Origin of the sequence: Streptomyces sp. NPDC058955, from assembly GCF_042741435.1 — a bacterium.
Classification (GTDB): domain Bacteria; phylum Actinomycetota; class Actinomycetes; order Streptomycetales; family Streptomycetaceae; genus Streptomyces.
The window spans coordinates 61,948-110,104 of sequence record NZ_JBHYKM010000009.1 but is presented as its reverse complement, the minus strand read 5'-3'; the positions used below and the strand labels follow the sequence as shown (position 1 = coordinate 110,104).

48 protein-coding genes, 1 tRNA gene and 1 riboswitch are annotated in these 48,157 nt (G+C 73.4%); of the genes, 24 read left to right on the top strand and 25 right to left on the bottom strand.

Annotated elements, in window-relative coordinates:
• Nucleotides 1-103 precede the first annotated feature (103 nt).
• The gene (locus ACFW1I_RS06745; protein ID WP_384666694.1) at nt 104-1,114 is read left to right on the top strand and encodes an LLM class F420-dependent oxidoreductase; all 1,011 of its coding nucleotides are present in this window, start codon (nt 104-106) and stop codon (nt 1,112-1,114) included.
• Here ACFW1I_RS06745 and ACFW1I_RS06740 read toward each other — a convergent pair.
• A complete protein-coding gene (locus ACFW1I_RS06740) occupies nt 1,111-1,476 on the bottom strand; it encodes a MerR family transcriptional regulator (RefSeq protein WP_384666692.1) in 366 nt (121 codons plus the stop codon). The two genes, ACFW1I_RS06745 and ACFW1I_RS06740, sit on opposite strands and share 4 nt — an antisense overlap.
• Before the next feature lie 66 nt (nt 1,477-1,542).
• Between ACFW1I_RS06740 and ACFW1I_RS06735 the strand changes: the two genes are divergently transcribed.
• Nucleotides 1,543-2,679, top strand: a complete 1,137-nt coding sequence (locus ACFW1I_RS06735; protein WP_384666690.1) for an alkene reductase — start codon at nt 1,543-1,545, stop codon at nt 2,677-2,679.
• Here the strand turns inward: ACFW1I_RS06735 and ACFW1I_RS06730 are convergent.
• The 4 genes from ACFW1I_RS06730 to ACFW1I_RS06715 all read right to left on the bottom strand — a co-directional run bounded on the left by ACFW1I_RS06730 (nt 2,666) and on the right by ACFW1I_RS06715 (nt 6,604).
• Nucleotides 2,666-3,220 (bottom strand): hypothetical protein, encoded by a 555-nt coding sequence (locus tag ACFW1I_RS06730; protein WP_384666688.1) that lies wholly within the window; start codon nt 3,218-3,220, stop codon nt 2,666-2,668. The two genes, ACFW1I_RS06735 and ACFW1I_RS06730, sit on opposite strands and share 14 nt — an antisense overlap.
• Before the next feature lie 108 nt (nt 3,221-3,328).
• Nucleotides 3,329-4,420 (bottom strand): prenyltransferase, encoded by a 1,092-nt coding sequence (locus ACFW1I_RS06725; RefSeq protein WP_384666687.1) that lies wholly within the window; start codon nt 4,418-4,420, stop codon nt 3,329-3,331.
• The gene (locus ACFW1I_RS06720) at nt 4,417-5,151 is read right to left on the bottom strand and encodes a class I SAM-dependent methyltransferase (RefSeq protein ID WP_384666685.1); all 735 of its coding nucleotides are present in this window, start codon (nt 5,149-5,151) and stop codon (nt 4,417-4,419) included. The genes ACFW1I_RS06725 and ACFW1I_RS06720 overlap by 4 nt, the downstream gene beginning before the upstream one ends.
• Before the next feature lie 133 nt (nt 5,152-5,284).
• Entirely contained in the window at nt 5,285-6,604 is a 1,320-nt protein-coding gene (locus ACFW1I_RS06715) for a glycosyltransferase family 4 protein (protein WP_384666683.1), read from the bottom strand.
• 239 nt (nt 6,605-6,843) lie between these two features.
• Here ACFW1I_RS06715 and ACFW1I_RS06710 point away from each other — a divergent pair, with 239 nt between their 5' ends.
• A complete protein-coding gene (locus ACFW1I_RS06710; RefSeq protein ID WP_384666681.1) occupies nt 6,844-7,482 on the top strand; it encodes a TetR family transcriptional regulator in 639 nt (212 codons plus the stop codon).
• 27 nt (nt 7,483-7,509) lie between these two features.
• Here ACFW1I_RS06710 and ACFW1I_RS06705 read toward each other — a convergent pair whose 3' ends face one another.
• Entirely contained in the window at nt 7,510-7,743 is a 234-nt protein-coding gene (locus tag ACFW1I_RS06705) for a ferredoxin (RefSeq protein WP_384666679.1), read from the bottom strand.
• Nucleotides 7,743-9,203 (bottom strand): aldehyde dehydrogenase, encoded by a 1,461-nt coding sequence (locus ACFW1I_RS06700; RefSeq protein WP_384666677.1) that lies wholly within the window; start codon nt 9,201-9,203, stop codon nt 7,743-7,745. The genes ACFW1I_RS06705 and ACFW1I_RS06700 overlap by 1 nt, the downstream gene beginning before the upstream one ends.
• 101 nt (nt 9,204-9,304) lie before the next feature.
• Here ACFW1I_RS06700 and ACFW1I_RS06695 point away from each other — a divergent pair, with 101 nt between their 5' ends.
• The 7 genes from ACFW1I_RS06695 (at nt 9,305) to ACFW1I_RS06665 (ending at nt 16,952) form a co-directional block, all read left to right on the top strand.
• A complete protein-coding gene (locus tag ACFW1I_RS06695; protein WP_384666675.1) occupies nt 9,305-10,342 on the top strand; it encodes an MBL fold metallo-hydrolase in 1,038 nt (345 codons plus the stop codon).
• A 71-nt stretch (nt 10,343-10,413) separates the two neighbouring features.
• A riboswitch (cobalamin riboswitch) is annotated at nt 10,414-10,488 on the top strand.
• Nucleotides 10,489-10,590: 102 nt separating this feature from the next.
• Nucleotides 10,591-11,847 carry a prenyltransferase/squalene oxidase repeat-containing protein gene (locus ACFW1I_RS06690; RefSeq protein ID WP_384666707.1) on the top strand — a complete coding sequence of 419 codons (1,257 nt, stop codon included), beginning with the start codon at nt 10,591-10,593 and terminating at the stop codon, nt 11,845-11,847.
• Nucleotides 11,844-12,509, top strand: a complete 666-nt coding sequence (locus ACFW1I_RS06685; RefSeq protein WP_384666673.1) for an SCO2322 family protein — start codon at nt 11,844-11,846, stop codon at nt 12,507-12,509. The genes ACFW1I_RS06690 and ACFW1I_RS06685 overlap by 4 nt, the downstream gene beginning before the upstream one ends.
• Complete coding sequence (locus tag ACFW1I_RS06680) at nt 12,506-13,648, top strand: energy-coupling factor transporter transmembrane component T (RefSeq protein WP_384666671.1); 1,143 nt, start codon at nt 12,506-12,508, stop codon at nt 13,646-13,648. Before ACFW1I_RS06685 ends, ACFW1I_RS06680 begins: the two co-directional genes overlap by 4 nt.
• Nucleotides 13,645-15,378: an ABC transporter ATP-binding protein gene (locus tag ACFW1I_RS06675; protein ID WP_384666669.1), complete on the top strand. Its 1,734-nt coding sequence runs from the start codon at nt 13,645-13,647 to the stop codon at nt 15,376-15,378. Before ACFW1I_RS06680 ends, ACFW1I_RS06675 begins: the two co-directional genes overlap by 4 nt.
• Nucleotides 15,375-16,235: an ECF transporter S component gene (locus ACFW1I_RS06670; protein WP_384666667.1), complete on the top strand. Its 861-nt coding sequence runs from the start codon at nt 15,375-15,377 to the stop codon at nt 16,233-16,235. Before ACFW1I_RS06675 ends, ACFW1I_RS06670 begins: the two co-directional genes overlap by 4 nt.
• Nucleotides 16,236-16,550: 315 nt before the next feature.
• Nucleotides 16,551-16,952 (top strand): transglycosylase SLT domain-containing protein, encoded by a 402-nt coding sequence (locus ACFW1I_RS06665; RefSeq protein WP_384666665.1) that lies wholly within the window; start codon nt 16,551-16,553, stop codon nt 16,950-16,952.
• Between the two features lie 108 nt (nt 16,953-17,060).
• On the opposite strand, the gene ACFW1I_RS06660 is transcribed toward ACFW1I_RS06665, so the two are convergent.
• Nucleotides 17,061-17,510, bottom strand: coding sequence for a hypothetical protein (locus tag ACFW1I_RS06660; protein ID WP_384666663.1), 450 nt, complete (start codon nt 17,508-17,510; stop codon nt 17,061-17,063).
• A gap of 141 nt (nt 17,511-17,651) precedes the next feature.
• The gene (locus tag ACFW1I_RS06655; RefSeq protein WP_384666661.1) at nt 17,652-18,830 is read right to left on the bottom strand and encodes a steroid 3-ketoacyl-CoA thiolase; all 1,179 of its coding nucleotides are present in this window, start codon (nt 18,828-18,830) and stop codon (nt 17,652-17,654) included.
• A gap of 301 nt (nt 18,831-19,131) precedes the next feature.
• Here ACFW1I_RS06655 and ACFW1I_RS06650 point away from each other — a divergent pair, with 301 nt between their 5' ends.
• The 3 genes from ACFW1I_RS06650 to ACFW1I_RS06640 are packed head-to-tail and all read left to right on the top strand — an operon-like array spanning nt 19,132 to nt 22,191.
• On the top strand, nt 19,132-20,385 hold the full coding sequence (locus ACFW1I_RS06650) for a cytochrome P450 (protein WP_384666659.1): 1,254 nt from the start codon (nt 19,132-19,134) through the stop codon (nt 20,383-20,385).
• A gap of 40 nt (nt 20,386-20,425) precedes the next feature.
• On the top strand, nt 20,426-21,514 hold the full coding sequence (locus ACFW1I_RS06645) for a DUF2330 domain-containing protein (RefSeq protein WP_384666657.1): 1,089 nt from the start codon (nt 20,426-20,428) through the stop codon (nt 21,512-21,514).
• Nucleotides 21,511-22,191: an O-methyltransferase gene (locus ACFW1I_RS06640; protein WP_384666656.1), complete on the top strand. Its 681-nt coding sequence runs from the start codon at nt 21,511-21,513 to the stop codon at nt 22,189-22,191. The genes ACFW1I_RS06645 and ACFW1I_RS06640 overlap by 4 nt, the downstream gene beginning before the upstream one ends.
• A 14-nt stretch (nt 22,192-22,205) precedes the next feature.
• Here the strand turns inward: ACFW1I_RS06640 and ACFW1I_RS06635 are convergent, their stop codons facing one another.
• The 3 genes from ACFW1I_RS06635 to ACFW1I_RS06625 form a co-directional block, all read right to left on the bottom strand.
• Nucleotides 22,206-22,610, bottom strand: a complete 405-nt coding sequence (locus tag ACFW1I_RS06635) for a hypothetical protein (protein WP_384666655.1) — start codon at nt 22,608-22,610, stop codon at nt 22,206-22,208.
• Nucleotides 22,611-22,667: 57 nt separating this feature from the next.
• Nucleotides 22,668-23,657: a serpin family protein gene (locus ACFW1I_RS06630; RefSeq protein WP_384666653.1), complete on the bottom strand. Its 990-nt coding sequence runs from the start codon at nt 23,655-23,657 to the stop codon at nt 22,668-22,670.
• Between the two features lie 688 nt (nt 23,658-24,345).
• Complete coding sequence (locus ACFW1I_RS06625; protein WP_384666651.1) at nt 24,346-26,094, bottom strand: recombinase family protein; 1,749 nt, start codon at nt 26,092-26,094, stop codon at nt 24,346-24,348.
• Between ACFW1I_RS06625 and ACFW1I_RS06620 the strand changes: the two genes are divergently transcribed.
• Together ACFW1I_RS06620 and ACFW1I_RS06615 are read left to right on the top strand one after the other, a co-directional pair.
• Entirely contained in the window at nt 26,095-26,424 is a 330-nt protein-coding gene (locus tag ACFW1I_RS06620) for an antibiotic biosynthesis monooxygenase family protein (protein WP_384666649.1), read from the top strand.
• Nucleotides 26,425-26,457: 33 nt separating this feature from the next.
• Complete coding sequence (locus ACFW1I_RS06615; RefSeq protein WP_384666647.1) at nt 26,458-26,943, top strand: GNAT family N-acetyltransferase; 486 nt, start codon at nt 26,458-26,460, stop codon at nt 26,941-26,943.
• Nucleotides 26,944-26,957: 14 nt separating this feature from the next.
• Here the strand turns inward: ACFW1I_RS06615 and ACFW1I_RS06610 are convergent, their stop codons facing one another.
• Nucleotides 26,958-27,722 (bottom strand): hypothetical protein, encoded by a 765-nt coding sequence (locus ACFW1I_RS06610; protein WP_384666646.1) that lies wholly within the window; start codon nt 27,720-27,722, stop codon nt 26,958-26,960.
• Between the two features lie 134 nt (nt 27,723-27,856).
• Complete coding sequence (locus ACFW1I_RS06605; protein WP_384666644.1) at nt 27,857-29,938, bottom strand: DHA2 family efflux MFS transporter permease subunit; 2,082 nt, start codon at nt 29,936-29,938, stop codon at nt 27,857-27,859.
• A gap of 214 nt (nt 29,939-30,152) precedes the next feature.
• Here ACFW1I_RS06605 and ACFW1I_RS06600 point away from each other — a divergent pair, with 214 nt between their 5' ends.
• From ACFW1I_RS06600 to ACFW1I_RS06580, 5 genes are all read left to right on the top strand, one after another.
• Nucleotides 30,153-31,247, top strand: coding sequence for a peptidoglycan-binding protein (locus ACFW1I_RS06600; protein WP_384666643.1), 1,095 nt, complete (start codon nt 30,153-30,155; stop codon nt 31,245-31,247).
• A gap of 149 nt (nt 31,248-31,396) precedes the next feature.
• Nucleotides 31,397-32,065, top strand: a complete 669-nt coding sequence (locus ACFW1I_RS06595) for an HAD-IA family hydrolase (protein ID WP_384666641.1) — start codon at nt 31,397-31,399, stop codon at nt 32,063-32,065.
• A 668-nt stretch (nt 32,066-32,733) separates the two neighbouring features.
• Nucleotides 32,734-33,384, top strand: coding sequence for an HNH endonuclease family protein (locus ACFW1I_RS06590; RefSeq protein ID WP_384666639.1), 651 nt, complete (start codon nt 32,734-32,736; stop codon nt 33,382-33,384).
• A gap of 266 nt (nt 33,385-33,650) precedes the next feature.
• Nucleotides 33,651-34,112 (top strand): DoxX family protein, encoded by a 462-nt coding sequence (locus ACFW1I_RS06585; protein ID WP_384666706.1) that lies wholly within the window; start codon nt 33,651-33,653, stop codon nt 34,110-34,112.
• A gap of 120 nt (nt 34,113-34,232) precedes the next feature.
• Nucleotides 34,233-34,862, top strand: coding sequence for a DedA family protein (locus tag ACFW1I_RS06580; protein WP_384666704.1), 630 nt, complete (start codon nt 34,233-34,235; stop codon nt 34,860-34,862).
• On the opposite strand, the gene ACFW1I_RS06575 is transcribed toward ACFW1I_RS06580, so the two are convergent.
• Together ACFW1I_RS06575 and ACFW1I_RS06570 are read right to left on the bottom strand one after the other, a co-directional pair.
• Entirely contained in the window at nt 34,859-35,080 is a 222-nt protein-coding gene (locus ACFW1I_RS06575) for a DUF2277 domain-containing protein (RefSeq protein ID WP_384666638.1), read from the bottom strand. The genes ACFW1I_RS06580 and ACFW1I_RS06575 overlap by 4 nt on opposite strands.
• Nucleotides 35,081-35,354: 274 nt before the next feature.
• Nucleotides 35,355-35,576 carry a hypothetical protein gene (locus tag ACFW1I_RS06570; protein ID WP_384666636.1) on the bottom strand — a complete coding sequence of 74 codons (222 nt, stop codon included), beginning with the start codon at nt 35,574-35,576 and terminating at the stop codon, nt 35,355-35,357.
• 190 nt (nt 35,577-35,766) lie between these two features.
• On the opposite strand from ACFW1I_RS06570, the gene ACFW1I_RS06565 reads away from it, so the two are divergent.
• The gene (locus ACFW1I_RS06565) at nt 35,767-36,525 is read left to right on the top strand and encodes a GntR family transcriptional regulator (RefSeq protein ID WP_384666634.1); all 759 of its coding nucleotides are present in this window, start codon (nt 35,767-35,769) and stop codon (nt 36,523-36,525) included.
• 1 nt (nt 36,526) lies between these two features.
• Here the strand turns inward: ACFW1I_RS06565 and ACFW1I_RS06560 are convergent, their stop codons facing one another.
• The 3 genes from ACFW1I_RS06560 to ACFW1I_RS06550 form a co-directional block, all read right to left on the bottom strand.
• Complete coding sequence (locus tag ACFW1I_RS06560) at nt 36,527-37,084, bottom strand: DUF4231 domain-containing protein (protein WP_384666632.1); 558 nt, start codon at nt 37,082-37,084, stop codon at nt 36,527-36,529.
• Nucleotides 37,085-37,179: 95 nt separating this feature from the next.
• A complete protein-coding gene (locus ACFW1I_RS06555) occupies nt 37,180-37,773 on the bottom strand; it encodes a hypothetical protein (protein WP_384666630.1) in 594 nt (197 codons plus the stop codon).
• Between the two features lie 72 nt (nt 37,774-37,845).
• Nucleotides 37,846-37,920, bottom strand: a tRNA-Val gene (locus tag ACFW1I_RS06550).
• 207 nt (nt 37,921-38,127) lie between these two features.
• On the opposite strand from ACFW1I_RS06550, the gene ACFW1I_RS06545 reads away from it, so the two are divergent.
• Both ACFW1I_RS06545 and ACFW1I_RS06540 read left to right on the top strand, forming a co-directional pair.
• The gene (locus ACFW1I_RS06545; protein ID WP_384666628.1) at nt 38,128-39,441 is read left to right on the top strand and encodes a hypothetical protein; all 1,314 of its coding nucleotides are present in this window, start codon (nt 38,128-38,130) and stop codon (nt 39,439-39,441) included.
• Nucleotides 39,442-39,537: 96 nt separating this feature from the next.
• On the top strand, nt 39,538-39,750 hold the full coding sequence (locus ACFW1I_RS06540) for a zinc ribbon domain-containing protein (RefSeq protein WP_384666626.1): 213 nt from the start codon (nt 39,538-39,540) through the stop codon (nt 39,748-39,750).
• A 3-nt stretch (nt 39,751-39,753) separates the two neighbouring features.
• On the opposite strand, the gene ACFW1I_RS06535 is transcribed toward ACFW1I_RS06540, so the two are convergent.
• From ACFW1I_RS06535 to ACFW1I_RS06525, 3 genes are read right to left on the bottom strand one after another with little or no spacing between them, the layout of a single operon-like run.
• Nucleotides 39,754-40,575: an HAD family hydrolase gene (locus ACFW1I_RS06535; RefSeq protein ID WP_384666624.1), complete on the bottom strand. Its 822-nt coding sequence runs from the start codon at nt 40,573-40,575 to the stop codon at nt 39,754-39,756.
• Nucleotides 40,572-43,085 carry a phosphoribosyltransferase gene (locus ACFW1I_RS06530; protein ID WP_384666622.1) on the bottom strand — a complete coding sequence of 838 codons (2,514 nt, stop codon included), beginning with the start codon at nt 43,083-43,085 and terminating at the stop codon, nt 40,572-40,574. Before ACFW1I_RS06530 ends, ACFW1I_RS06535 begins: the two co-directional genes overlap by 4 nt.
• A gap of 18 nt (nt 43,086-43,103) precedes the next feature.
• Complete coding sequence (locus ACFW1I_RS06525) at nt 43,104-44,276, bottom strand: HpcH/HpaI aldolase/citrate lyase family protein (RefSeq protein WP_384666619.1); 1,173 nt, start codon at nt 44,274-44,276, stop codon at nt 43,104-43,106.
• Nucleotides 44,277-44,507: 231 nt separating this feature from the next.
• On the opposite strand from ACFW1I_RS06525, the gene ACFW1I_RS06520 reads away from it, so the two are divergent.
• Nucleotides 44,508-45,383, top strand: a complete 876-nt coding sequence (locus tag ACFW1I_RS06520; protein ID WP_384666702.1) for a TerD family protein — start codon at nt 44,508-44,510, stop codon at nt 45,381-45,383.
• 47 nt (nt 45,384-45,430) lie between these two features.
• On the opposite strand, the gene ACFW1I_RS06515 is transcribed toward ACFW1I_RS06520, so the two are convergent.
• The 3 genes from ACFW1I_RS06515 to ACFW1I_RS06505 all read right to left on the bottom strand — a co-directional run bounded on the left by ACFW1I_RS06515 (nt 45,431) and on the right by ACFW1I_RS06505 (nt 48,069).
• Complete coding sequence (locus tag ACFW1I_RS06515) at nt 45,431-46,168, bottom strand: Tellurium resistance (RefSeq protein ID WP_384666618.1); 738 nt, start codon at nt 46,166-46,168, stop codon at nt 45,431-45,433.
• A 147-nt stretch (nt 46,169-46,315) separates the two neighbouring features.
• A complete protein-coding gene (locus ACFW1I_RS06510) occupies nt 46,316-47,464 on the bottom strand; it encodes a DUF475 domain-containing protein (protein ID WP_346169889.1) in 1,149 nt (382 codons plus the stop codon).
• A gap of 29 nt (nt 47,465-47,493) precedes the next feature.
• Nucleotides 47,494-48,069 carry a TerD family protein gene (locus tag ACFW1I_RS06505; RefSeq protein ID WP_030495316.1) on the bottom strand — a complete coding sequence of 192 codons (576 nt, stop codon included), beginning with the start codon at nt 48,067-48,069 and terminating at the stop codon, nt 47,494-47,496.
• Nucleotides 48,070-48,157 lie beyond the last annotated feature (88 nt).

Here is a 48,157-nt window from a genome sequence, read left to right as displayed (position 1 = left end):
CGCGCCCCCGCGCGCTCGAGCGCGCGCGGGCGGGCGGGGCCGCTGTCGTACAGTCCCCGGAACCGGATCTGACGCCTAGTCAGAAACAGAAGGGAGTCCGGTCATGCGCCTGGGACTCGCGCTCGGCTACTGGGGCCGCGGCCCCTCCCCCGCCCATCTGGAGCTCGCGCGCGAGGCGGAGCGGCTCGGCTACGACTCGGTGTGGACGGCGGAGGCGTGGGGCTCGGACGCCTTCACCGCCCTCACCTGGATCGCCGCCCACACCAGCCGCATCGGCCTCGGCACGGCGGTGGCGCAGATGGCGGCCCGCACCCCGACCGCGACGGCGATGCACGCGCTCACCCTGGACCACCTGTCGGGCGGCCGGATGCGGCTCGGCCTGGGCCTGTCCGGCCCGCAGGTGGTGGAGGGCTGGTACGGGCGCCCCTTCCCCCGCTCCCCGCTGACCGCCACCCGCGAGTACGTGGACGTGATCCGGCAGGTGCTCCGCCGCGAGGCGCCGGTGCGGCTCGCCGGACGGCACCACTCCTTCCCGTACGCCGGCGAGGACGGCACCGGCCTCGGCAAGCCCCTCAAGCCGATCACCCACCCGCTCCGCGCGGACCTCCCGGTCCTGCTGGGCGCCGAGGGCCCCCGGAACATCGCGCAGACGCTGGAGATCGCCGACGGCTGGCTGCCGCTCTACTGGTCGCCCGCCCGCTTCCGCGAGGCGTACGCCCTCCCGGACCGGCTCCCCGACGGCTTCCGGGTCGCGCCGATGGTCCGCGCCCAGGTCTGCGACGACGTGTCGAAGGGCCTGCTGCCGGTCAAGGCGATGCTGGGCTTCTACATCGGCGGCATGGGGCACGCGACCCGCAACTTCCACGCCGACCTGATGGCCCGCATGGGATACGAGGCGGAGGCCCGGCACATCCAGGGCCTCTTCGCCGAGGGCCGCCGCGAGGAGGCGGTCCTCGCCGTCCCGGACGCCTTCGCCGACGAGATCTCCCTGGTCGGCCCGCGCGAGCGGATCGCGCAGCGGCTCCAGGAATGGCGCACGGGCCCGGTGACGGACCTGCTGGTCACGGCCCCGGACCTGGAGACCCTGCGGACGCTGGCGGAGCTGAACGACTAGTCGCGGACGGTGGAGGCCGTCTCGATGACCTCGTCCAGGATGTCGCGGGAGCGGACCAGGTCGGCGATGAGCGCGTCGATGCGGGTCCGCTCGGCGGACAGCTCGTCGACCAGCTGGGAGGTGGCGATCTCGCTGGGCGCGCCGTCCGCGTCGCGCATGCAGGGCAGCAGGTGGGCGATCTTGCGGCTGTTCAGGCCCGCCGCGTACAGCGCCTGGATGCGGACGACCCGGTCCACCGCCCATTCGCCGTACTGCCGCTGGCCGCCCGGGGTCCGCTCGGACCGCAGCAGGTCCTGGGTCTCGTAGTAGCGCAGCGACCGCTCGCTGACGCCGCTGCGCCGGGCCAGTTCACCGATGCGCATCCGCCGCCTCGCCTCCGGGAGAAGGGACTTGAACCTGACACTGGTGTCAACTCCTACGGTACCCGCATGACGCACGCACCGGCTTCCTCCCGCCTCTTCGAGTCCGCCCCCCTGGGCTCCCTCACCCTGCCCAACCGGCTGGTGATGCCGCCGCTGACCCGCAACCGGGCCGGCGCCGACGGCGTCCCGGGGCCCCTCATGGTCACCCACTACGCCCAGCGGGCCACCGCCGGCCTGATCATCACCGAGGGGACCACCCCGAACGCGGTCGGCCAGACGTACCCGAACATCCCGGCCCTCCACGACGGCGCCCACGTGGCCGGCTGGCGCACGGTCACCGACGCGGTGCGGGCCGGCGGCGGGCGGATGTTCGTCCAGCTCCAGCACGGCGGCCGGGTCGGCCACCCCGACAACAGCGGTCACCTGCCGGTCGCGCCCTCGCCGATCGCGCTGCCGGAGACGATCCACACGCCCACCGGCCGGCAGGAGGCCGTGGTGCCCCGCGAGATGACCGCGGACGACATCCGGCAGACCGTCGCCGACTTCGCCGCCGCCGCGCGCCGCGCCGTCGACGCCGGCTTCGAGGGGGTCGAGGTGCACGCCGCCAACGGACATCTGCTCCACCAGTTCCTGGCGAAGAACACCAACCGGCGGACCGACGCCTACGGCGGCTCCGTGGAGAACCGCGTCCGGTTCGCGGTCGAGGTCGTCCGCGCCGTCGTCGACGCGATCGGCGCCGACCGGGTCGGCGTCCGCATCTCGCCCGGGGTCACGGTGAACGGCATCGACGAGGGCACCGCGGAGGACACCGACGCGCTGTACCGCGCGCTCGTCCCCGCCCTCGCCGCGCTCGACCCGGTCTATCTGCACGTGATCTTCGCCGACCCCGGGCAGCCGCTCTTCCACCGGATCCGCGCGGCCTGGCCGAACACGCTGATCGCCAACCCGGCGCTCGGCTTCGGCGGCCCCCTCCCGGCGGACGGCGGGAAGGCCGCGGGCGAGCGGCTGCTCGACGCCGGGGCCGACCTGATCTCGCTGGGCCGCGCCTTCATGGCCAACCCGGACCTGGTCGAGCGGCTGCGCGTCGGCGCGCCGCTCAACCCGCTCCGGGAGACGAACTGGATGTACTCGGGCGAGGAGACCGGCTACAACGACTACCCGACGCTGGAGCGGGCGGATGCTCTCGCCGTCAGCCGCCGCTGAGCTGGGAGGCCGAGGGGACCTTGTCGACGACCTCGGCCCCGGCGGACTTGCCGGCGTCCTTGATGCCGCTGATGACGCCCTCCAGGCCGCCGACGTCCGCCGCGTCGACCTCGCCCTTGCGGAGCTTGGTGCCCAGCTCCTTCAGGGACTCGATGCCGGCGGACAGCGGGGCCACCGCCTTGGAGAGCAGCGGGTCGCCCTTGGCGTTGTTGACCGCCGCCTTGAGCCGGTTGTAGGTGAACGCGCCCGCGAGACCCGCCTTGACGAGGGCGAAGGTCCGCCCGTCGGCGCCCTTCTTGAACTTGCCCGCCTTGTAGGGCTTCACGATCCACTGGTACGCGGCACCGGCGGCGAGCCCGGCGTTCGCGACGAACCGGGTCTTCGCCAGCTTCTGCTGCTCGAAGGTGCTCGACGCGGACGGGGACGCGACCGACCCCGTCGACAGACTCTGCGTGGTGTCGCTCCCGCACGCGGCGGTGGTGAACAGCAGCGCGCAGGACAGCAGCAGCGCGGCGACGCCGCGGGACAGGCTTCTGGGCACAGCGGAACCTCCCTGGGGACTGGTCCCGCCAGCCTCGCCCGCCCCCCGGCGGACCGCCATCCGGGCGACCCGTCCGGGTGCGCCGCCCGGAGAGGTCGGGCGGCGCCGTCAGTCCCCGCAGCAGTCCGGGGCGAGACCGGTCGGCAGGGTCTCGCCGCCGAAGACGGCGACGGTGGCCTGTTCGCCGCCGAGGGCCGCGACCGCGAGGAGGAGGGAGCCCGCCGTCCAGGTGGTCTGCTCCTCGGGCCAGACGGCCGGCTCGGCGCCGTCCGCGCCCTCGTACACGTACCCCGTCCAGTACAGGCCGTTCGGCGCCCGCAGGTGGCCGATGTCCTGGAGGATCGTGAGGGCCCGGTCGGACTCCCCCGTCGCCCACAGGGCGAGGGCGAGCTCGCAGCTCTCGCCGCCGGTCACCCACGGGTTGGGGACGACGCACCGGACGCCGAGGCCGGGGACCACGAAGTCGTCCCAGCGCGCGTCGAGGCGGGCCTTCGCCTCGGCGCCGGTGACCGCCCCGCCGAGGACCGGGTAGTACCAGTCCATCGAGTAGCGGGACTTGTCGAGGAAGCGCTCCGGGTGGCGCCGGATCGCGTGGGCGAGGGAGCCGACCGCCAGCTCCCAGTCGGGCTGCGGCTCCTCGCGGGCCTCGGCGAGCGCGAGGGCGCAGCGCAGGGCGTGGTGGATCGAGGAGGAGCCGGTGAGGAGGGCGTCGGCGACGGGGGTGCCGTCGGGGTCGCGCTTCCAGCCGATCTGGCCGCCGGGCTGCTGGAGCCGGAGGACGAACTCGACCGCCGCGTAGACGACCGGCCACATCCGGTCGAGGAAGGCGTCGTCGCCGGTCGACAGGTAGTGGTGCCAGACGCCGACGGCTATGTACGCGGTGAAGTTGGACTCCTTGCCGCGGTCGGTGACGTCGTCGGGGTCGCCGTCCCGGTAGGCCGCGTACCAGGAGCCGTCGGCGTTCTGGTGCCGGGCGAGCCAGGCGTAGGCGCGGGCGGCGGCCTCGTGCTCGCCGGCCGCGTCCAGGGCCATCGCGGCCTCGGTGTGGTCCCACGGGTCGAGGTGGTGGCCGCGGAACCACGGGATGGCGCCGTCCTCCCGCTGCCCGGCGAGGATCCCGGCGACGGTGCCGGCGGCCTGCTCGGCGGTGAGGACGCCGGGCAGGACGAGGTGCTCCGCGATCCGCTCCGGAGAGGTCACTTGGCGTCGGCCTTCGGGAGGTGGGGCTTGGTGGCGTACGCGACGAAGCTCTTGCCGACGACCGGGTTGAGCAGCTGCTCGGCGACCCGGGTCAGGGCGGGCTTCTTCATGATGTCCCAGACCAGGAGCTTGTGGTACGCGCGGACCGGCAGCGCCTTGTCGTTGTCGACGCCGAAGGCGCACTTCAGCCACCAGTACGGCGCGTGCAGGGCGTGCGCGTGGTGGGTGCCGTACGGCTTGAGGCCGGCCTGGCGGATCTTGGCGAGCAGCTCGTCCGCCTTGTAGATCCGGATGTGGCCGCCCTCGACCTCGTGGTACTCGTCCGAGAGCGCCCAGCAGATCTTCTCGGGGCCGTACCGCGGCACGGTGATCGCGATCCGCCCGCCGGGCTTCAGCACCCGCACCATCTCGGCGAGCACGCCCTTGTCGTCCGGGATGTGCTCCATGACCTCGGAGATGATGACGACGTCGAAGGACTCGTCGGGGAAGGGCAGGTTGAGCGCGTCGCCCTCCATCGCGGTGGCGGTCGCCCCGGCGGGGGCCTCGCCGGCCTCCTTCATGGCGGCGAACCACTTGGCGACCTCGCGGATCTCCTCGCCGTTCTGGTCGAGCGCGACGACCTGCGCACCGCGCCGGTAGCACTCGAAGGCGTGCCGCCCCGCACCGCAGCCCAGATCGAGCACGCGGTCGCCGGGAGCGAGCGGGAAGCGGGTGAAGTCGACGGTCAGCACGGGCTGCCTGCTTTCGCGATCGGAGTTGGTTGGGGGCAGGCGTTGCCGCCTCGTTGTGGGCAGGCGTTCCGCCAGGTGGGACAGGTAGGCACAACCCACCCGTCGGGGCGCACCCGGCGGACAGGGCGAGGTGTCACCGACGGACCCCGGCGGCCTTGCGGGCCAGGGCCTCGCGGTACAGCTCCGCCGTCCCCTGCGCGGCCCTGGCCCAGGTGAACCGCTCCAGCACCCGCGCCCGCCCGGCCGCACCGAGCCGCGCCCGCAGCTCCGCGTCGCCCAGCATCCGCCCCAGCGCCGTGGCCAGCGCCCCCGCGTCCCCGGTCGGCACGGCGAGGCACGTCTCCCCGTCGGGCCCGGCGACCTCCGGAATCGCGCCGCCGGTGGTGGCGACCAGCGGCGTCCCCGTGGCCATCCCCTCCGCGGCCGGCAGCGAGAAGCCCTCGTACAGCGACGGCACGCACGCCACTTCGGCGGACCGGTACAGGTCGACGAGCTCCGCGTCGCTGATGCCCTTGACGAACCGGACGGCGCCTTCGAGCCCGTACCGCTCGATCGCCTGCGCGACCGGCCCGTCCTCGGCGCGCTTGCCGACGACGACGAGGTGCGCGTCGGGCCGCTCGGTGCGCAGCTTGGCGAGCGCCTCGACGAGGAAGACCAGGCCCTTGAGGGGGACGTCGGCGCTGGAGGTGGTGACGATCCGGCCGGGGACCTCGGCGACCGACGGGTCCGGGGACCACAGCTCGGTGTCGGCGCCGATGTGGACGACCCGGACGCGGTCCTCGCGGACGCCGAGGTGCTCGACGATCTCGTCCCGGGAGGTGCCGGAGACGGTGAGGACGGACGGCAGCCGGCGGGCGACCCGCTTCTGCATGCGGGTGAAGCCGTACCAGCGGCGGACGGAGGCGCGGCGCTTCCAGTCGGCGGCGGCGTCGAGTTCGAGCTGCCGGTCGACGGTGATGGGGTGGTGGATCGTGGTGACCAGCGGGGCGCCCAGCGCGCGGGGGCCGCCGAGGAGCCCGTAGCCGAGGGTCTGGTTGTCGTGGATCACGTCGAAGTCGCCGCGGCGGGCGGCGAGGGTGCGGCGGGCGCGCAGCGAGAAGGTCAGCGGCTCGGGGAAGCCGCCGGTCCACATGGTGGCGACCTCCAGGGCGTCGATCCAGTCCCGGTACTCCTCGCGCTTGGGCGTCCGGAAGGGGTCGGGCTGGCGGTAGAGGTCGAGGCTGGCGATCTCGCTGAGCGTGACGCCCTCGTCGAGGACCGGGTACGGCTGCGAGCCGAAGACCTCGACGGTGTGGCCCAGGCGGGCCAGTTCGCGGGAGAGGTGGCGGACGTAGACGCCCTGGCCGCCGCAGAACGGGTTCCCCTTGTACGTGAGGAGAGCGATCCGCAACGGACCGTCACCGGACGGGGCGGCACCCTGCCGGGGGCTTGCCTCTATGGCCTCAGCGGTCATGCGCGACCCCCTTCGAGCGTGCGTTTCGCGCGAGCGTAACCGCTCGCGCTAATGTAGAACAAGTTACAGACTTGATCGTTCTCGGTGCCTCCCGGACCTCCGGGAGGCACCGAATCTACCGGCAGGTAGCTCCCGTGTGAGCACCGGAACAGGTGATTCGCACCACCCGGTCGCGGAGGTTCGCGCCACGGCCTTCCTCCGCCATACTGGCGCTCCCCACCGCACGGAACGGGACCCCGATGACCGCAGAGAGCAGAGCGGACCACCGCCCCTCCGCCACACCGCCGCTGACGGAGCGCCAGGAGGCCCGGCGGCGGCGCATCCTGGACGCCAGCGCCCAGCTCGCCGCCCGGGGCGGCTTCGACGCGGTGCAGATGCGGGAGGTCGCGGAGGCGGCCGGGGTCGCCCTCGGCACGCTGTACCGCTACTTCCCGTCCAAGATCCACCTGCTCGTCGCGACCATGCAGGACCAGCTCCAGCACCTGCACACCACCCTCCGGAAGCGGCCCCCGGCGGGCGCCGCCCCGGCGGAGCGGGTCGCGGAGACCCTGATGCGGACCTTCCGCGCGCTGCAGCGCGAGCCGCAGCTCGCCGACGCGATGGTCCGGGCGCTGACCTTCGCCGACCGCAGCGTGAGCCCCGAGGTGGACACGGTCTCGCGGCTCACGACGGCGATCATCCTGGACGCGATGGGCGCGGAGCAGCCGACGCCGGAGCAGCTGTCGGCGGTCCGGGTCATCGAGCACACCTGGCACTCGGCGCTCATCACCTGGCTGTCCGGCCGCGCCTCGATCGCCCAGGTGAAGATCGACATCGAGACGGTCTGCCGGCTGATCGACCTGACGGCCCCGGAGCGGACGGGCACCGCCCGTCAGTGACGGTCCGCCGCCCCGCCGGGCCGGGGGCTACTCCTCCGGGGGGTAGACCGGCTCGCCGCCGTCCGCGAGGGTGATGAGGATGGCCTCCACCGGGCAGCCCTCCGCCGCCGCGAGGATCCGTTCGCCCGCGTCGGTCTCCGGGGTCACCGGGTGGGACTGGCGGGCGGTGTCGAGGCGGAAGCCGTCGGGGGCGTGGGTGACGCACAGGCCGGAGCCGATGCAGACGCCCCGGTCGACCTCCAGGTGCCAGCGGTCGCCCATCAGTTGCCCCCGTGGCCGGCCGGCAGGTGGATCATCTTGTGCTCCAGGTACTCGCCCAGGCCCTCGGGGCCGAACTCGCGGCCCAGGCCGGAGTTCTTGTAGCCGCCGAAGGGGCCGAGCATGTCGAGGCTGAAGGTGTTGACGTTGAAGGTGCCGGTGCGGACCCGGCGGGCGAAGTCGATGCCGTGCTCGACGTCGCCGGTCCAGACGCTGCCGCTGAGGCCGTACTCGGAGTCGTTGGCGACCCGCAGGGCCTCGGCCTCGTCCCCGTACGGCAGCAGGCAGATGACCGGGCCGAAGATCTCCTCGCGGGCGATCCGCATCGCGTTGTCGACGTCGCCGAAGAGGGTCGGCTCGACGTACCAGCCCCGGTCGAGGCCGTCCGGCCGGCCGCCGCCCGCGAGGAGCTTGGCGCCCTCCTGCTGCCCGATGCCGATGTAGTCGAGGGAGCGCTGCTGCTGGCGGCGGGCGACGAGCGGGCCGACCTGGGTGGCCGGGTCGAGCGGGTCGCCGACGACCAGCGCGGAGGCCGCGGCGGCCAGCGCCTCGGCGATCTCCTCGTACCGGGAGCGCGGGGCGAGGATCCGGGTCTGGGCGACGCACGCCTGCCCGTTGTTCATCCAGGCGGCCGGGACGATCCCGGCGACGGCGGTCGCCACGTCGGCGTCCGGCAGGATCACCGCCGCCGACTTGCCGCCGAGTTCGAGGGTGACGCGGGTGAGGTTGCGGGAGGCGACCTCCATCACGCGCTTGCCGGCCGCGACCGAGCCGGTGAAGGAGACCTTGTCGACGCCCGGGTGCCCGACCAGGTACTCGCTGACCTCCCGGTCGGCGGGCAGGATCGAGAGGACGCCCTCGGGCAGCCCGGCCTCGGCGGCGATCTCGCCGAGGAGGTAGGAGTCGAGCGGCGACTCCGGCGAGGGCTTGAGGATCGCCGTGCAGCCGGCGAGCAGCGCCGGGCCCAGCTTGGCGGCGGCGGTGAACTGCGGCACGTTCCACGGCACCACCGCGGCGACCACGCCGACCGGCTCGCGCCGCACCAGCAGCGGGCCGAGGACGCCGCCGCGCCGCTCCTCGAAGACGAAGTCGCGGGCGACGGTGATCGCCGAGTCCCACACCATCATCGCGCCGAGCGCCTGGGCGAGGACGGACCAGGAGTACGGGGAGCCGTTCTGGGAGCTGATCGAGCGGGCCAGCTCCTCGTGCCGGACGGCGATGGCGTCCTTGATCCGGGAGACGACCGCGATCCGCTCCTCCAGGCTCGTCCGCGGCCAGGGCCCCTCGTCGAAGGCCCGCCGGGCGGCCGCGACGGCCCGGTCGACGTCGGCGCGCGAGGCGTGCGGGACCCTTCCGATGACCTCCTCGGTGTGCGGCGAGATCACCTCGATGGAGGCGTCACCGAGCGGATCGGTCAACTCCCCGCCGATGAACAGCTGTCCGTGCTCCACGAGCTCGCTCATGCCGGTCGCCTCCCGGGGGTATCTGACGGTGTCTCAGAACTGATATCAGTTCTAGTTATAGTGGGCAATGGTCGTACCGGTACGCAGAGATGAGGACGCTCATGACGCAGGTGACCGAGCACGGTGGCGGCGTCTGGTCGCTGCGGGTGCCCATCCCGGACAACCCGCTGGGCCACACCCTCGTCCACGTCCTCGACACCGACCGCGGGCCTGTCCTCGTCGACACCGGCTGGGACGACCCCGACTCCTGGACCGAACTCACCGACGGGCTGCGGGCGTTGGGCATCGGCGTCGGCGAGGTCCACGGCGTCGTCATCACCCACCACCACCCCGACCACCACGGGCTGTCCGGGCGGGTCCGGGAGGAGTCCGGGGCCTGGATCGCCATGCACGCCGCCGACACCGCCGTCGTCCGCCGCACCCGCGCGTCCGACCCCGGCACCTGGCTCGACTACCTGGCCCGCAAACTGGCCGCCGCCGGCGCGCCCGAGGACCACCTCGCGCCGCTGCGCGCCGCCCGCTCCGGGGGCCGGATGCGCACCCTGCCCGGCCTCGGCGCGGCCCTCCCCGACCGGGAGATCGTCCCCGGCGAACTCCTCGACCTCGCCGGACGCCGACTCCGCGCCGTCTGGACGCCCGGCCACACCCCCGGGCACGTCTGCCTCCACCTGGAGGAGCAGCACCCCGCCGGGCTCCCCGGCCACGGCCGGCTCTTCTCCGGCGACCACCTGCTCCCCGGGATCTCCCCGCACATCGGGCTGTACGAGGACCCCGACGACGCCACGGAGACGGATCCCCTCGGCGACTACCTGGACTCCCTGGAGCGGGTCGGCCGGCTCGGCGTCGCCGAGGTCCTCCCCGCCCACCAGCACGCCTTCCCCGACGCCGCCGGGCGCGTCCGCGAACTCCTCGACCACCACGAGGACCGGCTCGCCGGCCTCCTCGCCCTCCTCGCCACCCCGCTCACCCCGTGGCAGCTCGCCGAGCGCATGGAGTGGAACCGGCCCTGGGACCGCATCCCCTACGGCTCCCGGAACATCGCCGTCAGCGAGGCCGAGGCCCACATCCGCCGCCTGGTGAAGCTGGGCCGCGCGGAGGCCGTGACGGGGACGGAGCCGGTGGCGTACGTGGCGGTGTGACGCGGCTCGCACGCCCGGGGAGCCTCACCGGCAGGCCGGTACAGTGGCCCGGTCGTCTTCATGCCCGAAGCAGGGGAAAGCCGGTGCGACTCCGGCGCTGACCCGCAACCGTGAGCCACTCCTCGGAGCGGCGAGCCGGAACGCCCTGCCCCCGGGACGTGAGCGCCGGCACCGTCGAGGAATACGGCGCCGGACGCGGGCCCCGCGCGGGGAACCGGAGTCCGGTGCCCGCACGAGAGGCAACCATGATCAGCGTCCGCCGCGCCGCCGCCGCGCTCACCGCAGCGGCAGCCGTGCTCAGCACCGCCGCGACGGGCACGGCCGCCGCCGCCCCCTCCCCGAGCGCCTCCGCCGCCGCGCTCCCGCCCGGCCTGTACGGCAAGGGCGACCCCACCTACGACGGCGTCTGGCGCCAGTCGCTCGCCTTCCTCGCCCAGCGCGCCACCGGCTACCAGCCCGCCGACCAGGCGGTCGACTGGCTGCTCGGCCAGCAGTGCGCGGACGGCTCCTTCGCCTCCTACCGGGCGGACACCACGAAGCCCTGCGACGACAAGACGATGCGGGACTCCAACGCCACCGCCGTCGCCCTCCAGGCGCTCGGCGCGGTCCGCCGCCAGGCCGCCGACCCGACGAAGATCGACACCGCGGTCACGTCCGGCTACGGCTGGCTGCGCGGCGTGCAGAACAAGGACGGCGGCTGGAGCTACACCCCCGGCGGCCCCAGCGACGCCAACTCGACCTCGATCGTCGTCAGCGCCCTCGCCGCCTCGGGCGTCAAGCCCGGCTCGTACACCTCCTCCCAGGGCCGCACCCCCTACGACGCGCTGCTCGCGCTCGCGCTGCCCTGCGCCGACGACGAGGGCCCGGGCGCCTTCGCCTACCAGCCGGACAAGACGGGCAAGCTGCTCGCCAACGCGGACGCGACCGCCGCCGCCACCCTCGCCGGGCTCGGCAAGGGCATCACGGCCGTGAAGGCCACCCCGCCGCAGGCCCCGACCTGCGTCGACCTCTCCGAGCCGACCGTCGAGCGGGCCGCCCTCAACGGCGCCTCGTACCTCGCCAAGTCGCTCGTGCAGACCGGTCACCTGACCACCCCGCCGCTGCCGGGCGCCACCGACGCCGAGCCGAAGCCGGACTTCGGCAACACCGCCGACGCGGTCGTCGCCCTCGCCGCCGCCGGCACCGCCCGGCTCGCCGAGCCCGCCCTCCAGTGGCTGGAGCAGAACGCCGCCCCGTGGGCGAAGGAGTCCGGCCCCGCCGCCTACGCGCAGCTGATCCTGGCCGCGCGCGCGATGGAGGCCGACCCGCGCGAGTTCGGCAAGGTCGACCTGGTCGAGGCGCTGAACGCGACCGGCCCCGCGCCCAAGACGCCCGACACCTCCGCCGTCTCCACCGAGGACGAGGAGGAGGACTCGTTCCTCGGCTTCGACGTCTGGTGGATCATCGGCATCGGCATGGTCGTCGGCGTCGGCATCGGCTTCCTCCTGAGCGGCCGCAAGAAGTGACCCTCCGGAGGAAGGCCGCCGGCGCGCTGGCCTGCGGCACGGCCGGGCTGCTGCTCGCCCTCGGCGCGGCGGCCCCCGCCCAGGCGGCGGGCTACCGGTACTGGTCCTACTGGGAGGCCGACGCCGGGACGTGGACCTACGCCCACCAGGGCCCGGCGACCGCCCGGCCCGCCGACGGCGACGCCGTCGGCTTCCGCTTCGCGCTGAGCGAGGACTCCGCCGACGCGACGAAACCGACCGCCGCACCCGACTTCGCCACGATCTGCGGCGGCGTGGAGCCGAGCGCCGGGACGAAGCGGATCGCGGTCGTCGTCGACTTCGGCACCCCGAAGGACGCACCCGCCGGCGAGACCCCGCCGAAGGACGCGCCGACGACCGGCTGCGCCCGCATCGACGGGAACGCCACCGCCGCGGACGCCCTCGCGGCCGTCGCGAAGCCGCTCCGCTACGACGCCTCCGCCATGCTCTGCGGCATCGCGGGCTATCCGCGGCAGGGCTGCGGCGAGGCGGTCGCCGACTCCGGCGCCGCCGCCGCGTCCACCGCCCCGAAGGCGGCCGCCGGGTCCTCCGACGGCGGCCCGTCGGCCGGTCTCCTCGTCGGCGGCGGGGCCGTCCTCGCCCTCGGTGCCGCGGCCGTGTGGAAGTCCCGCCGCCGCGCATGAGCCAGGCCCCCTCCGTCACCCCCGGCCTGCCGGGGCGTCTCCTGGCGCCCGTGGCGGACCGGGGCAACGCCCTGCACCCGGGCGCCTGGTGGCTGTGGGCCCTCGGGCTCGCCGTCGCCGCCTCCCGGACCACCAACCCGCTGCTGCTCGGGCTGATCGTCGGCGTCGCCGGGTACGTGGTGGCGGCGCGCCGCACGGACGCGCCCTGGGCCCGGTCGTACGGCGCCTTCGTCAAGCTCGGCCTGTTCGTCGTCGGCGTGCGGATCGTCTTCTCGGTGCTGCTGGGCTCGCCCGTCCCGGGCGCGCACGAGCTGTTCACGCTGCCCGAGCTGCCGCTGCCGGAGTGGGCGCAGGGCATCCGGATCGGCGGCCGGGTCACCGCCGAGCAGCTCCTATTCGCCCTGTACGACGGGCTCAAGCTGGCCGCCCTGCTGATCTGCGTCGGCGCGGCCAACGCGCTCGCCAACCCGGCGCGGCTGCTGAAGTCGCTGCCGGGGGCGCTGTACGAGGCCGGTGTCGCGGTCGTCGTGGCGATGACCTTCGCGCCGAACCTGGTCGCCGACGTCGTCCGGCTCCGCACCGCCCGGCGGCTGCGCGGCCGGCCCACCGGCGGGGTGCGGGCGGTCCTCCAGATCGGCCTCCCCGTCCTGGAGGGCGCGCTCGAACGGTCGGTCGCCGTCGCCGCGTCCATGGACGCGCGCGGGTACGGGCGCACCGCCCAGGTCCCGCCGGCCGTCCGCCGCACCACGAACGTCCTCACCCTCGGCGGGCTGCTCGGCGTCTGCGCCGGCTCCTACGGGCTGCTCGCCGCCCAGGGCGCCGGATACGGGCTGCCGCTGCTCGTCGCCGGACTCCTCGCGGCCGTCGCGGGGCTGCGGCTCGGCGGCCGGCGGAGCGTCCGCACCCGCTACCGGCCGGACCGCTTCGGCCCCCGCTCCTGGCTGGTCGCCGCGTCCGGCATCGCCGTCGCCGTCCTCATGATCCGGGCCAACGCGTACGCGCCGGAGGCCCTGCACCCGGGCGTCGTCCCGCTCGTCGCGCCGGAGCTGCCGCTGTGGCCGGCCCTGTCGGTCCTGCCCGGCCTGCTGCCGGCCGTCATCGCCCCCGTACCGCCCGCTGCCGAAGGGTCGTCCGCGTGATCCGCTTCGAGAACGTCTCCGTGACGTACGAGGACGCCGCCGCCCCCACCCTGCGGAACCTCGACCTCACCGTCCCCGAGGGCGAGCTGGTCCTCCTCGTCGGCCCGTCCGGCGTCGGCAAGTCCACCCTGCTCGGCGCGGTCTCCGGCCTCGTCCCCCACTTCACCGGCGGGACGCTGCGGGGCCGGGTCACCGTGGACGGCCGGGACACCCGTACCCACCACCCGCGCGAGCTGGCCGACCTCGTCGGGACGGTCGGGCAGGACCCGCTCGCCCACTTCGTCACCGACACCGTCGAGGACGAGCTGGCCTACGGCATGGAGTCCCTGGGCCTCGCCCCCGCGGTGATGCGGCGGCGCGTCGAGGAGACCCTGGACCTGCTGGGCCTCGCCGAACTCCGCGACCGGCCGATCGCGACCCTCTCCGGCGGCCAGCAGCAGCGGGTCGCGATCGGCTCCGTCCTGACCACCCACCCCAAGGTCCTCGTCCTCGACGAACCGACCTCCGCGCTGGACCCGTCGGCGGCCGAGGACGTCCTGGCGGTGCTCCAGCGGCTCGTCCACGACCTGGGCACCACGGTCCTCCTGGCGGAGCACCGCCTGGAGCGGGTCGTCCAGTACGCCGACCGCGTCCTGCTCCTGCCGGACGCGGTCCTCGGCACCCCCGCCGACGTCATGGCCGTCTCGCCGGTGCACCCGCCGGTGGTCGGCCTGGGGCGGGTGGCGGGCTGGGACCCGCTGCCGCTGACCGTGCGGGACGCGCGGAGGCGGGCGGGCGAGCTGAAGGCGCGGCTGGAGGAGCGGGAGGCGGGGCGGGCCGACGGGCGGGCCGGACATCCGGCCCCGCCGACGTCCGAGGTGCGGGGGTCCGGGGGCGGAGCCCCCGATGACGGGAAGGGGCAGGGTGGGGGAAGGTCCCTGCTCCCGTGGCGCCGCGCACGCACCGCCACGCCCGCACCCGCGCCCGACCCCACCGCCCCCCTCCTCCACGTCCACCGCCTCGCCGTCCGCCGCGGCCGCGTCGAGGCGCTGCGGCGCGTCGACCTCCGGGTCGCCCGGGGCGAGACCGTCGCGCTCATGGGACGCAACGGCGCCGGGAAGTCCACCCTCCTCTCCACCATCGTGGGCATGATCGCGCCGACGACCGGGTCGGTACAGGTCGCGGGGCTGGTCCCGCACACCACCGCCCCGCGCACCCTCATCCGCCAGGTCGGCCTGGTCCCGCAGGAGCCGAGGGACCTGCTGTACGCGGAGACCGTGGCCGACGAGTGCGCCGCCGCCGACGCGGACGCGGGCGCGCCGCCCGGGACCTGCCGGGCGCTGGTGACGGAGCTCGTACCGGGCGTGACGGACACGACCCACCCGCGCGACCTGTCCGAGGGGCAGCGGCTGGCGCTCGCGCTGGCCGTCGTGCTGACCGCCGCACCGCCGCTGGTCCTGCTCGACGAGCCGACCCGCGGCCTGGACTACGCGGCGAAGGCCCGGCTGGTCGCCCGGCTGCGGGCCCTCGCCGCCGCCGGGCACGCGATCGTGCTGGCCACGCACGACGTGGAGCTGGCGGCGGAGCTGGCGGACCGGGTGGTGATCGTCGCGGGCGGCGAGCTGGTCGCGGACGGGCCGACCGCCGAGGTCGTCGTCTCCTCCCCGGCCTTCGCCCCGCAGGTCGCGAAGATCCTGGCGCCGGAGCCGTGGCTCACGGTCGAGCAGGTGGAGGAGGCCCTGCGCCCATGACCAGGCGACACCACCCCGTCCGGCTCGGGCCGCGCTCGGTCGCCGCCCTCGTCCTCGTCTCCCTCGTCGGGCTGGCCGGCATCGGCTGGCCCCTCTTCGCGGACGCCGGGTCCGCCGTCACCGACCACGCCGCCGACGCGCCGTGGCTCTTCGCGCTGATCCTCCCCCTCCTCATCGCCGTCGTCGTGGCGACGATCGCGGACTGCGGGATGGACGCGAAGGCGGTGGCGATGCTGGGGGTGCTGGCCGCCGTGGGGGCGGCGCTGCGCCCGCTGGGCGCGGGCACGGCCGGCCTGGAGCCGATGTTCTTCCTGATGGTGCTGAGCGGCCGGGTCCTCGGCCCCGGCTTCGGCTTCGTGCTCGGGGCCGTGACGATGTTCGCGTCGGCGCTGCTCACGGGCGGGGTGGGGCCGTGGATGCCGACGCAGATGCTGGCGATGGGCTGGTTCGCGATGGGCGCGGGGCTGCTGCCGGCGGGGGTGCGGGGGCGGCGGGAGCTGCTGATGCTCTCGGCGTACGGCTGCGTGGCGGCGTTCGCGTACGGCACGGTCACCAATCTGTACGGCTGGGTGACGATCGCCCTCGCGCCGGGGCTGTCCTTCGTGCCGGGGGCCCCGGCGGGCGAGAACCTGGTCCGGTTCGCGGCGTACGTGCTGGCCACCTCGCTCGGCTGGGACCTCGGGCGGGCCGCGCTCACCGTGGTCCTGACGCTCACGGTCGGCGGGCCGCTGCTGCGGGCGCTGCGGAGGGCCACGCGGCGGGCGAACTTCGAGGCCCAGGTCACATTCGAGGGGCCCGTGGAGGGGTCCCCGGGTGAGGCGCCTCATAGGACCCACGTCACGTACGACCGGAAATAGTAGAACGGGACGAGTCGCGCAAAACGCCCATCAGTGGGCGTGACCTGCGAAAACGTATGCCGGTCGCCGGGGCGCCCGACCCCGCCGAGTCCGAACCTCCCTCGTACAGGGGACCGTTGCATCGCCCTCGGGGATTTGTTTCTGTAGTGGACGTCGCCAGGCAGCAGGTGCTCGGCTCAGCGAGAGCGAAGCACCGCGGCAGGCCGGTTCCCCCAGTCCCCGGATTCCCCGGGCTCTGGTTCCGGCATGTCGAAAACGGTCGGAAACGGCCGTGACGCCCGGCGCAGCCACAGTCCCCGACGTTAGGTAGACGTTTTGTTCCGCTCCATCGCCACTCGTGCCGCCGCCCGCAAGAAGACCTTCGCCGCCACCGCCGCCGTCCTGCTCGGCGCCTCCGGTGCGGTGCTCGGCACGACGGGCACGGCCTCGGCCGCCAGCCCGCAGGAGCTCGCCCGCGACATCGTCCCCGCTTCGCAGTTCGCCTCCTTCAGCAAGATCGTCTCGCACGAGTCCGGCTGGAACTTCAAGGCCACCAACTCCTCCTCCGGCGCCTACGGCCTGGTCCAGGCCCTGCCGGGCTCGAAGATGGCCTCGGCCGGCTCCGACTGGAAGACCAACCCGGCCACCCAGATCAAGTGGGGCCTCAACTACATGAACGAGCGCTACGGCTCCCCGAACGCCGCCTGGGCGTTCTGGCAGGCCAACGGCTGGTACTAAGAGTCACCACGCCGCACCGCGCCCCACCGCAAGGCCCCGCCCTCCACTCGGAGGGGCGGGGCCTGCGGCGTTTCCGGGGCCCTGCGGCGTTTCCGGGACCCTTGGGTCTCAGGGCCGTTCGGTGCTCGCCGGGCTCGCGCCGCCCTTCGTTCCCGCCCCGGGCGCGTGCCCGAGGACGACGACCCAGTCGCCGTCCTCCCGGACCATCTGCACGTACGTACTGAAGGGGCTGCCGTCCCGGCCCGTGCCGGAGACCCGCGTGCTCGCCACGTCGGGGCCGAACTCGTGCGACACCTCGACGATCTCGATCCGCAGCCCCTTCCCGCCGTCCGCGGCGACGAGCTTCCGGGCGTCCGCCTCGACCCCCTCGTAGCCGGGCGGCGCCAGCTCCGCGAGCGCGGCCACGTCCCGGCCGTTCAGGGCCCGGACGTACGCTTCGGCGGTCTGCCGTTCCGTACGCCCCTCGGTGTCCGACTCCTGCGTGCACCCCGCCAGCGCGCCCCCCACCAGCAGCGCACCGACAACAGCGGACCGTAACCGCTTCCCCCGCGTGGTCATGCGTCCCCCTCGTGATCGGTCTCCCCAGGGGACGCGGCGACCCGGCTCCCGGGTTCCCGGCCTCCCGGCACGGGCGCGGGGCCCCGCCCCTCCCACTCCGGAGGGACGGGGCCCCGCGTTTCCCGGGCACCCCTGCCAGGTCTAGAGGCGCTGGATGATCGTCCCGGTGGCGAGCGCGCCGCCCGCACACATCGTGACCAGCGCGAACTCCTTGTCGGACCGCTCCAGCTCGTGCAGCGCCGTGGCGATCAGCCGGGCGCCGGTGGCGCCGACCGGGTGGCCGAGGGCGATGGCGCCGCCGTTGACGTTGACCTTCTCCAGGCCGTCGAGGTCCTTGTCGAACTCCTGCGCCCAGCTCAGCACCACCGCGGCGAACGCCTCGTTGATCTCGACCACGTCGATGTCCCGGAGCGACATGCCGGCCTTGCCGAGCACCGCGCGGGTCGCGTCGATGGGGCCGTCGAGGTGGTAGTGCGGGTCCGCGCCGACCAGCGCCTGGGCGACGATCCGGGCGCGGGGGCGCAGCTTCAGCGCGCGGGCCATGCGCTTGGAGGCCCACATCACGGCGGAGGCTCCGTCGGAGATCTGGGAGGAGTTCCCGGCGGTGTGGACGGCGGTGGGCATGACCGGCTTGAGCCGGGCGAGCCCCTCCATGCTGGTGTCGCGCAGCCCCTCGTCGCGGTCGACCAGCCGCCACATGCCCTGACCGGCGTGCTGCTCCTCCTCGGTGGTCGGGACCTGGACGGCGAAGGTCTCGCGCTTGAACCGCTCCTCGGACCAGGCGACGGCCGCCCGCTCCTGGGAGATGACGCCGAGGGAGTCGACCCGCTCGCGGGTCAGCCCGCGGCGGCGGGCGATCCGCTCGGCGGCCTCGAACTGGTTGGGCAGGTCCACGTTCCACTCGTCGGGGAAGGGCTTGCCGGGCCCGTGCTTGGAGCCGGAGCCGAGCGGCACCCGGGACATGGCCTCGACGCCGCAGGAGATGCCGACGTCGATGACGCCGGCCGCGATCATGTTGGCGACCATGTGGCTGGCCTGCTGCGAGGAGCCGCACTGGCAGTCGACGGTGGTGGCGGCGGTCTCGTACGGCAGGCCCATGGTGAGCCAGGCGGTGCGCGCGGGGTTCATGGACTGCTCGCCGGCGTGGGTGACGGTGCCGCCGACGATCTGTTCGACGCAGTCGGCGGGGATGCCGGTGCGGCCGAGGAGTTCGCGGTAGGTCTCGCCCAGGAGGTAGGCGGGGTGGAGGTTGGCGAGCGCGCCTCCGCGCTTGCCGATGGGGGTGCGTACGGCTTCGACGATGACGGGTTCCGCGGCCATGAGCTGGTCCTCTCCTCGACCGGGCGGGGTGTCCCGGCACCCGCCGGTCGGCGTCATGGGAGAACTAGTACGCGTTCTAGTTCTGGGTGAAGTCTGAGGACTGCTACCGCCGGTACGCAAGGGTCCGGAAGGCAGGAGTTCGGTGAAGGAGCGGACATCCGGGCGCGGTCGAGGGCTCATCGGGACGGTCCGGGAGGCGCGCGGGGGCGTATTCCGCCCGCACCTCTTGCGAGTTGTAGAACTCGTTACTAACTTTCCCGGCAACTTCTGATGGTCCATCAGATATTGGAGCGTGTTGCCGATGACCTGCCCCCACCTCCCCGAAGGATTCGACGCCACCGACCCCGACCTGCTGCGCAGCCGGGTCCCGCTCCCCGAGTTCGCGGAGCTGCGGCGGACCGCCCCGGTCTGGTGGTGCCCCCAGCCGCGCGGCATCACCGGCTTCGACGACGAGGGCTACTGGGCCGTCACCCGCCACGCCGACGTCAAGTACGTCTCCACCCACCCCGAGCTGTTCTCCTCCCACGAGAACACCGCCGTGATCCGCTTCAACGAGCACATCGGACGCGAACAGATCGACGTCCAGAAGCTGATCATGCTCAACATGGACCCGCCGGAACACACCCGGGTCCGCCAGATCATCCAGCGCGGCTTCACCCCGCGCGCCATCCGCGGCCTGGAGACCGCCCTGCGCGACCGAGCCCGCGCCATCGCCGAGGAGGCACGCGCCGCCGCCGCCGAAGACCCCGACAGCACCTTCGACTTCGTCACCCGGGTCGCCGTCGAACTGCCCCTCCAGGCCATCGCCGAACTCATCGGCGTCCCCCAGGAGGACCGCGCCCGGATCTTCGACTGGTCCAACAAGATGGTCGCGTACGACGACCCCGAGTACGCCATCACCGAGGAGATCGGCGTCGAGGCCGCCATGGAGATCATCGCCTACGCGATGAACATGGCCGCCGCCCGCAAGGAGTGCCCCGCGAAGGACATCGTGTCCCAGCTCGTCGCCGCCGAGGGCCAAGGCAACCTCTCCTCCGACGAGTTCGGCTTCTTCGTCCTGCTGCTCGCCGTCGCCGGCAACGAAACCACCCGCAACGCGATCAGCCACGGCATGCACGCCTTCCTCACCCACCCCGACCAGTGGGAGCTCTACAAGCGGGAGCGCCCCGCCGGCACCGCCGAGGAGATCGTCCGCTGGGCCACCCCCGTCGTCTCCTTCCAGCGCACCGCCACCCAGGACACCGAACTCGGCGGCCAGAAGATCAAACGGGGCGACCGGGTCGGCCTCTTCTACTCCTCCGCCAACCGCGACCCCGAGGTCTTCGACGACCCGGACACCTTCGACATCACCCGCGATCCCAACCCGCACCTCGGCTTCGGCGGCGGCGGACCCCACTTCTGCCTCGGCAAGGCCCTCGCCGTGAAGGAGATCGAGCTGATCTTCGACGCGCTCGCCGACGTCCTGCCCGACCTCACCCTCGCCGGCGAACCCCGCCGGCTGCGCGCCGCCTGGCTCAACGGCGTCAAGGAACTCCGCGTCCGCGCCGCCCGCTGAACCCCGGAACCGCAACCGTCCCCCGCACGTCCGATCGGGCATGCGGGGGACACACACCACCACGGCCAGAATCCTGACCACACTCGTCGCGCTGCTCGCGCTCCAGCTCGGCTCGCTCGTCGCGCCCGCCTGGGCCTGCGGCTGCGGCGCCATGATCACCCACAAGTCGGAGCGCATCGGCGTCGACCGCGAGGAATCCGCCGTCCGCTGGGACGGACGCACCGAGACCGTCGTCATGCGCTTCCGCGTCCACGGCAACGCCCGCCAGGCCGCCTGGGTCATGCCCGTGCCGCACCGCGCGGACGTCACCCTCGGCGACCCGGAACTCTTCGACCGGCTCGAAGACCTCGCCGCCCCCGAGCGCCGCGAACGCTTCTACTTCTGGCCCCGCGACAACGACTGGCCCTTCGACGGCGGCTACGGCGACGGCGCCGCCGCCGGCGCGGCCCCCGGCGGCTCCGTCGGCGTCGTCGGCCGCGAACGGCTCGGCCCCTTCGACGTCGCCCGGCTCACCGCCACCGACCCCGAGGCCCTCGGCACCTGGCTGCGCACCAACGGCTTCGAACTGCCCGACCGCCTCACCCCCGAACTCCGGCCCTACGTCGACCGCGCGTGGGAGTACGTCGCCATCCGCCTGGCCCCCGAGAAGCAGGGCGAACACCTCTACGGCGAACTGACCCCGCTCCGCATCACCTTCGCCTCCACCGAACTCGTCTACCCCATGCGGCTCTCCCGGCTCGCCGACTCCCCGCAGACCCTCGGCCTGTCGATCCTCGCCGACCACCGCATGGAACCCCGCGCGGCGATCGGCGGCGAACGCCCCGAGGTCACCTTCTCCGGCCGCGTCGACCGCCCCGACGGCCCCGTCGCCGCACTCACCGGCGGCGCCCCCGCCCACCTCACCGTCCTGGAACAGCGCTTCCCCGACCCGTCCCGGATCGACGACGACCACGTCCTGCGCACCGTCGCCGACACCCCGTACCGCCAGGTGGTCTACCGCAACCGCCTGCTCACCCTCGGCGGCGTCCCCGTCTGGCTGCTGACGGTCGGCCTGGGCACCCTGGCCCTCGCCGCGGCAGCCGTGTTCACCGTACGGGCGAAGCGCCGCCGAGTACCGTCGACCCCATGACGAACCCCCAGTGGAACGACGTCGACGCCTACGTCACCGACCTGCTCGTCCCCGCCGACGAGGCGCTCACCGCCGCCCTCGCCGCCTCCACGGCCGCCGGACTCCCCGAGATCGCCGTCGCCCCCAACCAGGGCAAGCTCCTCAACCTCCTCGCCCGGACCCAGGGCGCCCGGCGCATCCTGGAGATCGGCACCCTCGGCGGGTACAGCACGATCTGGCTCGCCCGCGCCCTGCCCGACGACGGCCGCCTGATCACCCTGGAGTACGACCCCCGGCACGCCGAGGTGGCCCGCGGCAACCTCGACCGGGCCGGCCTCGCCGACCGCGTCGAGGTCCGCACCGGCCCGGCCCTGGACACCCTCCCGCTCCTCGCGAAGGAGGGCGCGGGCCCCTTCGACCTGGTCTTCGTCGACGCCGACAAGGCCAACAACCGGGCGTACGTCGAGTGGGCCCTGAAGCTCTCGCGCCCCGGCACGCTGATCATCGTCGACAACGTGGTGCGGAACGGCAGGGTCGCCACCGAGCACCCCGACGACCCGGCGATCACGGGCACGCGCGCGATGTTCGACCTGATCGCGAACGAACCCCGCCTGGACGCGACCGCCCTCCAGACGGTCGGCACCAAGGGCTACGACGGCCTGCTCCTGGCCCGCGTCCTCGACCAGGACGCCGCCTGACGCGCCGGACGGCGCTACTTCCACTCGTAGAGCGAGCCGGACACCTTGCCGCTCTCCTCCGTGTCGAACTCGAACACGGCGGCGATGCCGTTGAGGCGGGCGAACCCGGCGGAGGCGGTCTCGTAGAAGAGGCAGCCCCGCCAGCTCACCCCGCCGGCCTCGTTGAACCTGCCGACACCCGTGCCGTGCCAGGTGACCGTCTCCCCTCCGGCGGTCATGCTGATGCCCTGCCCCTCGCCGAAGAGCGTGCCGTCGGGCTTGACCACCGACTCGTACGTCCCCATGTCACTGACGGTCGTACCGAGAAGCGTGCCCGTCCCCGAGAACGACGCCTCCGTGACGGCGTGGCCACCGTCCGTGGACAGCACCCGTAGACCTGTCATCTCTCCCGAAACCGTGCCGATCTGCTCGCCGAGCATGATGGGACTCCTCTCCGCGTCCCCCCAATTCCGGACTACGCCCACCGGCGCACCCCGTCAAACGGTGACGCCGGACCGCCAGCCGGTGAAGAGCGGCAGCTCGCCGGCGGCGTCGAGCACCACGACCCCGAAGGGCCGGTCGAAGGCCACCCGCCGCTCGACCTCGCGGCGGGGCGGGGCCGCGCTGCGCGGCATCGACACCTGGGTGACGGCCGCCGCCTCGACACCCTCCTCGGCGACCTCGATCAGCGCCGACTGCGCGACCTTGGAGACGTAGAGGCCGGAGGCCGAGATCCCCGAGAAGTCGGCGCCCGGGCGCAGGGCCAGGCGGACGCCGAGCGCCGCCAGGTGCCCCGTCACGTCGACCCCCGTCGTACGGAGCGCGAACCGCGGCAGGAAGAGGTCGACCGCGTCGGCCCCGAGCGGCCGGCGCGCCCCGACCCCCGCCCAGGCGGCGGGCAACACCCGGGCGGGCCCGGCACCTTCGGCACCTTCGGCACCGAGGACGAACCGCACCCGCACCCCCTCACGACAGGGCAGCTCGACCACGGTCGTCCCGTCCACGTGCCAGACCCACCCGGCCGGGATCCGGCGCCGCATGGTCGGCACGGGCCGGACGGCGCCGTTCCCGTCGGTGAACGGCTCGTCGCGGGTGAGACGGCGCGGGAAGGCGGACAGCCAGGAGGCCTTGAGGGCGAGCGCGTTGACCAGGACCAGCTCCTCGGAACCGTCGAGGTCGAGCGGCAGCCGCGCGATCCGCCCGCCGGTGGACTCCCGCACCCAGGCTTCGAGTTCGGGCTGCAGGCGCACCGGAACCTCCCCGAGGGACACGTCGTCCGTGGCCCCGAAGGCCGCGTCGGGCAGCTCGTGCCAGTCCACCCGGGGAAACACCCCGAACCGCACCCCGGGCAGCCCCCGCCGAAACCCCTCCCGCACCGGCACCCTGCTCCACACCCCGGTCGCCACCGCGAGCCCGTCCCCACCCGCGAGCCGCCCCCCGACCGACGTCACGGCCTCCGCCGCCGCCTCCCCCGCGACCCCGAGCACCCCCCGCAACTCCTCCCCGGTCCGCCCCCGCGCCCCCGCCGCCACAACCCCGAGCGCCAGCCACAACCCCACAGGCGACACGACGAAGTCCCCACCCCCCACCCGAGCCGACCACCACACGGCCAGCTCCCGCACCGCCTCCGCTTCGAAGCCTCCGGAGCCGTGGGTCATATCCTGCCCTCCATGAGCATCGTGAAGATCGACGAATGGGCCGAGCCGCTCCCATAGAGCTCCGTCGGCGAGTGTCGCTACGGCCAGCAGCCTAGAAGCCGTCGACCCATGCCCGCGCTACGCAGACCGCACATGGTCAGGCGGGACGAGCCACCACCAGCCCCCACGGCCAGTCGTTCGAGCGGGATACCCATCATGGGTATGCCCACGGTGGGTGTGCGCGCCTTTGGCGAGTCGTGTGCACTACGCACATGGCACACAACTCGGCTCCACGCCTTCAGCCCGCCCCCGCATTCGAACTCCGCTTCGGCGGCCTGCATGTGACCGTGCAACGCATCCCCGGATGGCTCGTCGCCCTGGCGGCCACAGCCGGCGGGGCAGCGGGGACGTGGTGGACCCAGCGATAGGTTGCGCGCCCGAACTCCACGCTCGTCTTGGGCTGGTGCCCCCCCGGATGTGAACCCAGATCCGCGGCCCCGGTTCCCCAGCGGCGGACCGTACAGACCCCTCAGAAGGCTCAGGCGCCCGCAGGTTCCGGCGACTCGGCCCAGCGCACGATCACACGATCCCGGGTGTTCGCGTTCCGGCCCCTGCCGACGGACTTGGTGATCCTCACCGAGTCGATGAAGAGCGCCAGGAACTCCCGCTTCTTCTCCAGGTCCCACGCCGCCCATGGCGAACCCTCCCCGATGGGATCCCCGCCCACGCTCGGCCACTCGTCGGGGATCTGGATGCTCCGGCTGCCGGTCGCCTCCAGTTGTGCCAGCCGTTCGGCCGTCCGCTCCTCGTGGGCAGCCAACCGCGCCATGGACTCCCTGAACATCTGCGCACCGGTCTCATCGGCGTAGACGCCGGCCAGCCGGTCCACGTGGAGGATACGGCGGGACTCCCGAACGTGCTCCAACTCGGTTCGCACCGCCGCGCGTTCCGCGTCCCTCTGGGAGGTGTCCTGTTGGCGGGCGAAGCGCCGTGACGCCTCGGCCAGCCATTCGAGGTCTTCCGGGTCGTCAGGGTCCATGGCCATGAGACGGGCCCACACCCGCCCCGCCGTCTCGCTGTCCGCCGCGTCCTGACCGATGACGAGACCGCCGTGGCCCGGGACCACTCCCCCGGCCCGGTTGCACTTGTAGTAGAGCTTCCCGGCCCGCCGGTCGGTCACCATCACGGAACCACAGACGTCGCAGAACAACAGCCCGTGCCCGGCCAGCAGGGTCGGGACGCGTCGGCCCGCTCGTACGACCACCTGCGTCCGGCCGTCCAGCACGTCCTGGAGCTTCCACCACTCCTCCGTGGGGATGAGCGCTTCGTGCGACTGGACGGGCTGCCCTTCGTCGTCACGCAGGATGACGCGCTTCCCCGTCTTGCCGGGAACAGGGTTGCCGTCGTCGTCCTTGGTCGCCTGTACCCGTCCTTGCCACTCGATCGCGTACCCCGCAAGGCGCGGGTCCCGCAGGATGCGCAGGACGGTGGACGACACCCACGCGGGACGCTCCACGGCTTCCGAGACTCCACGCGCACGGCGTGAGGCGAGGCGCTTGGCCCCCGACTCCCCCAGAGACTCCGCCTTCGTGGGCACGCCGTCCTCGTTGAGTCGCTTGGCGATCTGCGAGGCGGACACGCCCTCCGCCGCCCACTTGGCCATGTCCCGGACGTACGGCGCTTCCACCGGGTCCGGGACGAGCCGGACGACCGACAGCTTGCCGCTGGTCGCCCTCTCCGCCGTGAAGCCGTACGGAGCGACGCCGGAGACATGGCTACCAGCCCGCCGAAGCGTGTCCTTGGTGGCGGAGACGTACGCCGACTTCATGTCGGACTCCTGCTGTGCCAGACCCGCGATGATCGCGAGGATTCCGACACCGACCGGGGTGGACGTGTCGAGGTACGGCTCCTCGACACTCACCAGCCGGACGCCGTGCGCCTCCAGCTCCTCGATGATCCGCATGGCTTCCAGCGCGCCCCGACGCGTCAGGCGGGACAGCGAGAAGACGACCACCGCGTCCACGTGCCCGCCGCGCACGGCCGACATCATCTCCTCGAACCCCGGGCGGTGGATGCTCGGGTCCCACCCCGACTTGCCCACGTCCTCGAAGTGGCCCGCGTCGCTCCACCCCTTCGACGCGATCAGAGAGGCACACCGTTCGCGCTGCGCCACGGGCGACGCCTGCGAGTCGTCCTCACGCCGCTTTGACTGGCGGATGTACGAGACTGCACGTACGTGATCAAGGCTCGGCGCAGCGCCCGGCCTGTGCTTCCTGAGAGGTGTCATGTGCCTAGTGTGGTAAAGATCAACGTCCTGACCGTGCCCGTCGAGCAGCGGGAGGTGCTGGAGCAGCGGTTCGCCTCGCGGGCCGGGGCCGTGGAGGGGTCCGACGGGTTCGAGTGGTTCGAGCTGCTGCGGCCGCTGGAGGGCACCGATCAGTATCTGGTGTACACCCGGTGGCGCAGCGAGGAGGACTTCCAGAAGTGGATGAGCGGTTCCATGAAGGCCGCTCACCAGGGCACCGCGGGCGGTGAGGGCGGTGAGCGGCCGAAGCCGGCCGCGTCCGGTTCCACGCTGTGGTCGTTCGAGGTCGTGCAGCAGGCGGCGCCGAAGTAATTCGGCGGCACGCCCGGGCGTGCGGGCCGCAGAATGGCCCGCATGACCTGGATCTTCTCTCCCGAGCGCGTCGACAGCCCGGACGCCACCGCCCTGCGCTGCGACTACTACGGCGATGTCGCGGGCCGCTACTTCGGGCGGGTGATCGGTGAGGACGAGTACGACGACGACATGATCGACGAGGGTCTGGAGCTGCTCGCGCCGCCCGCCGGGGAGTTCCTGGTCGGGCGGTACGAGGGGGAGGCCGCCGCGTGCGGCGGCATCGTGCTGCTCGACGCCGAACGGGCCGAGCTGACCCGGGTGTTCGTCCGCCCCGCCTTCCGCGGCCGCGGCGGCGCCGACCTGCTGATGGACGGCCTGGAGCAGGCCGCCCGCGCGCTCGGCGCCCGCCGGACCGTGCTCAACACCCGGCTCGACCTGGTCGAGGCGCGGGCGCTGTACGTGCGGCACGGGTACGGGGAGATCCCGGCGTACTGCTCGGGGCCGTACATGGAGATCTGGTACGGCAAGGAGCTGTAGGGCCCCGGCCGGGGTCAGCCGTTCCAGACGACGACGTCGAAGGTGGCGTTGGTCTCGCTGGCGAGGCCGTCGAGCTTCTTGACGGTCAGCCGGACGAGCCGGCCGTCGCCGGTGCGGCCGCAGACGTTCAGGCCGGTCTTCAGGCGGATGTCGTTCGAGGTGCCGAGGGTGTCGACGACGCCCGCGCAGTCGGTGTGCGACGGGGCCTGGGGGCCGTCCCAGACGAGGGCCTTGGCGCCGTTGTCGGGCCGCAGCATGTGGTCGCCGAACGGGTAGACCGCGAAGTCGTTGTCGCTGTTGATCTCGGACGCCACGGGCGGCGCGGCGTCGAGGTCCTTGTCGTCCACGTACGTGATGACCAGCGGCCCCTGCCACCGCACGGTGCCGGGCGGGGGCCCGCTCGGGGTGGCGGACGCCGTCGTCTCCTGGGCGGCGGGCGTGGCGGTGTCCGCGGCCGGGTCCGTCGCCGGGGCGACCGACGCGTCCGTGGTCGGCTTGTCGTCCGCCGTCGGAGCGGGGGCCGAGGTCGTCGTGGGTGCCGGAGCCGGTGCGGCCTTCGGGTCGTCGTCGTCCTGGTTCACCAGGAACGTGCCGACGACGCCGATCACGGCGGCCACCAGGGTCGCCGCCGCGCCGATCCAGGCGCCCCTGTTCGACGGCGTCCGGGCCGGCGGGGTGCTCGGCGGCGGCGGGGCGCCGTAGGTCCCGTACGCCGGTCCGGCCTGCGGCTGTCCCTGCGGCGGCGGTGGCCAGCCCTGGCCCGGCTCGTGGCTGCTCATCCTGTCCATCCCCCTGTGACGGTGACTGCGACTGAAGTCGATCTTCGGCAGGACAGGGTACCGACCGGCGCTGATCCCCCGTCATCCCGGTTTCCCCCGTGCCGATTTGTCCTCGCTCCGGCGCTCCGGCGCCGTCAGGCCCGGTGGTCGCGGGGCGGTTCGGGGGCGCGGGGGTGCTCCGCGTCGGAGCCGCAGAGTTCGGCGTTGAGCTGCTCGACGAGCTGGACGAGGTCGGTGGGCCGGTCGGGCCCCCACCAGTCGCCGAGGAGTGCGGCGAGGGACTCCTCGCGGGCCGCGGCGAGGCGGGCGGCGGTCGCGGCGCCGTCCTCGGTGAGGACCAGCCGGAGCCCCTCGCGGCGGGCCAGCCGCCGCTCCTCCACCTCCCGGGCCGCCTCGGTGATCACCCGGAGCGGCACGGGGACGGTCTCGGCGAGCCGGGCGGGTTCGACGCCGCCGTGCCGGCGGATCCGCAGCAGCAGCCAGCTGGACGCGGGGCGCAGGTCGAGCCCGGCGCGGGCGGTGATCTTCTCGTAGATCTCCTTGCGGCCCTCGCGGGAGCCGAGCACCGACAGGGCGCGGGCGGCCTCCTCGTAAGAGGTGCGCTCGACCGGGTTGGAGGCGAGGGTCTGGCTGGTGTCGGGTGCGGTGACGGAGGCGCGGAGCGGGTCCTCCTTGAGGAACCAGGCGACGCCGAAGGCGACGAGGACGACCGGCGCCGCGTACAGGAAGACGTCCGTGATGGAGGTGGCGTACGCGTGCAGGACCTCGGGGCGCAGTTCGGGCGGGAGCTGGGCGATGGCGCGCGGGTCGGCGGCGACCTGGCCGGCGCCGGTGCCCGGCGGGAGCGGCGTACCGGCCTCGGCGGCCCGGGCGAAGACGTCCTCCAGCTTGTGGGTGAGCCGGTTGGTGAAGATCGTGCCGAAGACGGCGACGCCGAAGGAGGCGCCGATGGAGCGGAAGAAGGTCGCTCCGGAGGTGGCGACGCCCAGGTCCTCGTATCCGACGGCGTTCTGCACGACGAGGACGAGCACCTGCATGACCAGGCCGAGTCCGGCGCCGAAGACGAAGAAGTACAGGCTCATCTGCCAGGTGGGGGTCGTCTCGGTCAGCTCGTTGAGGAGCAGCAGGCCGAGCGCGGTGACGGCGGTGCCGGCGATCGGGAAGACCTTCCAGCGGCCGGTCCTCGACACGATCTGGCCGGAGGCGGTGGAGGTGAGCAGCATGCCGACGACCATCGGCAGCATGTGGACGCCGGACATGGTGGGGCTGACGCCCTGGACGACCTGGAGGAAGGTCGGCAGGTAGGTCATCGCGCCGAACATGGCGAAGCCGATGACGAAGCTGATGACCGAGACCAGGGTGAAGGTGCGGATCCGGAAGAGCTTGAGCGGGAGGACGGGCTCGGCGGCCCGCCGTTCGACGGCGACGAAGCAGACGAGCAGGACGGCGCCGAGCAGCGCGAGCCCGATGATCTGCGGCGATCCCCACGCCCAGGTGGTGCCGCCGAGGGAGGCGACCAGGACCAGGCAGGTGGCGACGGAGGCGATGAGGAAGGTGCCGAGGTAGTCGATGGTGTGGCGGGTGGAGCGGGCCGGGATGTGCAGGACGGCGGCGATGACGAAGAGGGCGACGACGCCGATGGGGAGGTTGATGTAGAAGACCCAGCGCCAGGAGAGCTGTTCGGTGAAGAACCCGCCGAGCAGCGGGCCGAGGACGCTGGTGGCGCCGAAGACGGCGCCGAAGAGTCCCTGGTACTTGCCGCGTTCCCGGGGCGGTACGAGGTCCCCGACGATGGCCATCGACAGCACCATGAGCCCGCCGCCGCCGAGGCCCTGGACGGCTCGGAAGGCGATGAGCTGGGGCATGTTCTGGGCGATGCCGCAGAGGGCGGAGCCGATGAGGAAGAGGACGATCGCGCCCTGGAAGAGCTTCTTCCGTCCGTACTGGTCGCCCAGCTTGCCCCACAGGGGCGTGGCGGCCGTGGAGGCGAGCATGTAGGCGGTGACGACCCAGGAGAGGTGCTCCATGCCGCCGAGTTCGCTGACGATCGTGGGGAGGGCGGTGGAGACGATGGTCTGGTCGAGGGCGGCGAGCAGCATGCCGAGGAGCAGTGCGCCGATCGCGACGAGGATCGTGCGGCGGCTCTGTCCCTCGCCCGGCGCCGGTGCGGGCTCCGGCGTCCCGTCGGGTCGCGGCGGGCTGGTCTCCTGGGCCATGGGCGTCTCCCTGCGCGTCTCTGCCGGGCGTGTTCTCCATCCTGGGACGAATGTCCGGATATGGCCTGCGGAGGGGCACAGGTGTTCACCCGGCGGCAGGGGGTGGCCTGCATAATCACCCCCAGTTGTATCGGGGAGGGGACAGATCATGACCGGACAGGCATGTCCTGAATGCGGTGGTCAGAGACCGGGTTGCGCCTGCGCCCGCGCGGAGATGGCGGCGGCCGAGGACTTCGACCCGCTCCGCATCAGGCCGTACGTGACGCTCGACGCGCAGGAGGGGGCTGCGGCGGAGGGCGGGGCACCGGGCCGGGCGGGGAGCGCGGCGGCGGACGAGGCGGGTGATCCGCCGACGGCCCAGCTGATGGCGATACGGGCGGACGCGGCGGGGGCGTTCCACGCGCCGTCGCATGACGCCTCCTCGTACGGCGGCACTCCTCCGTATGGCACCTCCTCGTACGGCACTCCCCCGTACGGCGCCCCTCCGCAGGATCCGTACGCGGACGGTCACGACCACGCCCCCGCTCACGGCCACGGCCACGGCCACGCCCCCCTCGACCCCGGCTTCGCGCCGTACGGCTCCGAGGGCGGGGCCCACGAGACGATGCCGCTGCTGCTGGGCGGGGTCGGGGCCGGCGACGCGGCGGCCGGGGCGCGGCGCGAGCGGTCGCGCAGGCGGCGCGGCGGGCTGGTCGCGGGTGTCGCGGCGGCGGCCGTGGTCGGCACGGCCGCGCTGGCCGCGGCGGTGCTCGGCGGCGAGGAGCCCGAGGACCGGGCGATGGTCCCCGAGGTGACCACCAGCGCGTCCCTGAACATCGCCGTCTCGGAGGAGCCGTCCCCGTCCTCCGCGACCCCGACGCCGACCCGCACCCCGTCGCGGACGCCGTCCCCGGACGCGCCCTCCCCGAGCGCGGCGCCCTCGACGGCCTCCCCGTCCGCGTCGGCGGAGCCGACGGCACGGCCGACGACGACCGCCGCGCCGACCGCGACCGGCGGCACGGCACCGTCCCGCCCCGCGACCTCGGCGCCCGCGCCGCCCGTGGCCCCGACGACCGCCGCCCCGACGGACGCGCCCGAGGGCGCGACGCTGAGCCTCGGGGACACGGGCCCGGAGGTGGAGGAGCTCCAGACGCGCCTGCGACTGCTGTGGGTCTACCTGGACGACGCCGACGGGGTGTTCGACGAGGGGCTGCGGGCGGCGCTGATCCAGTACCAGAGCCGGTTCTGGCAGCTGGAGGACCCGGAGGGCGTGTACGGCCCGGACACGCGGCGCAAGCTGGAGCGGGCGACCAAGAACTCCTACCGCTGACGGCGGGGGCGGCCCGGGCACGGTGGGGGGGTGGGTGGCGCAGACCGCCCCGGGTTTTGTATCGTGAAAAAACAAAGTGGCCCCGCCCGTACTCCCTGACCGGCGGGCGGGACCGCTTCGTTCTCCGCACCACCCCCCTGGAGACCCCCATGGCCGCCACCCCGGCAACGCTCACCGCCCGCGCTCTCCTGCTCGACATGGACGGCACCCTGGTCAACTCGGACGCCGTCGTGGAGCGCTGTTGGCGCCGCTGGGCGGACCGCCAGGGGCTGGACTCCGACGCGGTGCTGAAGGTGGTGCACGGCCGCCAGGGCTACGCCACGATGGCGCTCCTCCTCCCGGACCGCCCGATGGCCGAGAACCACGCCGACAACGCGGTGATGCTGGCCGAGGAGACCGCCGACCTCGACGGCGTCGTGCCCGTGGCCGGCGCCCCCGCCTTCATGGACGCGATCGCCGCGCTCCCGCACGCCCTGGTGACCTCGGCGGACGAGGCCCTCGCGCAGGCCCGGATGGGCGCGGCGGGCCTGCGGATGCCGGTGACCCGAGTGACCGCCGAACAGGTCGGCGCGAGCAAGCCGGACCCCGAGGGCTTCCTGAATGGCGCCGCCGAGCTCGGCGTCGACCCGGCCGACTGCGTGGCCTTCGAGGACTCCGAAGCCGGCATCCAGGCCGCGAAGGCGGCCGGCATGCGCGTCGTAGGCGTGGGCCCCCGCGCGGCGGCCTTCGCCCCGGACCTCCACCTCCAGGACCTGACCTCGCTCCAGGTCACCACCACCCCGAACGGCACGGTCACCCTCACGACGACCCAGCGCTGACGCGCCCGGGGGGGGGAGGGGACGAGGGCGGTACGCGGCCGAGCACGGCCCGAGGGCCGGTACGCCCCCCTCGCCGCACCGCCCCCGACAGGACCGAGAACCGGCGCGGCACCGAGCCAGCGGCAGCCCCCGCAGGCCCCAGGGACGGCATGACAGCGCACTCCCGCCCGCTCCCGCCCGCGCCGGCCCCGGGCAGTGCGGACTCCCCGGACGTCCCGAGCGGCCCGAGGCAAGTCCGACGCCGCACCCACCCCACCACCTGACGCCCCACCCGCCCCCGCCGCAGCGAACCGCACCAGCGCCCTCGCCGCCCTGACGCGCGGGCGGATCCGGAACGCCCGGCCGCCGGGCGGCGCCGCGCCTGGCGACACCCCCGCCCTCGGAGTCGTACCGACTCGATCGGCGGCGCGGGCCACGCGATCGGCCACGCCGGCCCACCGACCCGGGCCACTCCCCTCCACGCCCCGCGCGAACGCGACCCCGCCCCGCGGAATCCGACGCTCCGTCAGGACGCGTCACACCCCTTGATGTGACGTGTCCATGTCGCCACCCTGTTACCTGGCGCATCCCCCAGCGAAACCTGGCGCCGCCACGATGACCGGGCGCCGCCCGGTACCGCACGGGACCGGCCGTACCGCCAAGGTCCCACCGAATCAAGGGAGTCCCCCATGCCCGTCGGCAAGGTCTACGCGCGTCGAGCCGCCGTGCTCGCCTCCACCGCCGCCCTCACCCTCACCGGCCTCGTCACCACCGCGCCGTCCGCGCAGGCCGCGATGCCGACGCCGGTCAGCGCCGCGACCGCCCGCACCTACCTCGCCGCCCTCACGGTCAAGGCGGAAGGTTCCCTCACCGGCTACAGCCGGGACCTCTTCCCGCACTGGATCACCCAGTCCGGCACCTGCAACACCCGCGAGACCGTCCTCAAGCGCGACGGCTCGAACGTCGTCACCGACTCCAGCTGCGCCTCCATCAGCGGCAGCTGGTACTCGCAGTACGACGGCGCCACCTGGACCGTCGCCTCCGACCTCGACATCGACCACGTCGTCGCACTCGCCGAGGCGTGGCGCTCGGGCGCCAACTCCTGGACCACCAGCCAGCGCCAGGCGTTCGCCAACGACCTCACCCGGCCGCAGCTCATAGCCGTCACCGACAACGTGAACCAGGCCAAGAGCGACCTCGACCCGGCCGAGTGGCTGCCCCCGCGCACCGCGTACCACTGCACCTACGCCCGCGCCTGGGTCCACACCAAGTACCACTACGGCCTCAGCGTCGACTCGGCGGAGAAGAGCGCGCTCCAGTCCGTCCTCAACGGCTGCTGACACCAGCCTCCCTGACACACCGTAAGGACGGTGTGTCAGCACTCCGCGCGAAAACGGCGTGAAATCGACGCGCCTGTGGTCCAGACCTGAGCCACCCTGGTCCGAACCAGAGCGGCCCTCCCCACAGGCGCGCCCCACACCCAAGATGTTTGAACTTGCAAGTACTACTCAGGGATGCCTAACCTGGCGGCCGTTCGGTACCAGTCCCCCACGCCCGTCCCGTTCCCGGGACGGGCCGGCCGAAGGAGTCCCCCACCATGAGCACCCTGACCCAGCGCCTGCATCAGGCGCAGCCGTACGCGCTCGGCCTGTTCCGGATCGTCGTCGGCCTGCTCTTCGCCTGCCACGGCGCCGCCTCGCTCTTCGGCGTCCTCGGCGGCGCCATGGGCGGCGGCACCGTGCCCACCGGCACCTGGCCCGGCTGGTACGCGGCGGTCATCCAGCTCGTCTGCGGCGCCCTCGTCCTCGTCGGCCTCGGCACCCGCGGCGCGGCCTTCATAGCCTCGGGCTCGATGGCGTACGCCTACTTCTGGGCCCACCAGTCGGAGGCCCTCTTCCCGCTGCAGAACGGCGGCGAGAGCGCGGCCCTCTTCAGCTGGGCCTTCGCCCTCCTGATCTTCACGGGCCCGGGCGGCCTCGCGCTCGACGCCCTCTTCGGCCGCAAGGGCTCCCAGGGCGGCCGGAACGCGCAGGACACGGAGAAGCAGGGCACGCCGGTCGCCGCCTGACGGCACCAGGACCGGATCCGGCGGATCCGGCGGATCCCCCTCCGCTCTCCGCCCGGGCCCCCGCCGACACCCACCCGGCGGGGGCCCGGGCAGCGGCGCGTAGGCTCTGCCCCTGTGAATCTGCTCGACAGCATGGGCTCGCTGAGGTCGCTGACCGCAGGCCCGTGGATCTATCCGGTGGTGGCGACGTCGATCCTGCTCGACGTCTTTCTGCCCGTGCTGCCGAGCGGCTTCCTCGTGATCTCCGCCGCCACGGCCGCCTCCGCCTCCCTCGGCGCGGCCACGGCGCCCGCGGACGTCCCCTCCCTGCTGCCGCTCCTGCTCACCGCCGCGGCGGCCTCGATGCTCGGCGACTTCCTCGCGTACCGGCTGGCGCTCCGCGGCGGCCGGCGCATGGACCGGGCGATAGCCCGCTCCCGCCGCCTCACCGTGGCGCGGGAACGTCTCGGCACCGCCCTGGCCCGCGGCGGCGGCCTGATCGTGGTCCTGGCCCGCTTCGCCCCGGCGGGCCGCTCAGTGGTCTCCCTGGGCGCGGGCGCGGCGCGGCGGCGCCCCGAGGAGTTCCTGCCCTGGTCGGCCCTGGCAGCGGTCATCTGGGCCTCGTACAGCGTCGGGCTCGGCTGGCTGGGCGGCGCGTGGCTGGGCGCGACCTGGTTCAGCGCGGGCGTCTCGACCCTGGCGCTGCTGCTGGCGGGCGGACTGGCCGGCTACCTCATACGGCGCCCGGGCGCGGCTCCGGCGACGTCCTAGTGCTGGTGCGCTCCTCTCACCTCCAGGGTGGCGAGGAGCCGGGCGGTGGCGTCGGCGATCTCCTCGACGGCCCGGTCGAAGACCTCCCGGTTGTGCGCGGCGGGAGCGCGGAAGCCGGAGACCTTGCGGACGTACTGGAGCGCGGCGGCGTGGATGTCGTCCTGGGTCGCCTCATGCGGCAGGACGGGCGGGCGGAGTGTCTTGATGCTGCGGCACATGCCTCCAGTGTGACCCCGGCCACTGACAACGCCGGAACGCCGCCGCCACCGGCGTCGCAACGGCCCCGGCACTCGGCCCAACCCAGCTCAGCTCAGCCCAGGCAGATACATCAGCTCGGCTCGGCCCAACCCAGCTCAGCTCAGCCCAGGCAGATACATCAGCTCGGCTCGGCCCAACCCAGCTCAGCTCAGCCCAGGCAGATACATCAGCTCGGCTCGGCCCAACCCAGCTCAGCTCAGCCCAGGCAGGTACATCAGCTCGGCTCGGCCCGGCTCAGCTCAGCCCGCGCCGACTGCGCGCGTTGATCTCGGCGGCGCGGGCGCGGAGCTCGCGCAGGGGTGTGGCGAGCTGGACGTCGCCGGGCTCGGCCTCCCACTCGTCCCCGCCGTGGACGGCGCGGATGAGGAAGCGCCCGGAGGCGCTCCGCACGAAGAATCCGACCCGCCCCGTGGCGGTGTCGCGGACGAGGTCGCCGACCTCGGGCACTGGCTGCACGCAACGCCTCCGTCCCGTTCCGCATGCTGCATGGGGACACCCAGGGAAACGCGGAGACCCCGCCCTGTCAACGTATCTCTAGAGATGTCCCCCGATGGATGGATCGCGAGGGCGGGACGGCGCACACGTGTGCACCCTGGCCGCGGGGAGCCCCTTAGGGTGTCCCGCAGACGAAGGGAGTGGTCCACCCGTGACTGACCAGGAGGGCACCCGTCGGCCCAAGTACCAGCGCATCGCCGACGAGTTGAGGTCGGCGATCCAGTCCGGCGACTTCGCGCCGGGCGACCGGCTCCCCGGCGAGAACGACCTCATGTCCACCTACGAGGTGGCCCGGATGACCGCCCGCCAGGCGCTCGCGGTGCTCCGCGGGGAGGGCCTCACGGAGGCCCGCAAGGGCGCCGGCGTCTTCGTCCGGGCCTTCCGCCCGCTGCGCCGCCGCGGCGTCCCGCGCCTCGCCGGCGAGGGCTGGGGCGGCGGCCGCTCGGTCTGGGCGGCGGAGATCGAGGACCGGGCCCTCGTCGTGGACCAGGTGACCGTGGCGGAGGAGGAGGCGGGGCCCCGGATCGCGCACGCCCTGAACCTGGCGCCGCACGACCCGGTGTGCGTCCGCAGCCGCCGCTTCGTCCTCGACGGCCGGCCGGTCCTGCTCTCCGTCTCGTACCTCGCCGCCGACCTGGTCCGCGGCACCGCCATCACCCACCCGGACACGGGCCCGGGCGGCACGTACGCCCGCCTCGCCGAACTGGGCCACCGCCCGGTGCGCTTCCGCGAGGAGCTCCGCTGCCGGATGCCGACGGCCGACGAGTCCGGCCGCCTGACCCTCCCCCCGGGCACCCCGGTGGTCCTGATCGGCCGCACGGCGTTCACGGAGCCGGGCAGGCCGGTCGAGCTCAACGAGATGACCCTGGACGCGTCGTCCTACATCCTGGAGTACGACTTCGACGCGTGACTCACGCCTCCCGGGCCGCGGGCACCCCGCTCGCCTCGCCCCCGGCCGGCTTCGGCTGCCCCGCGCTCCCCTGGAGATCGGCACCGACCTGCCCACCGAGCGTCATCACGTTCAACGTGGCGGCGTTCTCGTTGGCGATGGCCTTCTCGACCCGAGCGACCAGCAGCCCGAACGCCTCCCGCTTCGACAGCTCCCGATACGGTCCGACCCGCGCCTCGAAGTAGATCCGCTCGTGCCCGAGCAACTGCTCGGTGGACCGGTAGTTCTTCCACTGCTCCCGGTACCGGTAGACGCTCTCCAGCGACACGGCGGCAACGACGACCACACTCAGCACGGTCGCGGTCACCCGCGCGAACCCGGCATCCAGATTCACGAACACCGGCACCAGCGCCCCGCCGACGACGGAGACGGTCCGCATGCGCAGATGCATCGCCTTCATCCGCGTCGCCTTGACGTCGTACCACTCCTGATACTGCGCCAGCCGCTGCTCGACGTACCGCTGCGCCGTCATGTCCCCCGCGCCCACGCCGACTTCGGGCGCATCCCCCACCTCAACCATCCCCGCAGTACACCGACCCCCCACCCCCCACGTCAACTCACCACCCGAGCCCCCGAAAACGGCACGCGACGCCCCCTCGAACCGACCGCGGAATGTCACGCACACGAACCGAAGGCCCAGCCAACGACAACCCCACAAACCTCCGCCAGCCGAACCATTCGCGCCCGATGCCCCCCACCGACCGCACCCGATCGGCGTTCCACCTCATAAGTGCCGTCCTCGGCAAGCAGAACCAGCACGTGGCAGTCACCCTCACCGCACTCGGCCAGCCGCTGGAGCAGCAGATACTGCCTCTCCCCCAGCGCGGCAAGCATCCCCTCGACGGCGGGCGCGTCAGGGTCGCGCACCACCCTCCCGTCGTCCGGCACCGCCACGAGCCCGACCGGCGCGAGCCCGTCCCGCCGCCGCCCCTCCTCGATCCACCGCTTCTCCTGCGCGGTCAGCACCGGCGGAGGAATCGGGGGACCGTCGGGGTTGTAGACGGCGATCGGATCACCCGACCCCGACCACACCCCCACCGCCCACAAGCGGTACACATACACACCGCCCCCCTCCACCGGCACCGCCATGGTCGCCGGCGCGGGACCCGGTATACAACGCCCCACGTCCTCCCCGTACGGCCCGCCATGAAACACGGCATGCATCCACCCCTCCGGCGGCCTCCCGGCCACATCGAAGACACCCTCCACCGTCCCCCCTCCCTCCAGCTCAGCCATCGACGACGAAGGCCCCCAGCCGTGATCGACTGGGGGCCTTCGTGCTGGTGGGCGCGGACGGTTTCGAACCGCCGACATCTGCTTTGTAAGAGCAGCGCTCTACCCCTGAGCTACGCACCCTTGGGAGAAGGCAACAGCCTACACGGAGGGGCTGGGCGGATCGCAAACGCGTATGCGAGGGGGGTGGGGCGCGAACTGATCGGGTCGTGTGTTCGTCCTCAGGGGGTGGGAGAATGGGCGTCCGGACGGCCGGGCACTTCGGAGACAGCGCGGGAGAGGGACGTGGCGAGCGATGTGAGGGGTGGGGCGGCGTCCAGGGGCGGGTCGGTGGTGGGGCTCGTGCTGGTGTTGCCGGTGCTCGTCGGCGCGCTGTTGCCGCAGTCGTTCGCCGGTGGGGGCGGTCGGCGGTGGTTCGGCGGGGGGCGTCAGGAGGGGCAGCGGGCCGAGGCGCAGGCGGCGAAGGACGCGGCTGCCGCGGCGTTCTACGAGCTGGACACCGCCCAGCGGGGGCTGCGGATCACCATAGAGACGATCACCGCCGTCGACGGGTCCCCCGAGGCCCAGCGGGTCGTCGAGCAGTTCGAGGCGCTGGGGCGGCGGATCGACGAGGTGTCGCACGCGTACATCTCCGCGGTCGACGCGCACGATCTCGATCGGGACGAGCTAGACGCCGGGACCGCCCAGCGGGCCCGGGGCGAGCTGGTGCGCGCCCGGGAGGAGCTGGAGCGGGTCAAGGGGGAGCTGGACCGGTTCGAGAGCGGGCTGGCGCCGCTGCTCGGGCGGGCCGAGACCCAGCTGGCACGGCTCGCGCCCGCCGTGGAGCGGGCCCGGCAGGCGCTGCGCGGGGCGAGCGAGGCGCTCGACTCCGTACGCGGGAAGGGGCTGCGGGCGGACGACCTGGCCGCGCGGCTCGCGGCGCTCGGGCCCGAGCTGACCCGGCTGAACGAGGGGGCGGGGCGGCACGGGGTCGCCGAGACGCTGGAGCGGGCCGACCGGGTGCTGCGGGACGCCGAGGCGGTGCGGGCCGAGGCGGAGCGGCTGCCGGAGCGGGCCGCGGAGATCGACAAGCGGCTGGTGTCGCTGCGGACCCGGGCCGAGGCGCTGACGACCCGCGCGGAGGCCGTCGAGCCGGTCCTCTCCGAGCTGCGCCGGCGGTACTCCGCCGCCTGCTGGCAGGACCTCCAGCATGTGCCGGAGCAGGCCGCCGGAGCCGTACGGCAGGCCGAGGAGCGGCTCGCGGAGGCCGCCGCCGCCCGGGGCGAGCAGCGGTGGCCGGACGCGACCGCGCTGCTGTCGACCGTACGGGCGCTGCTCGACACCACCGGGGAGGCCGTGTCCGCGGCCGGTGACCGGCTGCGGCGACTCGACGCGGTCGCCAAGGACCCGAAGGCGGAGACGGACCGGGCGAGGTTCGCGGTGCGGGACGCGCAGCGGCTCGCCATGGAGGGCCGCAGCCGGCCCGATCCGCGGCACGCCGGGCCGCTCGACCAGGCCGTGGCGCGGATCGAGCGGGCCGTGGAGGGGCTCGAAGGGCGCCACCCCGACTACTGGCACTTCCTGATGGAGCTGGAGGCCGTACGGGCCGAGGCCGCCCGCGTCGTCGCCGCCATCCGCGAGGAGCGCGGCGCGGGGGCGCACTGACCACGGCGCGGGGGCCCACCGACCACCGTTCATGGGCCCACTGGCCACCCTGAAGGGGCCCCTGGCCATCGCGCGTGGGCCCATTAGCCTAGGCCCATGCCTCGTTACGAATACCGCTGCCGCACCTGTGGTGACACCTTCGAGCTGAGCCGGCCGATGGCCGAGTCCTCGGCGCCCGCCTCGTGCCCCGTCGGGCACGACGACACCGTGAAGCTGCTGTCGGCCGTCGCCGTCGGCGGGACGGCCACGGGTGGTCCCGCGGCCCCCGCCGGCGGTGGTGGCTGCTGCGGCGGGGGCTGCTGCGGCTGACCCTCAGGACAGGGCCGCTGCCCTGAAGCGGCGGAGGATCTCCTCGCCCGCCGCGACGCCCCGCTCCGCGAGGACGTCGAGGTGGGGGGCGGTCCAGTCGGAGTCGGCGAGTTCGCCGTGGCCCGGGCGCCAGGCGCGGTCCGCGGCGAGCAGCAGGTCGGCGTCGAGGAGCGAGTCGCCTGCGGCGAGGGTGAGCGCGGCGCCGGTGCGCCGGGCCACCTCGCGGACGGCGGCGCTCTTCGTCAGCGGCTTCGGCACGGCGTACACCTTGCGGCCCTGGAGCGAGACCGTCCAGCCGCGGTCGCCGGCCCAGGCGCCGAAGCGGTCCAGCCAGTCCTCCGGGAGCCGTTCCCGCTCGACGACCAGGTAGGCGAAGAGGTCCTCGGCGACCCGGTGCTTGCGCACCCAGGAGAGGTCCGTGGTCGCGGTGAGGTAGGCGCGGATCTCGGAGAGCGGGGCGCACTCCTCGGCGAGCCTGCGGACGACGGAGGCGTGCCAGTCGGCGTCGGTGACGCCGTCGACGAGGATGTGACCGCCGTTGGCGCAGATGGCGTACTTCGGTGTGCTGCCCGGGAGTTGGATGCGCTGGTACTGCTTGCGCGTGCGGGTGGTGGTGGGCACGAAGACGGCCTCGGCGGTGAGCCGCGCGAGGAGTTCGGCGGCCTCCTCCGTCATGTACGAGAGCGGCTTGGACTCGTGGACCTCGACGCACAGCAGCCGGGGTGCCTGGGCGTCGGGCATGCCGAGGGCGAGGGCCGCGGTCGAGTAGATGAGGGTGCGGTCGAGGTCGCTGGCGACCAGCGTGGTGGTCGAGGGCGTGCTCATCGGGACACCACCGCCTTGCCGTCGGCGCCTGTCGCACCCCTGGTGTACTGGGGGTGGATCAGGCCGACGCAGGTGTACGGGAGGTCGTCGACCTCCTCCACGGGGACGCCGCGCTGTTCGGCGAGGAGGCGCACGTGGGCCAGGTCGGCGCCGGCGCCGCGCTGCGCGAGGATCTTCCAGGGGACGCGCCGGAGGAGGACGCGGGTGGTCTCGCCGACGCCGGGCTTGACGAGGTTGACGTCGTGGATGCCGTACTCCTCGCTGATCCGCTCGACGGCCGCCCAGCCCTCCCAGGTGGGGGTGCGGTCGGCGGCGAGGAGGTCCTTGACGTCGGTGTCGACGGTGTCGGCGACCTCGTCGAAGCGGGCCTCGACGGCGTCGAGGAAGGCGTTCGAGACGTCGACGGCGGCCAGGTCGCGGTAGAACTTGGCGCCGTGGAAGTCGGCCGCGCCGACCAGGTCGGAGCGGAGCACGGTGCGCGATATCAGGCCGGAGACGGTGGAGTTGAGGCAGGCGGAGGGGATGAGGAAGTCCTCGCGGGTGCCGTAGGTGCGGACGCAGGAGCCGGGGTCGGCGAGGACGGCGATCTCCGGGTCGAAGCCGGCGAACTCCTCGGACTCCCGCAGGGCGGCGGCGAGTTCGCGGGTGATGGCGCCCTTGCCGGTCCAGCCGTCGACGAAGACGACGTCGGCCGGGTCGTGGTGGGCGGCGAGCCAGCGCAGGGCGTTGGCGTCGATGCCGCGGCCGCGGACGATGGAGACGGCGTAGTGGGGCAGGTCGAGGCCGTGGCGGTGGTGCGCCCAGCGGCGCATGAGGACGCCGACGGGGGTGCCGGCGCGGGCGAGGGAGACGAGGACCGGGCGGCCGGACTTCTCGGCGAGGACGGTCTCGGTGACGGTGCCGACGGCGTGGGCGATGCGGGCGGCGGAGGTCTCCAGGGCGGCGTGGAAGAGTTCCTGGTAGCGGGCGCTGGGCTGGTACTCGACGGGCAGCGACTCGGCGTAGTGGGCGCCGCCGCGCTGGATGGCTTCCTCGCGTTCCTCGGTGGGCGCCTCCAGCTCGACGTCCGAGAGGTCCTGGAGCAGCCAGCCGACCTCCTCGGGGGCGTACGAGGAGAAGGCGGGGCCGCGGAGGGGCTCGGGCAGCATGGAGCTCCTTTCGGGAGCTTCGGATCCGATCGCTTCGGATTCGGTGGCGGCGACCGGTTCGACGGCCGCCCGCGGTTGCGGTGCGTACGAAGGGACGACGGCCAGGACGACGTGCGGGATGTGGGCGGCGAGCTGGGCCAGCAGGCCCTCGGGGGCGTGCAGCTCGGGGGTGTCGGCGGTGGAGTCGACGACGGCGACGACGGCGTCGTAGCCGCCGCCCGCGACGTTGTAGGCGTAGCGCTCGCCGGGGCCGTCGGCGGGGTCGTCGTGGGCGGGGAAGACGAGCCGGGTGCGGATGGCGTAGCCGGGGTCGTCGACGGCGAGGACGGGTGAGCGGGTGGTGGTGGAGTAGCGGACGTCGAGGCCGGCGTCCTCCAGGGCGCCGGCGAGCCGCAGCGGCGCGTACATCAGCTCCTCGAAGCCGAGGACGAGGACGCGGGGGGCCTCGCCGCCGGGGGTGTCGTCCGCGCTCACGTCCAGCGCCTCGGTGAGGGCCGCCGTCATCGCCGGCAGGGCCGCCTCCAGGCGGGCGCGGTGGGCGGGGGTGAAGCCGTGCCGGCCGCCGTCGGGGAGGTCCGCGGGCCAGTCGAGGTCGACGCGGACGGGGGTGGCGACGGCGGCGAAGCCGCCGCGGGAGCGCGGGGCGGGGACCGTGCCGGGCGCGGGCTCGTGCCGGGCGACGAGTTCCTGGCCCTTCTCCAGGACGCCGGCGGGGAGGCCGACGGTGCCGGCGGCGAGGCTGACGAGGTCGACGCGGGCGCCGATCTCCTCGGCGAAGGCGGCGAGGCGGTCGCGGTCGGCGGGGCCGCGCATGTCGACCAGGGCGACGACGACGTACCGGTCGCGGGGGTAGCGCTCGTGGAGGCCGCGGATGGTGTTGAGGACGGTGTTGCCGGTGGAGAACTCGTCGTCGACGAGGACCAGCGGTCCCTTGCCCGCCAGCAGCTCCGGGTCCTCCGGGAGCAGCAGGTGGGAGGTGGCGTGCGAGTGGGACTCCTCGAAGCCGCCCGCGGTGGTGACGCCGGTGACGGGGCGGCGGGTGGAGTGGAGGTAGGGGGCGGTGCCGAGGCCGTCGGCGACGGCGTGGCCGAGGGCGGTGGCGGTCTCGGCGTAGCCGAGGACGACGGCCCGTGCGGCCTCGTCGGGGCCGAGGAGCTCGCGGACGCGCAGGCCGAGGCCGAGGCCGGAGCCGTAGACGACGGAGGGGTGCTGCGGCACGTGTTTGCCGAGCACGCTGGAGACGAGCAGGTGGGCCCGCTTGGGGTTGCGGCGCAGGGCGAGGCCCAGGAGGGCGGTCAGCTCCTCGTCGCCGGCCAGCTCGACGCCGAGCCGCTCCGCGACCCATGTTCCGGTCCACACCACGTCGCCGCAGTCCTTTCGTCAGCCGGCGAGGCCGGCGGTGAGCAGTTCCACGAAACCGACGTCCTCGCGGGCGACGCCGAAGACCTCGGCGCGGACGAGGGTGCGCTCGGCCCAGGCGCGGTGCGGTTTCACTTCGTTCATCTTGTTGGTGTAGGCGGAGCGGAGCACTCCGCCGCCGTCCTGTTCGGGCCGGAGGATGTCCTGGGCGTCGCTCCACTCCTCGTGGCTGACCACGGACAGGGCGTGGACGGGCAGCACGTGGGTGGGGTGGATGCAGGTCTTGCCGAGGAGGCCGTTGGCGCGGTCGAGCTCGATCTCGCGGAGCAGGCCGTCCATGTCGTGTTCGATGAGGGCGGTGCGCAGGTCCTCGGCGCGGCCCTCCAGGAAGGGGCTGCGGCGCAGCTGGGGCTTGAAGATGCGCTCGCCGGGGCGGAAGTACTCCCAGACGGGGCCGGTGATGGTGAAGCCGGTGCCGTCTGCTCGGCCGAGGACGTTGACGACGTCGGCGATGACGTGGGCGACGACCTTGACGTCGTACGCGGTCATGTCGGGCGAGCGGCGGAGTCCGTAGGCGGAGCAGAAGTCGGTGACGCCGAGGCGGAGGGCGAGGACGCGGTCGCGGTACTTGTCGGTGACGGAGGCGATGCCGGCGAGGGTCTCGGCCCGGGTCTCCAGGTGGAGGAGTTCTGGGGACTCCAGGACGGGCATGGCGTAGAGCCGGCGTCCGGCGGTGCGCTCGGCCCGGGTGAGGGCGTCGAGGAAGGCGCTGCCGCGGGTCTCGGTGAACTTGGGGAGTACGAATCCGGACAGCAGGCCGACGGTGTCGCCGAGGCGGGTGACGAGGTCGGTGATCTGGCGCGGTTCGCGGACCCGGATGAAGAGGAGCGGGACGTCGGGGCCGTCGGCGCGGCCGTCGGCGAGGTCGCGGAACTGGTGGACGAGGTTGGCCTCGCCGGCCTCGACGTCGGCGTCGCTGATGGAGTCCTCCAGGCAGAGGACCATGGAGACGACGCCGCGGGCGGCCTGTTTGCGGATGTCGTCGGCGAGCCGGGGCCGGGTGGCCGGGCTGTAGAGGGTGGCGCCGAGGGCGACCGCGAGCGTGCGGGCGGGCGAGTCGGCGGTGAACTCCGCCGGCTCGCGGTGGAACAACCCGCTCCGTACCGCGGAGGGGATGTGCCCGAAATGACGCATGTAAGTCCCCCGTCTGCTTGCCTGGGCCCTGACGACATGTGGCCGGTAATAGTACGTAGGTGCGGGTGTCCGTAGTTCCCACTCCGCATGAAATCCAGGTAACTCGTCCCCGTCGGCCCCTCTCCCCTCCTCCGGCCACCGCTCCGATTCCGTCAGGTGTACGACGCCGCTCCGCTTCCCCCGGTGCCCCCGCGTTGTCCCGCGGTCGGGCAGGAGGGCAGGATGGCCGTCATGACGCACGCGATGCTGAAGGGCTCCAACGTCCCTCTCGACACCGCGGCCGTACGGGCCGTGCTCCGCTGGACCCCGGGCCCCGGGGTCCCCGACGTGGACGCCTCGGCCCTGGTCCTCGGGCCCGACGGGCGCGTCCGCTCCGACGAGGACTTCGTCTTCTACAACCAGCCGCGCCACCCCTCGGGGCTGGTGCGGCGGCTGCCGAAGAAGCGGGTCGCGGAGGTGCTGACGGACACGGTCGAGGCCGATCTCGGCGCGCTCGACCCGTCCATCGACCGGGTGGTGCTCGCCGCGTCCTCGGACGGCGGCACCTTCCGCGCGGTGACGGACCTGCGGATCGCCCTGTACGACGCCGCGGCCGGGGACGGGCGGGAGCCGCTGGCGCTCTTCGACGTGACGGCGGAGACCGGCGAGGAGACCGCGGTCATCTGCGGCGAGCTGTACCGCCGGGGCGAGGGGTGGAAGTTCCGCGCGGTCGGGCAGGGCTATCCGACCGGCCTGGTGGGCCTGGCGACGGACTTCGGCATCTCGGTCGACGAGGCGCCCGACGGGGCGCCCGCGGGCGCCGAGACGGCCGCCGGGGCCCCCGCGGACCCGGCCGCCGAGACCGCGCCCGTCGACGCCGGCGAGGCGGGTACGGGCTCCGCGCCGCACGCGGACCCCGACGCGACCGTCGTCCACACCCCGAGGCCGCCGTCGCCGCCCGTGCCGCCGATGCCCGACCGGGCGCCCGCCTACGGCTACCCGCAGGCCCCGGTGCCGGGCCCGGGGCCCGCGTACGGCTATCCGCAGCCGGTGCCCGCCGGGGGCGGCCCGGAGCCCGTCCAGGAGTTCCGGATGCCGCCGATGGGGCCGCAGTTCCAGCGTCCGTGACGGAGGCGGCGGCGCCGGCGGGGCCGGTAAGCCGCCGGGGGACGCGGTCACGTCTTCGACTTGTAGCCGCGACCCCACTGGAGGCCCCAGCCGTAGAGGCGGTCCAGCTCGGCCTGGAAGCCGTAGACGAACCGCACCTCGCGCCGGACCAGCAGCTCGTCCTTGCTGTTGTCCACGGAGAAGACGGCGCAGGAGCGGGCCTGCGGGGCGCGCTCGTCGAGCTCGATCTCGATCCGGGGGCCGTTGCTCGGGTAGAGCGTGATCTTGGCGTGGGTCCGGTCGAAGGCCGGCGTCTGGTCGTAGATGTACGCGAAGAAGAGCAGCCGCTTGATCTCGTCCTTGTGGTCGAGATTGACGAAGATCGTCTCCCCTGAGGGGGCGCCGAACCGGTCGTCGCCGCTGAGCTTCACGTACGGGGCGGCGTTGAGGTCGCCGAAGAAGCCGCCCAGCGGCTGGACGACGCCCTTGCTGCCGTCCTTGAGCTCGTAGAGGCAGCCGAGGTCGAGGTCGACGTTGACCATGCCCTGGGTGTGCGCCTGGACGACCTCGGGCTTGAAGAACTGGGCCGGGTTGCGCAGCAGCCGGCCGCTCTGCCGGGAGCGGCCCTCGATGTCGGAGGTCCGCATCCGCCAGGAGAGGTTGACGCGGAGGTTGCCGGTGGCGCCGCCCTGTTTGGCGAGCGAGACCGAGGGGCGGCGCCTGGTCAGGTCGATGGTGTGGGACGCGCCCACCCCCGTGTCGAAGGACGTCGTCCGCCCCGGAATCAGGTTGTCCCAGAAGGCCATCGGGCCCCCACCCCCCACATCGGTCGCCTTGCCCGGCCGTCACGCGCCTGCGGGGCGACCGGACGGGCCGGTCGCCCCGCAGGGAAGCGTTCCTCATTGTCCCCGGTGTCACACCCCGTGGCGGGGCGCACACCAGGGTGCAGGGTGTCACACCCCGGAGCTCACCTCGGCCTTGTCGTCCGAGGAGCCGGAGCCGCCCTCGGCCGCCGCCAGCGCGCGGTTGCGGCGGACGGAGGACCAGAAGGACCAGGCGATCAGGACGACGCCGATGAGGCCGGTGATGACCTCGTTGATCTCGTACTGGATGGTGATCAGGAGCAGCACCGCGAGGGCGCCGATGGCGTAGTGCGCGCCGTGCTCCAGGTACACGTAGTCGTCCAGGGTGCCCTGCTTGACCAGGTAGACCGTGAGCGACCGGACGTACATGGCGCCGACGCCGAGGCCGAGCGCCATCAGCACGATGTCGTTGGTGATGGCGAAGGCGCCGATGACGCCGTCGAAGGAGAAGGAGGCGTCGAGGACCTCCAGGTAGAGGAACATGAAGAAGGCGGCCTTGCCGGCGAGCTGGACGGCGGAGACCTTCTTGCCGCTGCGCTTGGCCTCTTCCTCGGCCTCGTGCTCGCGCTCCTCTTCCTCCTCCAGCTTGTTCTCGAAGAAGCCGGAGAGACCGCCGACGACGAGGTACGTGATGAGGCCGGCGATGCCGGAGATGAGGACCGTCTGCGCCTTGTCGACGTGGGCGCCGCCGTGCTGGTGGGCGTGGGTCGCGAAGGTCATCGAGGTGACGAGCAGGACGATCAGCGCGATGCAGACCGACAGCATGTCGACCTTGCCGAGCTTGGCCAGCGGGCGCTCGATCCAGCGCAGCCACTGGATGTCACGGTCCTCGAAGATGAAGTCGAGGAAGATCATCAGCAGGAACATGCCACCGAAGGCGGCGATCGACGGGTGCGCGTCGGTGACCAGTTCCTGGTAGCGGTCCGGTTCGTTGAACGCCAGGTCGACCGCGTCGATCGGGCCGATCTTGGCACTGATCGCGACGATCACGACGGGGAAGACCAGTCGCATTCCGAACACGGCGATCAGAATGCCGATGGTGAGGAAGATCTTCTGCCAGAAGGCATTCATCTTCTTCAGGATGCCGGCGTTGACCACCGCGTTGTCGAAGGAGAGCGAGATCTCGAGGATGCACAGGATCGCGACGATCCCGAACGCCTCCCACCCCCCGTAGAGCACCGCGGCGACCAGGCCGAGCGCGGTGATCGCGAACGACCAGCCGAAGGTTTTCAGAAGCACTGCCTACCCCATTGTGTGATAACGCGGCTTTACGAAACGTTGACCCCGAAGTCTAGAGCGATGCCCCGCAGTCCGGACGCGTACCCCTGGCCGACCGCGCGGAACTTCCATTCGCCGTTGTAGCGGTAGAGCTCGCCGAAGATCATCGCGGTCTCGGTGGAGGCGTCCTCGGAGAGGTCGTAGCGGGCCAGTTCCTGCCCGTCCGCCTGGTTCACCACCCGGATGAAGGCGTTGCTGACCTGACCGAAGGTCTGGCCGCGGTTGTCGGCGTCGTGGATGGAGACCGGGAAGACGATCTTGTCGCACTGGGGCGGCACACGGGTGAGGTCGACGATGAGCGACTCGTCGTCCCCGTCGCCCTCGCCGGTGAGGTTGTCACCGGTGTGCTCGACCGAACCCTCGGGGCTGCGCAGCTGGTTGTAGAAGACGAAGTACTCGTCGCCGAGGACCCGGCCCGCCTGGCACATCAGGGCGCTGGCGTCGAGGTCGAAGGGGGCTCCGGTGGTGGACCGCGCGTCCCAGCCGAGGCCGACGAGGACCTTGGTGAGATTGGGTGCGGCCTTGGAGAGGGAGACGTTGCCTCCCTTGGCGAGCGTGACGCCCATGGTGTTCGGTTCCTCCCCGGTGGTTGCTGCTGCCATGAGGCACGTGCCGGGGGGGGGGGGGCGCGGGGGCGGGGGGGGGGCCGGGCGC

Excerpts from the sequence above, each read along its gene's own strand:
- ACFW1I_RS06745 (WP_384666694.1), top strand. The coding sequence starts at position 104 with ATGCGCCTGGGACTCGCGCTCGGCTACTGGGGCCGCGGCCCCTCCCCC.
- ACFW1I_RS06740 (WP_384666692.1), bottom strand. The coding sequence starts at position 1,476 with ATGCGCATCGGTGAACTGGCCCGGCGCAGCGGCGTCAGCGAGCGGTCG.
- ACFW1I_RS06735 (WP_384666690.1), top strand. The coding sequence starts at position 1,543 with ATGACGCACGCACCGGCTTCCTCCCGCCTCTTCGAGTCCGCCCCCCTG.
- ACFW1I_RS06715 (WP_384666683.1), bottom strand. The coding sequence starts at position 6,604 with ATGACCGCTGAGGCCATAGAGGCAAGCCCCCGGCAGGGTGCCGCCCCG.
- ACFW1I_RS06710 (WP_384666681.1), top strand. The coding sequence starts at position 6,844 with ATGACCGCAGAGAGCAGAGCGGACCACCGCCCCTCCGCCACACCGCCG.
- ACFW1I_RS06705 (WP_384666679.1), bottom strand. The coding sequence starts at position 7,743 with ATGGGCGACCGCTGGCACCTGGAGGTCGACCGGGGCGTCTGCATCGGC.
- ACFW1I_RS06700 (WP_384666677.1), bottom strand. The coding sequence starts at position 9,203 with ATGAGCGAGCTCGTGGAGCACGGACAGCTGTTCATCGGCGGGGAGTTG.
- ACFW1I_RS06695 (WP_384666675.1), top strand. The coding sequence starts at position 9,305 with ATGACGCAGGTGACCGAGCACGGTGGCGGCGTCTGGTCGCTGCGGGTG.
- ACFW1I_RS06680 (WP_384666671.1), top strand. The coding sequence starts at position 12,506 with ATGAGCCAGGCCCCCTCCGTCACCCCCGGCCTGCCGGGGCGTCTCCTG.
- ACFW1I_RS06670 (WP_384666667.1), top strand. The coding sequence starts at position 15,375 with ATGACCAGGCGACACCACCCCGTCCGGCTCGGGCCGCGCTCGGTCGCC.
- ACFW1I_RS06660 (WP_384666663.1), bottom strand. The coding sequence starts at position 17,510 with ATGACCACGCGGGGGAAGCGGTTACGGTCCGCTGTTGTCGGTGCGCTG.
- ACFW1I_RS06655 (WP_384666661.1), bottom strand. The coding sequence starts at position 18,830 with ATGGCCGCGGAACCCGTCATCGTCGAAGCCGTACGCACCCCCATCGGC.
- ACFW1I_RS06650 (WP_384666659.1), top strand. The coding sequence starts at position 19,132 with ATGACCTGCCCCCACCTCCCCGAAGGATTCGACGCCACCGACCCCGAC.
- ACFW1I_RS06645 (WP_384666657.1), top strand. The coding sequence starts at position 20,426 with ATGCGGGGGACACACACCACCACGGCCAGAATCCTGACCACACTCGTC.
- ACFW1I_RS06640 (WP_384666656.1), top strand. The coding sequence starts at position 21,511 with ATGACGAACCCCCAGTGGAACGACGTCGACGCCTACGTCACCGACCTG.
- ACFW1I_RS06635 (WP_384666655.1), bottom strand. The coding sequence starts at position 22,610 with ATGCTCGGCGAGCAGATCGGCACGGTTTCGGGAGAGATGACAGGTCTA.
- ACFW1I_RS06625 (WP_384666651.1), bottom strand. The coding sequence starts at position 26,094 with ATGACACCTCTCAGGAAGCACAGGCCGGGCGCTGCGCCGAGCCTTGAT.
- ACFW1I_RS06615 (WP_384666647.1), top strand. The coding sequence starts at position 26,458 with ATGGCCCGCATGACCTGGATCTTCTCTCCCGAGCGCGTCGACAGCCCG.
- ACFW1I_RS06610 (WP_384666646.1), bottom strand. The coding sequence starts at position 27,722 with ATGAGCAGCCACGAGCCGGGCCAGGGCTGGCCACCGCCGCCGCAGGGA.
- ACFW1I_RS06605 (WP_384666644.1), bottom strand. The coding sequence starts at position 29,938 with ATGGCCCAGGAGACCAGCCCGCCGCGACCCGACGGGACGCCGGAGCCC.
- ACFW1I_RS06600 (WP_384666643.1), top strand. The coding sequence starts at position 30,153 with ATGGCGGCGGCCGAGGACTTCGACCCGCTCCGCATCAGGCCGTACGTG.
- ACFW1I_RS06595 (WP_384666641.1), top strand. The coding sequence starts at position 31,397 with ATGGCCGCCACCCCGGCAACGCTCACCGCCCGCGCTCTCCTGCTCGAC.
- ACFW1I_RS06590 (WP_384666639.1), top strand. The coding sequence starts at position 32,734 with ATGCCCGTCGGCAAGGTCTACGCGCGTCGAGCCGCCGTGCTCGCCTCC.
- ACFW1I_RS06575 (WP_384666638.1), bottom strand. The coding sequence starts at position 35,080 with ATGTGCCGCAGCATCAAGACACTCCGCCCGCCCGTCCTGCCGCATGAG.
- ACFW1I_RS06560 (WP_384666632.1), bottom strand. The coding sequence starts at position 37,084 with ATGGTTGAGGTGGGGGATGCGCCCGAAGTCGGCGTGGGCGCGGGGGAC.
- ACFW1I_RS06540 (WP_384666626.1), top strand. The coding sequence starts at position 39,538 with ATGCCTCGTTACGAATACCGCTGCCGCACCTGTGGTGACACCTTCGAG.
- ACFW1I_RS06535 (WP_384666624.1), bottom strand. The coding sequence starts at position 40,575 with ATGAGCACGCCCTCGACCACCACGCTGGTCGCCAGCGACCTCGACCGC.
- ACFW1I_RS06525 (WP_384666619.1), bottom strand. The coding sequence starts at position 44,276 with ATGCGTCATTTCGGGCACATCCCCTCCGCGGTACGGAGCGGGTTGTTC.
- ACFW1I_RS06520 (WP_384666702.1), top strand. The coding sequence starts at position 44,508 with ATGACGCACGCGATGCTGAAGGGCTCCAACGTCCCTCTCGACACCGCG.
- ACFW1I_RS06515 (WP_384666618.1), bottom strand. The coding sequence starts at position 46,168 with ATGGCCTTCTGGGACAACCTGATTCCGGGGCGGACGACGTCCTTCGAC.
- ACFW1I_RS06505 (WP_030495316.1), bottom strand. The coding sequence starts at position 48,069 with ATGGGCGTCACGCTCGCCAAGGGAGGCAACGTCTCCCTCTCCAAGGCC.